Origin of the sequence: Corynebacterium sp. HMSC036E10, assembly GCF_001836265.1 — a bacterium.
Classification (GTDB): domain Bacteria; phylum Actinomycetota; class Actinomycetes; order Mycobacteriales; family Mycobacteriaceae; genus Corynebacterium; species Corynebacterium coyleae.
On sequence record NZ_KV827997.1, the window covers coordinates 1 to 57,419 of the forward strand.

General features: G+C 63.2%; 49 protein-coding genes and 2 tRNA genes (1 of these 51 running past the window's edge). 24 read left to right on the plus strand and 27 right to left on the minus strand.

Translation table 11 applies throughout. From position 1 onward, the window contains the following. Positions 1–109: 109 nt before the first annotated feature. Together HMPREF2736_RS11010 and HMPREF2736_RS11015 are read right to left on the minus strand one after the other, a co-directional pair. Positions 110–182, minus strand: a tRNA-Thr gene (locus tag HMPREF2736_RS11010). A gap of 65 nt (positions 183–247) precedes the next feature. Then, positions 248–1,462, minus strand: a complete 1,215-nt coding sequence (locus HMPREF2736_RS11015) for a DNA polymerase III subunit delta' (RefSeq protein WP_246819543.1) — start codon at positions 1,460–1,462, stop codon at positions 248–250. 37 nt (positions 1,463–1,499) lie between these two features. Here HMPREF2736_RS11015 and HMPREF2736_RS11020 point away from each other — a divergent pair, with 37 nt between their 5' ends. Beyond that, a complete protein-coding gene (locus HMPREF2736_RS11020; RefSeq protein ID WP_070816050.1) occupies positions 1,500–3,023 on the plus strand; it encodes an adenylate/guanylate cyclase domain-containing protein in 1,524 nt (507 codons plus the stop codon). 104 nt (positions 3,024–3,127) lie between these two features. Here the strand turns inward: HMPREF2736_RS11020 and HMPREF2736_RS11025 are convergent, their stop codons facing one another. After that, positions 3,128–4,231, minus strand: a complete 1,104-nt coding sequence (locus HMPREF2736_RS11025) for an HNH endonuclease signature motif containing protein (RefSeq protein ID WP_070829791.1) — start codon at positions 4,229–4,231, stop codon at positions 3,128–3,130. A gap of 64 nt (positions 4,232–4,295) precedes the next feature. Next, a complete protein-coding gene (topA, locus tag HMPREF2736_RS11030) occupies positions 4,296–7,175 on the minus strand; it encodes a type I DNA topoisomerase (RefSeq protein WP_070829792.1) in 2,880 nt (959 codons plus the stop codon). 165 nt (positions 7,176–7,340) lie between these two features. On the opposite strand from topA, the gene HMPREF2736_RS11035 reads away from it, so the two are divergent. Continuing rightward, positions 7,341–7,967 carry a DedA family protein gene (locus HMPREF2736_RS11035; protein WP_070421536.1) on the plus strand — a complete coding sequence of 209 codons (627 nt, stop codon included), beginning with the start codon at positions 7,341–7,343 and terminating at the stop codon, positions 7,965–7,967. A gap of 51 nt (positions 7,968–8,018) precedes the next feature. Here HMPREF2736_RS11035 and HMPREF2736_RS11040 read toward each other — a convergent pair whose 3' ends face one another. After that, positions 8,019–8,222 carry a cold-shock protein gene (locus tag HMPREF2736_RS11040; RefSeq protein WP_070421537.1) on the minus strand — a complete coding sequence of 68 codons (204 nt, stop codon included), beginning with the start codon at positions 8,220–8,222 and terminating at the stop codon, positions 8,019–8,021. Positions 8,223–8,406: 184 nt separating this feature from the next. Here HMPREF2736_RS11040 and HMPREF2736_RS11045 point away from each other — a divergent pair, with 184 nt between their 5' ends. Further along, complete coding sequence (locus HMPREF2736_RS11045) at positions 8,407–10,740, plus strand: DEAD/DEAH box helicase (RefSeq protein WP_070829794.1); 2,334 nt, start codon at positions 8,407–8,409, stop codon at positions 10,738–10,740. Between the two features lie 11 nt (positions 10,741–10,751). Here the strand turns inward: HMPREF2736_RS11045 and HMPREF2736_RS11050 are convergent, their stop codons facing one another. The 7 genes from HMPREF2736_RS11050 to ssd are packed head-to-tail and all read right to left on the minus strand — an operon-like array spanning position 10,752 to position 15,006. Continuing rightward, on the minus strand, positions 10,752–11,072 hold the full coding sequence (locus HMPREF2736_RS11050) for an Rv3654c family TadE-like protein (RefSeq protein ID WP_070829796.1): 321 nt from the start codon (positions 11,070–11,072) through the stop codon (positions 10,752–10,754). Further along, positions 11,072–11,341 (minus strand): hypothetical protein, encoded by a 270-nt coding sequence (locus HMPREF2736_RS11055; RefSeq protein WP_070421540.1) that lies wholly within the window; start codon positions 11,339–11,341, stop codon positions 11,072–11,074. Before HMPREF2736_RS11055 ends, HMPREF2736_RS11050 begins: the two co-directional genes overlap by 1 nt. Continuing rightward, entirely contained in the window at positions 11,341–11,532 is a 192-nt protein-coding gene (locus HMPREF2736_RS11060; protein WP_070829798.1) for a DUF4244 domain-containing protein, read from the minus strand. Before HMPREF2736_RS11060 ends, HMPREF2736_RS11055 begins: the two co-directional genes overlap by 1 nt. Positions 11,533–11,543: 11 nt before the next feature. Next, complete coding sequence (locus HMPREF2736_RS11065) at positions 11,544–12,101, minus strand: type II secretion system F family protein (protein ID WP_070829800.1); 558 nt, start codon at positions 12,099–12,101, stop codon at positions 11,544–11,546. Beyond that, positions 12,098–12,844, minus strand: coding sequence for a type II secretion system F family protein (locus HMPREF2736_RS11070; RefSeq protein WP_083323069.1), 747 nt, complete (start codon positions 12,842–12,844; stop codon positions 12,098–12,100). Before HMPREF2736_RS11070 ends, HMPREF2736_RS11065 begins: the two co-directional genes overlap by 4 nt. Continuing rightward, the gene (locus tag HMPREF2736_RS11075; RefSeq protein WP_070829802.1) at positions 12,841–13,968 is read right to left on the minus strand and encodes a TadA family conjugal transfer-associated ATPase; all 1,128 of its coding nucleotides are present in this window, start codon (positions 13,966–13,968) and stop codon (positions 12,841–12,843) included. Before HMPREF2736_RS11075 ends, HMPREF2736_RS11070 begins: the two co-directional genes overlap by 4 nt. Continuing rightward, on the minus strand, positions 13,969–15,006 hold the full coding sequence (gene ssd, locus HMPREF2736_RS11080) for a septum site-determining protein Ssd (protein ID WP_246822152.1): 1,038 nt from the start codon (positions 15,004–15,006) through the stop codon (positions 13,969–13,971). It abuts the gene before it with no gap. Positions 15,007–15,156: 150 nt separating this feature from the next. Here ssd and HMPREF2736_RS11085 point away from each other — a divergent pair, with 150 nt between their 5' ends. Then, positions 15,157–15,975: an HAD family hydrolase gene (locus tag HMPREF2736_RS11085; RefSeq protein ID WP_070483004.1), complete on the plus strand. Its 819-nt coding sequence runs from the start codon at positions 15,157–15,159 to the stop codon at positions 15,973–15,975. Between the two features lie 120 nt (positions 15,976–16,095). Continuing rightward, positions 16,096–16,605 (plus strand): phage holin family protein, encoded by a 510-nt coding sequence (locus HMPREF2736_RS11090; protein ID WP_070570792.1) that lies wholly within the window; start codon positions 16,096–16,098, stop codon positions 16,603–16,605. Here the strand turns inward: HMPREF2736_RS11090 and HMPREF2736_RS11095 are convergent. Genes HMPREF2736_RS11095 through nth form a run of 4 tightly spaced genes read right to left on the minus strand, consistent with a single transcriptional unit; the run spans position 16,602 to position 19,843 of the window. Next, entirely contained in the window at positions 16,602–17,789 is a 1,188-nt protein-coding gene (locus HMPREF2736_RS11095) for a MarP family serine protease (RefSeq protein ID WP_070829804.1), read from the minus strand. The genes HMPREF2736_RS11090 and HMPREF2736_RS11095 overlap by 4 nt on opposite strands. Positions 17,790–17,799: 10 nt before the next feature. Beyond that, positions 17,800–18,498, minus strand: a complete 699-nt coding sequence (locus HMPREF2736_RS11100) for an NUDIX hydrolase (RefSeq protein ID WP_070829806.1) — start codon at positions 18,496–18,498, stop codon at positions 17,800–17,802. Continuing rightward, positions 18,498–19,055 carry a TlpA disulfide reductase family protein gene (locus HMPREF2736_RS11105; protein WP_070829808.1) on the minus strand — a complete coding sequence of 186 codons (558 nt, stop codon included), beginning with the start codon at positions 19,053–19,055 and terminating at the stop codon, positions 18,498–18,500. Before HMPREF2736_RS11105 ends, HMPREF2736_RS11100 begins: the two co-directional genes overlap by 1 nt. Then, a complete protein-coding gene (nth, locus tag HMPREF2736_RS11110; RefSeq protein ID WP_070453000.1) occupies positions 19,052–19,843 on the minus strand; it encodes an endonuclease III in 792 nt (263 codons plus the stop codon). The genes HMPREF2736_RS11105 and nth overlap by 4 nt, the downstream gene beginning before the upstream one ends. Positions 19,844–20,093: 250 nt before the next feature. Between nth and glxR the strand changes: the two genes are divergently transcribed. Further along, a complete protein-coding gene (gene glxR, locus HMPREF2736_RS11115; RefSeq protein WP_070421549.1) occupies positions 20,094–20,777 on the plus strand; it encodes a CRP-like cAMP-activated global transcriptional regulator GlxR in 684 nt (227 codons plus the stop codon). 30 nt (positions 20,778–20,807) lie between these two features. Here glxR and HMPREF2736_RS11120 read toward each other — a convergent pair whose 3' ends face one another. The 4 genes from HMPREF2736_RS11120 to HMPREF2736_RS11130 are packed head-to-tail and all read right to left on the minus strand — an operon-like array spanning position 20,808 to position 22,650. After that, positions 20,808–21,617, minus strand: coding sequence for an MBL fold metallo-hydrolase (locus tag HMPREF2736_RS11120; protein WP_070421550.1), 810 nt, complete (start codon positions 21,615–21,617; stop codon positions 20,808–20,810). A 41-nt stretch (positions 21,618–21,658) separates the two neighbouring features. After that, entirely contained in the window at positions 21,659–22,120 is a 462-nt protein-coding gene (locus HMPREF2736_RS11125) for a RidA family protein (protein WP_070829810.1), read from the minus strand. Beyond that, a complete protein-coding gene (locus tag HMPREF2736_RS12280) occupies positions 22,121–22,276 on the minus strand; it encodes a Sp36 family protein (protein ID WP_092101229.1) in 156 nt (51 codons plus the stop codon). Between the two features lie 14 nt (positions 22,277–22,290). Further along, complete coding sequence (locus HMPREF2736_RS11130; RefSeq protein ID WP_070453009.1) at positions 22,291–22,650, minus strand: WhiB family transcriptional regulator; 360 nt, start codon at positions 22,648–22,650, stop codon at positions 22,291–22,293. A gap of 182 nt (positions 22,651–22,832) precedes the next feature. Here HMPREF2736_RS11130 and HMPREF2736_RS11135 point away from each other — a divergent pair, with 182 nt between their 5' ends. Next, a complete protein-coding gene (locus HMPREF2736_RS11135; RefSeq protein WP_070829812.1) occupies positions 22,833–25,235 on the plus strand; it encodes a transglycosylase domain-containing protein in 2,403 nt (800 codons plus the stop codon). A gap of 9 nt (positions 25,236–25,244) precedes the next feature. Here the strand turns inward: HMPREF2736_RS11135 and HMPREF2736_RS11140 are convergent, their stop codons facing one another. Then, positions 25,245–25,694, minus strand: a complete 450-nt coding sequence (locus HMPREF2736_RS11140; RefSeq protein ID WP_070614334.1) for a GatB/YqeY domain-containing protein — start codon at positions 25,692–25,694, stop codon at positions 25,245–25,247. Positions 25,695–25,727: 33 nt separating this feature from the next. Between HMPREF2736_RS11140 and HMPREF2736_RS11145 the strand changes: the two genes are divergently transcribed. The 7 genes from HMPREF2736_RS11145 to HMPREF2736_RS11175 all read left to right on the plus strand — a co-directional run bounded on the left by HMPREF2736_RS11145 (position 25,728) and on the right by HMPREF2736_RS11175 (position 33,923). Further along, entirely contained in the window at positions 25,728–26,612 is an 885-nt protein-coding gene (locus HMPREF2736_RS11145) for a metallophosphoesterase (RefSeq protein ID WP_371326420.1), read from the plus strand. Between the two features lie 421 nt (positions 26,613–27,033). Further along, positions 27,034–27,110, plus strand: a tRNA-Pro gene (locus HMPREF2736_RS11150). A gap of 820 nt (positions 27,111–27,930) precedes the next feature. Beyond that, positions 27,931–28,662, plus strand: a complete 732-nt coding sequence (locus tag HMPREF2736_RS11155) for a hypothetical protein (protein ID WP_070829818.1) — start codon at positions 27,931–27,933, stop codon at positions 28,660–28,662. Positions 28,663–28,821: 159 nt separating this feature from the next. Next, positions 28,822–30,255 (plus strand): APC family permease, encoded by a 1,434-nt coding sequence (locus HMPREF2736_RS11160; protein ID WP_083279331.1) that lies wholly within the window; start codon positions 28,822–28,824, stop codon positions 30,253–30,255. Further along, positions 30,252–31,556, plus strand: coding sequence for a type I glutamate--ammonia ligase (locus HMPREF2736_RS11165; RefSeq protein ID WP_070570775.1), 1,305 nt, complete (start codon positions 30,252–30,254; stop codon positions 31,554–31,556). Before HMPREF2736_RS11160 ends, HMPREF2736_RS11165 begins: the two co-directional genes overlap by 4 nt. Beyond that, on the plus strand, positions 31,546–32,730 hold the full coding sequence (locus HMPREF2736_RS11170; protein WP_070421559.1) for an amidohydrolase family protein: 1,185 nt from the start codon (positions 31,546–31,548) through the stop codon (positions 32,728–32,730). Before HMPREF2736_RS11165 ends, HMPREF2736_RS11170 begins: the two co-directional genes overlap by 11 nt. A gap of 2 nt (positions 32,731–32,732) precedes the next feature. Beyond that, positions 32,733–33,923, plus strand: coding sequence for a M20 metallopeptidase family protein (locus HMPREF2736_RS11175; RefSeq protein WP_070421560.1), 1,191 nt, complete (start codon positions 32,733–32,735; stop codon positions 33,921–33,923). A gap of 87 nt (positions 33,924–34,010) precedes the next feature. Here HMPREF2736_RS11175 and HMPREF2736_RS11180 read toward each other — a convergent pair whose 3' ends face one another. From HMPREF2736_RS11180 to HMPREF2736_RS11190, 4 genes are all read right to left on the minus strand, one after another. Continuing rightward, positions 34,011–37,229: an alkaline phosphatase gene (locus tag HMPREF2736_RS11180; RefSeq protein ID WP_070829820.1), complete on the minus strand. Its 3,219-nt coding sequence runs from the start codon at positions 37,227–37,229 to the stop codon at positions 34,011–34,013. A 170-nt stretch (positions 37,230–37,399) separates the two neighbouring features. Beyond that, positions 37,400–42,220, minus strand: a complete 4,821-nt coding sequence (locus tag HMPREF2736_RS11185; protein ID WP_246822154.1) for a G5 domain-containing protein — start codon at positions 42,218–42,220, stop codon at positions 37,400–37,402. Positions 42,221–42,229: 9 nt separating this feature from the next. Beyond that, positions 42,230–43,663 (minus strand): adhesin domain containing protein, encoded by a 1,434-nt coding sequence (locus HMPREF2736_RS12745; protein ID WP_246822156.1) that lies wholly within the window; start codon positions 43,661–43,663, stop codon positions 42,230–42,232. A 137-nt stretch (positions 43,664–43,800) separates the two neighbouring features. After that, positions 43,801–45,207 carry a hypothetical protein gene (locus HMPREF2736_RS11190; RefSeq protein ID WP_070829822.1) on the minus strand — a complete coding sequence of 469 codons (1,407 nt, stop codon included), beginning with the start codon at positions 45,205–45,207 and terminating at the stop codon, positions 43,801–43,803. A gap of 121 nt (positions 45,208–45,328) precedes the next feature. Between HMPREF2736_RS11190 and HMPREF2736_RS11195 the strand changes: the two genes are divergently transcribed. The 8 genes from HMPREF2736_RS11195 to HMPREF2736_RS11230 are packed head-to-tail and all read left to right on the plus strand — an operon-like array spanning position 45,329 to position 53,215. Next, a complete protein-coding gene (locus HMPREF2736_RS11195) occupies positions 45,329–48,238 on the plus strand; it encodes a DUF4040 family protein (RefSeq protein WP_070829824.1) in 2,910 nt (969 codons plus the stop codon). Between the two features lie 3 nt (positions 48,239–48,241). Then, positions 48,242–48,703, plus strand: coding sequence for a cation:proton antiporter subunit C (locus tag HMPREF2736_RS11200; RefSeq protein WP_070570765.1), 462 nt, complete (start codon positions 48,242–48,244; stop codon positions 48,701–48,703). Then, entirely contained in the window at positions 48,703–50,208 is a 1,506-nt protein-coding gene (locus HMPREF2736_RS11205) for a monovalent cation/H+ antiporter subunit D family protein (protein ID WP_070829826.1), read from the plus strand. The genes HMPREF2736_RS11200 and HMPREF2736_RS11205 overlap by 1 nt, the downstream gene beginning before the upstream one ends. Then, positions 50,208–50,645, plus strand: a complete 438-nt coding sequence (locus tag HMPREF2736_RS11210) for a monovalent cation/H+ antiporter subunit E (protein WP_070829828.1) — start codon at positions 50,208–50,210, stop codon at positions 50,643–50,645. Before HMPREF2736_RS11205 ends, HMPREF2736_RS11210 begins: the two co-directional genes overlap by 1 nt. Further along, complete coding sequence (locus tag HMPREF2736_RS11215) at positions 50,646–50,912, plus strand: cation:proton antiporter (protein WP_070421568.1); 267 nt, start codon at positions 50,646–50,648, stop codon at positions 50,910–50,912. Further along, the gene (locus HMPREF2736_RS11220) at positions 50,912–51,223 is read left to right on the plus strand and encodes a Na+/H+ antiporter subunit G (RefSeq protein WP_070829830.1); all 312 of its coding nucleotides are present in this window, start codon (positions 50,912–50,914) and stop codon (positions 51,221–51,223) included. The genes HMPREF2736_RS11215 and HMPREF2736_RS11220 overlap by 1 nt, the downstream gene beginning before the upstream one ends. Before the next feature lie 12 nt (positions 51,224–51,235). Then, a complete protein-coding gene (locus tag HMPREF2736_RS11225; RefSeq protein WP_070829832.1) occupies positions 51,236–51,775 on the plus strand; it encodes an RNA polymerase sigma factor in 540 nt (179 codons plus the stop codon). 9 nt (positions 51,776–51,784) lie between these two features. Continuing rightward, on the plus strand, positions 51,785–53,215 hold the full coding sequence (locus tag HMPREF2736_RS11230) for a YkvI family membrane protein (RefSeq protein ID WP_070829834.1): 1,431 nt from the start codon (positions 51,785–51,787) through the stop codon (positions 53,213–53,215). A 3-nt stretch (positions 53,216–53,218) separates the two neighbouring features. On the opposite strand, the gene HMPREF2736_RS11235 is transcribed toward HMPREF2736_RS11230, so the two are convergent. Together HMPREF2736_RS11235 and HMPREF2736_RS11240 are read right to left on the minus strand one after the other, a co-directional pair. After that, positions 53,219–54,247: an aspartate-semialdehyde dehydrogenase gene (locus HMPREF2736_RS11235; RefSeq protein WP_070829836.1), complete on the minus strand. Its 1,029-nt coding sequence runs from the start codon at positions 54,245–54,247 to the stop codon at positions 53,219–53,221. A gap of 12 nt (positions 54,248–54,259) precedes the next feature. Continuing rightward, positions 54,260–55,525 (minus strand): aspartate kinase, encoded by a 1,266-nt coding sequence (locus HMPREF2736_RS11240; RefSeq protein ID WP_070829838.1) that lies wholly within the window; start codon positions 55,523–55,525, stop codon positions 54,260–54,262. 91 nt (positions 55,526–55,616) lie between these two features. Between HMPREF2736_RS11240 and HMPREF2736_RS11245 the strand changes: the two genes are divergently transcribed. Then, positions 55,617–56,447, plus strand: coding sequence for a DMT family transporter (locus HMPREF2736_RS11245; protein WP_070829840.1), 831 nt, complete (start codon positions 55,617–55,619; stop codon positions 56,445–56,447). A gap of 148 nt (positions 56,448–56,595) precedes the next feature. Then, positions 56,596–57,419, plus strand: partial view of a 2-isopropylmalate synthase gene (leuA, locus tag HMPREF2736_RS11250; RefSeq protein ID WP_070829842.1) — the start only. It continues 988 nt past the right edge of the window; the window shows 824 of its 1,812 coding nt (coding positions 1–824); its start codon is at positions 56,596–56,598; its stop codon lies beyond the right edge, outside the window.

The following is a 57,419-nucleotide window of genomic DNA, read 5'->3' on the forward strand; positions in this document are numbered from 1 at the left end:
GCCGATAGCAGACACACATTTTGTCGCTTAACCCTTAAGCGACAACCCGGCGCGCGGGAAACGAAAAGAAAACCCAGGTAAAACACCGTTTTACCTGGGCTTTTGGGTGAGCCACCTGCGAGAATCGAACTCGCGACCTTCTCATTACGAGTGAGACGCTCTGCCGACTGAGCTAAGGTGGCCGGGCAGCAATGCTGCACCGGGAAGACAGCTTAACCTAGCGGGCGCGACCTGCGAAACCCGCAGGTTAAGACACGTTGCACGCGAGCCTTATGCGGCCAATCATGCCGTTGAACGCCACCGCCGGAGTCACGTTCTGGTCCAGGCGCTCGCGGCACTGCCCGATCGCCTCGAGGCACTCCACGAGCCCCTCCGCCGACACCTGGCCGGCAATCTCACGCGCGAGCCCCTCAAAGTCCGGGTGCGTCAGACCAACATCGGCGCCCGACTGCACCACCATCGCATCCCGGTACACCCCCGCCAGGTCCACCAACACGAGGTCCAGCATGTCGCGCTTGCGGCGCGTGCCACGACGCTTCTGCTCCTCTTCCAACTGACGCACCGACGACGCCACCGACCGCAGCGCCTTCGCCGCCCCCTTCCCCTTCGCACCCATGCCGAGGGCGTTTTCGAGCTTGGCGCGCTCGGCTTCGTCGTCAGCTTTATGCGCCTCGATGGCCTCCTTCTCCGCCGCCTTCAGCAACGACCCCACCGCCTGAAACGCCTGCGGGCCGTGAAACACCAACTCGGCCAAGTTGATCGCCATCGCGCGACGCTGCTGAATCGCCTCTGAACGCACCAACAACCGCGCCCGGCCAATATGGCGTAGCGACGACACCGCCGCCAGGCGCGCATCATGCTCCGACGCCCCCTCCTCCTCGACGAGAATGCGCACCAACTCATCCTCCGACGGCGACGGCACATACACATGCCGGCAGCGCGAACGCAGCGTCTGCGAAAAGTCCTGCGGATCCGTCGACGGGGCACACATAATGATCACAGTGCGCTCCGGCGGCTCCTCCACCGTCTTCAACAGCGCGTCAGCCGGCGCGGTGGTGATCGACGTGGCAAGGCGGTCCGCGTTTTCGATGATGACAACGCGCCAGGGGGCGACCGTCGGTAAGCGAGCTGCCTTTGCGACGATCTCATCACGCACAAAATCAACCTTGATCGTCGACGTATGCGGCACCACATGCACCAAATCCGTATGCGACCCCGCCAACGCATCACGGCACCCCTTACACCGCCCACACCCAATCTCGTCCGGGTTCTCACACATCAACGCCGCCGCAAACGCCAACGCCGCATTCGACCGCCCCGAACCCGGAGGGCCCGTAAACAGCCACGCATGCGTCATCGCATACGCATCCCCCTGCCCCCTCGCCGTGGCAGCCGCCGACAAGATGATGTCGCGCACCGCCGGGGTGCCAGCCAAACGCTCACTAACGCTGCGGGTAGTCACAGGTGACCAGAGTACCCGCGCGCTAAGGTGATAGACCATGGAACGTATCTGGCGCGAGCTGCAGTGGCTTTGGGGCACGTCGTGGCCTCTCTATGCCGCGACGGTGCTGGGCACCAACCTGCTCGGCGCCGTGGGCTGCATGTTGTTCGTGCGCTTCCTCATCCCGATGGATGCCGTCAACGAGTTAGGTCTCAACGGCCAGCTTGGGTTTATCGGGGTGTTGTATGCGGCGATTGCTGTTGCGCTCGGTGTGATCGTCACGTTTTTCCTGTTCCGGCCTGTGTTGGAGTGGCAGCGGCGCCCGGATGATCATGACCCGAACATGGTGCGGCATTTGGTGATGCGTTTGCCGGTGTTGCAGACGATCATCGTTGTTGCGGTGTGGGGGTTGGGCATTGCGATTGTCACGGTGCGCACGTTGCTTGTCGACGTCCCCCTGGGCATCGTCGTCCTCGCCACCACCATCCTGACGTGTTTTGTGGTGTCGGTGCTCACGTATCTGCAGGCGGAGCGTCTCGTGCGTCCGATTGCGGCGTCGGCGCTGGCGCGGCGGTTCGAGGATTCGACGCTCCAGCCGCCGATCGCGTCTCGGTTGATGCTGACGTGGTTCACCACCTCCGCCGTGCCGATGGTCGGGGTGCTGCTGCTGGCTGTTGCGCAGCGCGTCGGCTACTTCCGGGACACCCCGGGTGAGATGACGGCGGCGATCGTGGCGCTGATCGCAGCAGGTATTTTCACGGGGTTTGTGGGGACGTCGTTTGCGACGGTGATCGTCGTCGATCCGATTAAGGAGCTGCAGGTCGCCATCAACCGTGTGCGCCGCGGTGAGGGCGATACGCAGGTGGACATTTACGACGGCTCCGAGATCGGCGTCCTCCAAGCTGGCTTTAACGAGATGATGCGGGGTCTGCAGGACCGCCAGCGTGTTCGCGACGTGTTTGCCAAGTACGTCGGTGCTGAGGTCGCACAGAAGGCGCTTGAGGAGCGCCCGCAGCTCGGCGGCGAGGAACGCCGGGTCGCGGTGCTGTTTATCGACGTCGTCGGCTCCACCACCTACACCGTCCAGCACACCCCGGAGGAGGTCGTGGAGGCGCTCAACGAGTTCTTCGAGGTTGTCGTTGAGGTGGTGCACCGCAACAAGGGCGTGATTAATAAGTTCCAGGGCGATGCGGCGCTTGCGGTGTTCGGAGCGCCAGTTTCGCTTCACGACGCCGCCTCGCACGCCCTCCAAGCCGCCCGCGAAATCCAGCGCGGCCTGGACGGCTTCGAACTGAAGGCCGGCATCGGTGTCGCCTCGGGCCACGTGGTCGCTGGCCACATCGGCGGCAAGGATCGTTTCGAGTACACCGTGATCGGCGACGCCGTCAACGGCGCCGCCCGCCTCACCGACCTTGCCAAGGACACCCCGGGCATGGTGCTGACCAACGCCGCGACCCTGCGCGCGGCGAACGAGGTTGAGCAGCAGCGCTGGACGCTGATGAAGTCGGTGGAGTTGCGCGGGCGTAACAAGATGACGCAGTTGGCGCGCCCGGTGCGCTCCACCATGGCGGACCGCTCATAGGACCCAGCACGGCAGCAGCCCCGGCCCAGCGCGGCGCGGCAGCAGCCCCGGCCCAGCGCAGCGCGGCAGAACTCAGGCCTGCGGGCGCGCTCAATCGCGCCCGGTCAGTTGTTTCCGAACAGGAGCTGCATGGCTCCGGGGGTGTCGTTCGGCACTTCGTACCCGTTGGGTGACACCCACACTGGGATGCCGTCGCGGATGCATATTCGGCCTCGTCTCACGATCCACGGGTCGTCGTCGTTCGTGCCGTTGTGGTAACTGCACAGGGGCACGAGGTTGGCCAGGTTGGTTTCCCCGCCGTGTCGCCAGGCGGTGATGTGGTGGATTTCGCAGTGATCGGCTCCGTGACGGCAGCCTGGCACCGGGCAGGTCGGCGACATCATCGACGCCAACGTGCGCTGCTTGTCGTTAGCAAAGCGCTTCGCCCGGTAGAGGTTCACCGCCCCCTCTGCAGGGTGGAACGCGGCAACCTCCAGGTCGGCGCCGAACTCGCGGGCGAGGAATTCGGCGCCGGTCATGGTGGTGCCATCGGTAAGGATGAGCTCCACTTCGTCGCCGTGGCCGGACTGGATGCGGGTCCACTCCGGCAGCGGCACCAGGATGATGGGGCGCGGGGCGGCGTAGGGCATACCGACACCAGCGCCGGCGCCAACCCCGCCGACACCGTCAGCACCAGAAGCGCCGCCGCGCAGCAGGCTCACCAACGCGTCGGCCATTTGCTCGGCGGCGGGCAGCGACGGGTCGATGAGCGAGCGCAGGAGGTGCTCCAGGTCGGCGATGTCGCGCTCGGAGTAGGTCAGCGACATGTTGCGCATCCCAGCGCGCGATTTGGAGAAGCGGCACTGCTTCTTGGGGGTGGGTTTCGGGGTGGTGATGGTGTCGTCGATACGCCGCGACAGCGCTTTGTAGGAGCCCCGGAAGCGCAACAGTTCGAGGCGGAGACGCCAGCGCTCGGCAAGGTCGGCGACGGCGGCAAGTTTGCGCTCAAGCAGGCAGATCTGGTCGAGCGGCATCCCGGCGGCCAAGCGGCGCGCGTCGGCTTGTTTGCGGGTGAACTTCGTCGCGCCGAAGTAGGTGGCGTGCGCCTGCGCCCACTTGCGTTTCAGGGCGGGATCGAGGGCGGCGAAGGCGGGCGCGGACTCGTCGAAACCCTGGAGCACGCTGATGTCGGCGTGCGCCAGGGCCTCGAGAATCTCGCGAAATGTCATGCCATGCACGCTAAGCGCACAGCACAACCCTTGTAAAGGAATTGTCCACTATATTGTGCAATCCCTAGCGCTTGCGAGCTTTGACCACGCGTTTTGTGGTCTGCTTCGGCTTGGTCACGCGCTTGGTTGCCTTCTTCTTTGTCGTCTTTTTCTTGGTGGCTTTCTTGCCGCCATTTTCGGCTTCGCGGGCGCGGCGCGCGGAGAGTAACTCGTTGGCGCGCTGGTCCGTCATCGTCTCTGGCGTGTCGCCGCGTTGCAGCGACGCGTTGGTTTCGCCGTCGGTGACGTATGGGCCGAAGCGGCCGTCTTTGACGGTCATGGGTTTGCCGGAGACGTCGTTGTCGCCAAGCATCTTCAGCGGTGGCTTGGCGGCGGCGCGGCCGCGGCGTTTCGGTTCGGCGTAGATGCGGCGGGCTTCTTCCAGGGTGATGGAGAAGATCTGGTCTTCGGACGCGAGCGAGCGCGAGTCGGTGCCCTTCTTCAGGTATGGGCCGTAGCGGCCGTTTTGGGCGGTGATGACTTCGCCGTCGGCGGGGTCGACGCCGACTTCGCGCGGCAGCGACAGCAGTTTCAGTGCTTCCTCGAGCGTGACCGTCGCCGGTTCCATCGACGCGAAGAGGGAGGCGGTGGCGGGCTTTAACTGCTCGTCGACAAGCTGCGCCATGCGCTTTTCCTTCTGCGCTGCGGCGGTTTTGGTTTCCCAGTTCTTGGCGCGTTTGCCTTCTTCGGCGCGCTGTTTGTCCTCTTCGGCGCGCTCAGCGGCGATGATTTCTTCGGCGCGGGCTTCGGCGGTGGTGCGTTCGTCGTCACGCACGAGCTCGGTGACATATGGGCCGAAGCGTCCTTCCTTTGCGACGACCACACGCCCATTGGCGGGGTTCTCCCCCAGTTCGCGGCCGGACTGCGGGGTGGCGAAGAGCTTCTCGGCCATCTCGAGTGTGATTTCGTCCGGGGTTGCGGATTCGGGCAGGTTGGCGCGCTGGTATTCGGGCTCGCCTTCGGCGGTCTTACCGACGACGCGTTCGATGTAGGGGCCGTAGCGGCCGACGCGGACGACGACGGGTCGGCCTTCGGCGTCGTCGAAAAGTTTCAGCGAGTTCGCGGCGCGCGCGTCGATGGATTCGAGGTTGTTCTCGATCATGTGCTTCAGGCCGCCGCGGCGTGCGAGGGCTTGGGCCATGGATTCGCGGGCGTCGGCGTCGCCGAAGTAGAAGCCGGTGAGCCACTTGGTGCGGTCTTGGTTGCCGTGGGCGATTTCGTCGAGTTCGTCTTCCATGGAGGAGGTGAAGTCGTAGTCGACGAGTGCGTCGAAGTTGTTTTCCAAAAGCCCGACCACGGAGAACGCCACCCAGGACGGCACGAGCGCGTTGCCGCGGACGAAGACGTAGCCGCGGTCCTGGATGGTCTTGATGATCGACGCGTAGGTGGACGGGCGACCGATGCCGAGTTCTTCCATCTTTTTCACCAGCGACGCTTCGTTGTAGCGCGCGGGCGGGTTGGTGGTGTGGCCGTCCGCGGTGACGGACTTGGTGGCCAGTTCGTCGCCCTTGGCCAGTTGCGGCAGGCGGGTTTCGTTGGACTGGCGGTCGGAGTAGGCGCGCAGCCAGCCGGGGAAGGTGACGGTGCGGCCGGTTGCGGTGAACTCGCAAGCCTCACCGGCAGCGTCGGCGGCGATGGTGATTTTGGTGGAGTTGCCGCGTGCGTCTTCCATTTGGGAGGCGACGGTGCGCTGCCAGATCAGTTCGTAGAGTTTGAACTCTTCGGCGTCCAGCGCGCCTGCCAACTGTCCGGGGGTGGCGAAGCGTTCGCCGGCGGGGCGGATCGCCTCGTGGGCTTCCTGGGAGTTTTTCACCTTGCGGTCGTAGACGCGCGGCTTGGCGGAGACGTAGTCGGCGCCGTAGAGCTCGCGTGCTGCGGCGCGTGCGGCGTCCAGGCCCTGCTTGGACAGGGAGGTGGAGTCTGTACGCATGTAGGTGATGTGGCCGTTTTCGTACAGTCGTTGCGCGATGCGCATGGTGCGCGCGGAGGTGAAGTGGAGTTTGCGGCCGGCTTCTTGCTGCAGCGTCGAGGTCATGAACGGCGCGTACGGCTTGCGGGTGTAGGGCTTTTCTTCCACTGCGGTGACGTGCATCGGTGCGGTGCCGAGGTCGTCGACAAGCGAATGCGCTTTTTGCTTATCGACGACCACCGCATCCGACACCAACTCTCCCCGATCATTGAAGTCGCGGCCCTGGGCGATGCGTTTGCCGTCGAGGGAGACGAGTTTGGCGTCGAAGTCCTCGTCGCCTCCTGCTGAGCGAGGAACGAGAGACGCAACCAAGTCCCAGTATTTGGCGGCGATGAACGCCATGCGCTCGCGTTCACGCTCGACGATGACGCGGGTAGCCACGGATTGGACGCGGCCGGCGGACAGTCGCGGCATGACTTTCTTCCACAGCACGGGGGAAACTTCGTAGCCGTAGAGGCGGTCGAGGATGCGGCGGGTCTCTTGGGCGTCGACAAGATCCATGTCGAGCTCGCGCGTGTTTTCGGCGGCTTCGCGGATGGCGGATTCGGTGATCTCGTTGAACACCATGCGCTCTACCGGCACCTTCGGCTTGAGCGTTTCAAGCAGGTGCCAGGCGATCGCTTCGCCTTCGCGGTCCGGGTCTGTTGCCAGCAGGAGTTTATCGGCCTGCTTGAGCTTGGCGCGCAGGTCGGTGACCTTCTTTTTCTTGTCGGCGGACACGACGTAGATCGGGTCGAAGCCCTTCTCCGGGTTGACGCCGAGTTTTGCCCACGGCTCGTTTTTGTACTTCGCGGGGATGTCGGCGGCACGGCCCGGCAGGTCACGGATGTGGCCCACCGATGCTTCCACGATGTAATCGTCGCCGAGATACTTCTGTATCTTCTTCGCCTTTGTCGCGGACTCCACGATCACGAGAGTCTTGCCGTTTGCAGTCACGCTGACCTTTCCTCGATTCCCACTAAGCGTATGAGCGGTAAAACTTCCTCATTCTTATCAGACAACTAGCACATGGTTATACGGACGGGGGATTTTCTCGCCCCTGGCATTACACTGCGTTGGTGCCCTGGCGCGGAGTTGTTGGGGTGGAAAGGAGGACGCAGCGTGGTCGATTCACTCATTGAGTTTTTGCATACGTTGATGGGGTTGCCGATCTTTTACCCACTCGTCGTGTTGCTGATCGTTTCGGATGCGTTGGCGCCGGTGGTGCCGTCTGAAACCGTGTTGAATCTGGCTGGTGCGTTTTCCGCGTCGCGTGGTGTGCCAAACGTGTGGGGTGTGATCATCGCGGCGATTATCGGCGCGATTATCGGCGACAATATTTGTTTCGCTCTCGGCGCGAAGTTGATTCACCGGGTGGATCGGTTGGATCCGGATTCGAAGGCTGGCCAGGCGATTACGTGGGTGCGGGCCAACATGAACCGGGGTGCGGGCGCGATGATTATTGTTGCGCGTTTCCTCCCGTGGGCGCGTTGGGTGGCCACGATTGTGCTGGGGTCGGTGCGTTACAACTGGTTTAAGTTCTTCTTTTTCGACACCATCGGCGTGATCCTGTGGGCCTGCCTGAGTGTCGGCATGGGGTATTTGGGTGGCACGCTCCTGCAGCAGTATCCGCTTCTGGGCATGGTGCTGGGTGTGGTGTTGGGTTCGCTTGTGGGGTTTGTGATTCAGAAGCTGCAGAACCAGATCTTTGAGCGTTCTGATATTCGCCGCGGAATTAGTGCGGTGTAGGCATAAAAATTTCCCCCGGGCGGGTGTACCGTCCGGGGGATTCGCGCTGTTTTAGAGGGCGCGAACCTGCTGGGCCTGTGGGCCCTTGGCGCCTTCGCCGACCTCGAACTCGACCTGCTGGTTTTCTTCGAGGGTGCGGAAGCCGGAGCCCTGAATTTCGGAGTAGTGGACAAAGACGTCGGCGGAGCCGTCGTCGGGTGCGATGAAGCCGAAGCCCTTTTCGGCGTTGAACCATTTAACAGTTCCGGTTGCCATGGTGAAACCTTTCAAAATGTTGCATGTTTTTGTCGTCCACCAGGGCCTGTTTGGTCCTGGTGCCCGCGTGCACAATCCTCGCGAGCACCTGATGAGGCGCACACAAAATCTGTGACCGTTGCCCAGTCTGCCACGATTTGTTGTCGGGGGCACTGCTTTGGCCCGGCTAAAGTGGCTCACCATCATGGTTTCTGGTTTTGGCGATGAGCTCGTTTCGGTGCTTGCGCAGCGTTTCCCTGCTGCGACGGTGACGCATGTGGAGCATGAGCCGGCTCGTCTCGCGGTGTTTGGACAGTGGCCCGAGTGGGTGGAGCCGGGGTTGAAGCAGATGCTTATCGACGACGCCGTCACCCTCCCCTACGCCCACCAAACCCAGTGCGCGGAGTTGGCGTGGGCGGGCCGGGATGTGGTGGTGGCGACGGGGACGTCGTCGGGAAAGTCGTTGGGCTATCAGTTGCCGGTGCTGTCCGCGTTGGCGGCGGATCCGAAGGCGTGCGCGATGTATCTGACGCCGACGAAGGCGTTGGGTTCGGACCAGTTGCAGGCAACGCTTGCCATGACGCGGGGGAATGCGGCGCTTGCGTCGGTACACCCGGCGCCGTATGACGGGGATACGCCGCAGGAGTCGCGGGCGGGCATCCGGGAGCACACCCGCTACGTGTTTACGAATCCGGACATGCTGCACGCGGGTCTTTTGGGTGCGCACGAGCGTTGGGCGCGGCTGCTGCGCCATTTGAAGTTTGTGGTGGTGGACGAGTGCCACACCTACCGGGGTGTGTTCGGGGCGAACGTGTCGTTGGTGTTGCGCAGGTTGCTGCGTATTGCGAAGGCGTACGGGTCTGAGCCGACGCTGATTTTCGCCTCGGCGACCGCGGCGGATCCTGCGGGCCAGGCGTCGCGGTTGTGCGGGCGCGACGTGGTGGCGGTGACGGAGGATGCAGCACCCACTGGCGAGCGCACCATCGCGTTGTGGGAGCCGGGGTTCATCGAGGGCGCCGAGGGCGAAAACGGCGCGCCGGTGCGTTATCCGGCGACGACGGAGGCGGCGTCGATAATGTCCACGCTTTTGCTGCAGGGGGCGCGCACGTTGACGTTTGTGCGCTCGCGCCGCGCGGCGGAGACGGTGGCCATGCGCGCCCAGGAGGACCTGGTGGTGGCGGGCCGTGCGGATTTCGCCAGCCGTGTCGCCTCGTATCGTGCGGGGTATCTTGCGGAGGATCGCCGTGCGCTTGAGCAGCGTTTGGACAACGGGGATCTGCTTGGCGTGTCCACGACGAACGCGCTTGAGCTCGGTATCGACGTCGGAGGGCTGGACGCGGTGGTCATGGCGGGGTTTCCGGGCACGGTGGCGTCGTTTCGCCAGCAGGCCGGGCGCGCGGGCCGGCGCGGCCAGGGCTCCGTGGTGGTGATGGTGGCGCGCGACGAGCCGATGGATACGTACCTGGTCCACCACCCCGAGGCGCTGCTTGGCCGGCCGGTGGAAAATAGCGTGTTCAACCCGGCCAACCCCTACATCCTGCGCGGGCACATGTATTGCGCGGCGGTAGAGCGTCCGCTTAGCGACGACGACGTCGCCGCCTTCAACGCCACCGACGTGGTCAACGACCTGACCGCCGAGGGGTTGCTGCGCCGCCGTCCGCAGGGCTGGTTTGCGGTACCCCAGTTGGAGGGGGAGGTGACGCCGGAGACGGCGCATGCGTCGGTAAGCATTCGCGGAGGCGTGGGTGAGGAAGTCATGATCGTCGACGTGACCGACGGGCGGCTGTTGGGCACCGTGGACGCGGGGCGTGCGATGAGCCAGGTGCACGACGGCGCGGTGTACATCCACCAGGGCGAATACTTTGTGGTGCAGTCGCTAGACCTGGACGATTACGTGGCGCTGGTCGCGCCGGAGCGGCCGGATTACTCCACGCAGGCGCGCTCCACGACCGACATCACGATCCTTGGCGAGCCGACAGATCTGGAAAACCCTTCGCCGGGACTGTGGGTGGCCAGTGTGGACGTGGAGGTCATCGACCGTGTCACCGGCTATGTCGTCCGGCTTGCCGACGGCACCGTCTCCGAACACATCCCCCTCGACCTGCCCGAGCAACGCCTAGTCACCCGCGCGGTGGCGTACACGATCGACCCGCTGGTGCTGGACAAACTGGGTATTGCGGCTGGCGAGATCCCCGGAGCGCTGCACGCTGCGGAGCACGCCGCGATCGGCCTGCTGCCCCTTTTGGCCACGTGCGATCGGTGGGACATCGGCGGCGTGTCCACGGCGTTGCACCAGGACACCATGCTGCCCACGGTGTTTGTCTACGACGGCCACCCGGGCGGCGCGGGCTTTGCCGACGAGGGCTTCGCCCGCTTCCACGAGTGGATCGCCGCAACCTACGAGACCGTGCGGTCCTGCGGCTGCAAGGACGGCTGCCCGTCGTGTGTGCAATCGCCGAAGTGTGGCAACGGCAACCAGCCCCTGGACAAGCACGCCGCGCTGAAACTGCTCGGCGCGTTGGTCACCATGACTGGCTGACAGGCAAGGCGTTACGGCCCGGCGCGGGCGGTCGCTTCGGCGTGGCGCAGCCGCACGGCCACAATCACGTCGCCGTCGACGAATTCGCACGAGGTGACCTCGGCGCCGTTGCCGCTGGCGGTTTCGTTGCCCCACTCGCAGGCATCAGCACCCCGGTAGAGCGCGGTGGCGGCGGCGACGGCGGACAGGTCTGCGGCCACGCGGGCCCGGTGCGCGTCGGCGGTGCGGGCCCCGGTGACCACCACCGCAAGGGCGAGTGAGACCACTGCGGTGATGATGCCTGTGGTGGTGACGGTGGCGGAGCCGGTGTCGTCGATAAGCAATCGGCGCATTAGAACTCCACCGGAAAAACCGCGGTGGCGCGCATGGTGCCAATCGGGGCGGGCACGGCAGCGGTAACGGTGGCCAGGCCTGCAGATTCGTGCATGCTCACCTCGCCGCGCGGGGCGGTGTAATCCACCCCCATCGCATGCGCCCGGGCGGCGGCACCGGCGATGTCCACGGCGGCGATGTAGGCGGACATCGTGGCAATGCCGCCCACGATCGCAGCCGTGACCACCACGAGCGTGGCCATCGAAAGCGCCGTTTCAATCGTGGTCATTAGCCCGGGGTGTTGGTCAGGGCGTTGGTGATCACGTTCTCAATCGCGGAAACGACCCCGTCGCCGTTGACCACGAGATACAGCACCCCGGCAAGGGCAGCTGCCGCCAACGAACCGAAAGCATATTCGATGGTTGACATTCCGGCGTCGTTACGCAAACGCTGGATGAAGAAGGTGGAAATGCGAGTCATGATTGTTCCTTTCAGAAGTTGATGAGGTTGCTCCCGAGGCTGATCACCACAGGCGCGAGCCCGAGGACGAAAAACGCCGGGAGGAAAAATGCAGTGAGCGGGATGGCGATGAGTACGCCGGCGCGTTCCGCTTTGGCTTTGGCGTCATCGGCGGCGTCGGCACGCAGGTTTGAGGCGATACGTTCGCACCCTTGCGCCAGCGCCGCGCCGGACGCGTGCGTCATAGCGACGAGGCTGGCCAGGTCCTCCCCGCCGGGAATGGCGTGGAGTTCCGACCAGGCGCGCTCCGGTTCAACCCCGAGTGCGAGCAGCGCTGCGACGGTGTGCCACGGGCTGCGGTCACCGTCGTGAGTTTCGGCAACCGCGGCTGCTGCGGCACTGACCGGCAGGCCGGCCTCGAAGCAGGCCGCGAACAGGGTGATGTCGGCGGCGCAGCGGTCCGGCTGCGCGTAGTCGGGGCCGTCGCGCGGGGTTTTCGGTGTGGGTGCGGCGTGGTGTGTGACGCGCCGGGCGGGCTGCGCGGGACTGACGGCGAGCGCGGAGGCAATGAGCAAGGTGACGGCGATCATGTGGTGGCTCCTTGGATGATGAGTTGGGAAACGATCACACCGGCGCACACCAGCGCGGTGCCGACGGTGAGCAGTACTCCGCCGAGGCCTCCCCCGGTGAGCAGCGCGAGCGGGTTCGCCCCCATCGCCGCGCCCATGAGCAGGCCGGCGAACGGCAGCAGTGCGAGCACGACAGCGGTGGTTTTCGGGCCGGCGAGCGCGGCGTTGGTGGTGGCGCGGTGGCGTCGGGCGTGGTCGATGTCGTCGCGTGCGGCGGCAACCAGGCGCGACAGCGGTACTCCTCTACTGGCCGACAGTGCGAACAGCGGGGCGATGCGGGCGAACTCGTCTGTCTCGGCGGCAAGCGGTGTGCCAGTGCCGACGTGGTGGATGAGGTGTGCGACGTCGCGGGCGATCTCGCGCGGTGCGTGTTCGGCGGCGCGCTCTAACGCGGCGTGCAGTGGCGCGCCGGCTTCGACGTTGGTGCCAAGGTGGCCGAGGAAGGTGGCGACCGCTTCCGTGCGCTTGGAGGCGGCCCGGGCGCGCCGTTGGGTATCTGCGACCCACACCACCGTCGCCGCACCCATCGCTAGCGCGATGACCAGGCTGGCCCGGTCAAACGCTAAGGCGGCGAGCACCACGGCACCGATGCCCAGCGGGATGGCAACGCGAGGTGGAACAGCCAACGAGCGTGGCGCGATGCGAGCGCCAGGAGCAGGTGGCGGGCAGGCGGCGGCGCCGGCGAGAAGCAACAGCGTGGTCATGACAGGAGCTCCTCGTAACCGTCGGCGGGGCCGGCGTCGGCGTCCCACACCACCTTGGCGCGCACGGGTTGGCCTTCGAGCACGCCGATCTGGTGGAGGCGGCGTGTGCCGTCCGGGTGGCGTTTGACCACGATGACCACGTCGATAGCTGCGGCGAGTTGGGCGTGCAGCCCGGCGCGATCCAGCCCGCCCAGCGCGGCGAGCGCTTCGAAGCGGGCGGGGACCTCGGCGATCGAGTTGGCGTGCAGGGTGCCGGCGCCGCCGTCGTGGCCGGTGTTCAGGGCCGCGAGGAGGTCGACGACTTCGGCGCCACGGATCTCGCCAACCACGACGCGGTCGGGTCGCATGCGCAGCGACTGACGCACCAGGTCCGCAATGGTGATCTCGCCGGCGCCCTCGGAGTTCGCGCCGCGGGTGGTCAGGTTGACCACGTGCGGATGGTCGGGGGTGAGTTCCAGGGTGTCTTCGATGGCGACGATGCGCTCGGCCGGGTCGACCTCCGCGAGCAGGGCGGACAGCAGGGTGGTTTTGCCGGAGCCGGTGCCGCCGGCAACCACAAACGCTTTTCGCTTTGCGACGACCCCACGCAGCACCTCCGCTACCTCCCCGCTCAGGGCGCCTCGCGCCACCAGGTCGTCGAGGGTGGCCGAGGCGATGTGCAGCACGCGCAGGGAGATGCAGGTGCCGGCCTGGGCGGTTGGGGCGAGCACGGCGTGGAAGCGCAGGAGGGTGCCGTCGTCGCGGGTGATGTGGCCGTCGCAAAACGGTTGCGCGTCGTCGAGGCGGCGCCCGCAACTGGCGGCCAGGCGGGAGGCGAGCCGGCGCACGGCGGCTTCGGATTCGAAGCGCACCGCGGAGCGTTCCAGGCCCGCACCCGAGTCGACGTAGACGCAGTTGGGGCCGTTGACGCAGATGTCGGTGACGGTGTCGTCGGCAAGCAGTGCTTCGAGGGGGCCGGTGCCAGTGGTGTCATCGCGAAGTGTGCGCATCACATCCAGCACGCCGATGTCGCTGATCACCACGGCTTCTTCGCGGATGAGGGCTGCGATGCGGGCAGGCTCCGGGGTGGTGGGTTCGTCGGCGAGGCGGCGTTTGACGCGGGCGATGAGGTCGCGGTCGGTCATTTAGGCCACCTCCTCGAGCACCGCGTTGGCGCAGGCGGCTAGCGAACGGGGCACACGCGCGGGCAGGCCGGACTTTTCCACCGTGCGAGTCAGCCCGCGCACGTGTGGCAGGTGGGTGAGCACGGTGGCGCCGGTGGTATGCGCGATCTCCTCGTCGGTAAGCGCGGCCCAGGCGCTATCGCGCACAACCAACACGCACGGCAGGCCGGCGGCGGCGCACTCAGCGACGATACGGGTCGCGGCGGCAACTGAGCGCACCTCGGGCACGACCACCACGACGACCAGGTCGCTGCGGCCGGGAATCAGCGCGGCGGGCGCATCCACCACCGTCAGCCCTGCCCCGCCGACGGCGCCGGCGACGTGCTCCAACGCGGCCGCCTCCAGCCGGAACGGGTCCGCCACGCGCTGGCGCGGAAAGGTCAGCACCGCGATGTCGTCGGCGGTGGCGGGCAGCGCGCGGCGCACGTCGGTGCGCGCCACGGTGCCCTCACCGAAGTCGATCTCGCCCCAGCGCGCGCCGGGGACGTGCTCGATGCCAAGCAGCAGGTCGAGCCCGCCGGAGAGCCAGTGCCCGTCGAGCAGCGTTGCCGAATCACCCCGTGACGTAACCCGGCACAGCGCCGCCGCCAGGGTGGACGCCCCTGACCCACCGGATGCGCCGACGATGGTGATCACCTTCCCGCGCGCCGCCATCGCCGCGGGTTGCACGGCAAGGGCGCCAATGGCGCGCAGGAGGTCCGCGGCCTCGGCGGGCAGGACGAAGACCCGCTCGGCTGAATCGACCAGCTCCCCACCGACGCGGAAGACGTTCGCTGCGTGGGGTGGGGAAAGGTCGGGGGCGCGGGTTTCGTCGATAAGCACGGCGAATGCTTTGGGCGCGTGGCGGGCGAGCTCGGCGGCATCGGCGGTGTCGATGACTTGGCGGCCGGTTGCGGCGGCGAGGTGAACGGCCTCGGAGTGGGTGGCGGGGTCGGCGACCGCGACCACGATCGGGCCGGTGTGTGGGTGTGTGCGTGTCATGCCAATAGTGTTTTTCACCAGCGCAAATGCGGCAACCACCCTGTGGACAACCCGCAATCTAAGTGACACTTCAACAAAAAGCCTGTGGACAATTCGCCCCAAATGTTCACTTCTTTCACAGCGGGCCTACACTGCCCCACCAGCAAAGTGGGGCTAGACTGCTAAAGCATGTCTCCCACACGGCCGGTGGCGGCGTTTTTCGACCTAGACAAGACGATCATTGCGACGTCTTCCGCCTTCGCCTTCGGCAAAGAATTCCGCAACAACGGAATGATCACGCGACAAGAGGCGTGGGACCTCTACCTGACCAAAGCCCAGTACATGCTCGTCGGCCACTCCAGCGAAAAAATGGACGCCACGCGCGATTCGCTCGCCCAACTCATCGAAGGCTGGTCGATCGAGGACGTCCAGCGCATCACCCAAGAAACGATGCGCACCGTGGTCACGCCCGCGATTTACGCCGAAGCGCGCGAACTTATCGACGACCACCGCGCCCAAGGCCACGACGTCATCATCATCTCCGCCTCTGCATCAATTCTGGTTGAGCCGATCGCGCGCGAACTCGGCGTAGACACGGTCGTGGCTACCGAACTCGCGGAGAAGGACGGCAAGCTCACCGGCGAGATCACCCGTTACCTCAAGGGCGGGGCGAAGGCGGAGGCTGTGCGCCAGTTTGTCGCCGACCACGACTACGACCTGGAGCGCAGCTACGCCTACTCCGATTCCGCCACGGACATTCCAATGCTGGAACTGGTGGGCAACCCGGTGGCGGTGAACCCGGACCGGGCGCTTCGCAAGCACGCACTGTCACACGATTGGCAGGTGCGGACCTTTAAAGACCCGGAGCCGCTGATCCAGATGCCGAACGCCCGCGAGGTCGGCATCGGCGCGAGCGTGATCGCCGGCGTGACGGCGTTGGCGGTGGCTGGGGTGCTCATCGCGCGTGCGGTCTCCGGCAAGTCCGGCGACAAGCGTCACAGCGCGTGACGCTATCTTTCACCCCGATTCAGGCAAACACTGTGATGTATCGCTAACATCGTTGAGAGAATTCCAGGCACCGTCCCAGGGTGCCTCATGTAATAAGCCACCCAGGAAGGTGAGTAAACAGTGAGCAACGAAGGTCTGTACACCAGCGGCTCGAGCGCCGTAACCGCCAAGGTGGATTCGATTCCGCTGCGCGATACTGATGTGACGGTGCCGGGCCAGCAGTCCATCGGCACGCTGATCTCTAACGCGTCGGAGCAGGTGTCCACCCTGGTCCGCGGCGAGATCGAGCTGGCCAAGGCTGAGGTCATGGGCGAGGTGAAGAAGGGCGCCGTTGGCGGTGGCCTGTTCGGCGTCGCCGGCGTGATTGCGCTGTACTCCTCGTTCTTCCTCTTCTTCGCGTTTGCGGAGATGCTCGCATCCTGGATGCACCGTGGCTGGGCATTCCTGATCGTCTTCCTCATCATGATCGCCCTGGCTGGTCTGCTCGCGCTGGTTGGCCTGAAGAAGGTCAAGAAGATCAAGGCTCCGGAGCGCACCATCAGCTCGGTCAACGAGTTGAAGAACCTGAAGCCGGGCGAGGCTCAGAAGAACCTGACCAAGAATGAGGCTGGCCTGTACACGGGCCGTTAACCGCTGACGCAGGCTTGCGTATCGACGACAGCGTTCAGCCTGGTCACATCCCCTACGCGCTGCTGCACCTGGTGTGCAGTCAGCGCGTAACCCGTTTCTGAGGCATCCAGGGACGCGCCGAAGATCATGCCTGCCACCTCCCCTGCCGGGGTGAGCAGCGGGCCACCGGAGTTGCCCTGGCGGATGTCGCCGCGGATGGTGTAGGCCTCGCGCTCCACACGGCCGGTGGTGTAAATGTCCGGGCCTGCGATGGTCAGTTGGCTGCGGATTCGCGCCGGTGCGGCCTCGAAGGGACCGGATTTGGGGTAGCCCATGACCACGGCGTCGTCGCCACGCTGCAGCTCGCGTGCAGCCCAACGCAGCGGCGGCAGGCCCAAGCCCTGGGCGTGGAGGACCGCAATGTCGGTATCCGGGTCGTAGAGCACCACATCCGCCGGCTTTACGCCGACGACGGTGTCCAGGGAGACACGCTCGGTGCCGGCGACGACGTGCGCGTTGGTGAGCACGTAGCCGTCCGCAAACACGAAGCCGGAGCCCATGAGCCGGCGGCGGCAACTTTCTGCATCGCCCATGACGTGGACCACGCTCGGGCGGGCGGCCTCCACAACTTCGGGGCGAAGCGCCGCGTTATCGGGTGCGTCCACCTGGGCGCCGTGCGGGGATTGGAAGGGGGAAACGAGCGGGGGCAGGCCGGACTCGTCGAGAAGCGCTGCGAATTTCGCGGGCAGTTTCCCGGCGCTCTCCGGAGCGGTGTCGTGGATTTTGGCCAGGATGTGCGAGTTGCGGATCCCGTCGCCCAACTCGCCAGGCACCGCCGACGCCAGCGGGATCGAGATAAACCACACCACGAGCGCCAGTGCGACCGATTGGAACGTCGCCCCCAGTACGGAATCCACAAAACGCGTCAGGCGGCTGCGCACTCGCGCCCTCAGGTTCGCCCCCAGAGTGACGCCGAGCAGGTTGCCCAAGCCGACGAACAGCACCACCACCGACAGCAACAGCATGATGCGGATGGGCTGGGACTCGGTGACGTCGAGAAGCAACGGCGCGACCGCCAACCCCACGACCAGGCCGGCGATGATGCCGATTGCGGAGATCACAGCCGAAAACGCCCCTTGGCGCCAACCACTGACAAACGCAGCGACGACGGCAAGGCCAAGCAGAACGTCAACGACCAGGTGCATTCCGCAAATGTTACAGCTCGCGGTTGCGGGATCGGGCGAGCGCCTCATAAAGGTCCCCCGGGCGCTCATCCCACGGCCGTGCCCACCCGGCGAGTTCCAGCACTGCGGCCAGCACGATTCCGGTGAACCCCCAGATGAGATAGTCGCGGGCCCAAAACGTCGGCCCGGCCCACCGCTTCCAGCCCAGCATCGCACGGTTGGCCGGATCCACGAGGTCGCGCACGGGTACGAAGAACACGTCGTCGGTTTCCAGCTCACTTGCTGGGTAGACCTCACCCGGGTCGGGCGTGTACGCCAGCACGGGGCGCACCAGCCTGCGGCTGCCACCGGTTTTCACCTGCCCCATCACCGCCAGCGGCACAACCCGCTCAGGGGCCAGCCCCGTCTCCTCGTACGCCTCGCGCAACGCCGCCGCCACCGGGCCTGTATCTGTGGCGTCGATATGCCCGCCCGGAAACGCCATCTGGCCGGAGTGGCTGCGCATAGACGGGGTGCGGTGCGTGATCAGCACCCGAGCGTCCTCCGGCAGTTCCTCCGCGTCCGGGTCGCCAGCGAACACGATGAGCACCGCCGCCTGGTCCTCCCCCGGCGTTTGCGGCACGCGCGGGCCCAGCATCGCTTTGACCCGCGCATCGCCCTCGCCAGCGCGTAGCTTATCCACGAGCCCCCGCAGCCACACCGGTGCCCGTTCCGGCTGCACGGCAACCATCACAGCACCCCGCGCACGGCCTCGGCCAGCTCCTCGGCTGAGGTGAATTCCTTGGCAAACACGCCGATTTTTTCCTCGCCTCGGAACACGACGGTCAGCGGCACCACCGGCGGCAGGCCGAGCGTGCCGGCGAACACGTTGGAGTCGTCCTCAAAGCTCGGCAAGTCCACGCCGAGGTCTTCCAACAACGCCGCGCCGCGCGCCCCATCGCGGTCCGCGTGCACGCCCACCACGGTGTACTCGGGGTGTGCGCGGGCGAACTCCTCCACCACGGGCAACTCCGCCCGGCACGGTTCGCACCACCACGCCCACACGTTGGCCACGGTGATCTCCTGCTGCGCGCCGGTGGCCTCGCCGCCTAGGCACGCCAGGTCCACGCCGCCGACTGCGCCTTCCGGGCAGTCCGGACGTCCAGTCACCGGGGCAGATTGCTTCTCGACGACACCGTCGCCAGCCGGGGGCGTGGCGTCGTCGACAAGCAACGCCCTGGCACCCGCAATGACCAGAAGAGTCACCGCAACGATCGCGGCGACGCTGACCCAGATTGTGCGCTTCACAGGCCCACCATCCTCAAAATGTGGTCGCGCTCGGGCCCGGTGACCAGTTCGGCGGCTTCCTCCGGGTCGGTTGGGCCGACGCCGAAGGAGGGGCAGTCGAACGCGATCGGGCAAGCGCCGCAGGCCGGTTTGCGGGCGTTGCAGACGCGGCGGCCGTGGAAGATGATGCGGTGGGAGAACATGGTCCACTCGCGGCGCTCGATCAGTTCGGCGATCGCGTGTTCGATCTTCACCGGATCCGTCTCCTCGGTGAGCATCATGCGCTTGACCAGGCGCTGGAAGTGCGTGTCCACCGTCAGCCCCGGGTAGCCGAACGCGTTGCCGCGCACCACATGCGCCGTCTTGCGGCCCACCCCGGGCAGGGTGACTAAGTCCTCAAGCTTCTCGGGCACCTCGCCACCAAAATCGGTGACCAGCTTCTGGCCCATCGCGATCAGGTTCGCCGCCTTGGAACGGTAAAACCCGGTCGAGCGGATAATCTCCTCCACCTCTGCCTGGTTGGCCTCCGCGTAGTCAGCGGCCGTGGGGTACTTGGCAAACAGCGCCGGGGTGACCATGTTCACCCGCACGTCCGTGGTCTGCGCGGACAATGCCGTAGCAACGAGCAACTCCAGCGGGTTAGTAAAGTCCAACTCCGCGTGCGCATCCGGGTACGCTGCCGCCAACGTGCGGTTAATACGGCGTGCCCTGCGCTTACGCCCGATCGGAGTCTCTTTCCCCTTCGCGGCGGGATGAGCGCCTGGGCGGCGATGTTTCAATGGAGAGGTCGAAGCGGCCATGCCCAACATGCTAGCCGTACACTATGGGTATGACCTTTTTGCTTGTGGCGCTGAATCCGCTTGTGCTCGGGGTGTTTCCGCTTTTCATGGAGCATGTGGAAGCAGCGGTCATCGGCTAGCACAGTTCCCAGTCGCGGAAAGACTATCCCACTGATTAGTTGAGCTGGTAGAGTTCCAGTTTGTGTGACGGTCACCGCTAATGGCACCGTTCGTGACCAATCCCACGCAGAATGCGTGAGCGACAGTCTGAGGAGGACTCATGGAAGGCGTTCAAGACACTCTTGCCCGCGCCGGCATCTTTCAGGGCGTCGACCCTGACGCGGTCGCCGCGCTGATCAACGATATGGACACCGTGGATTTCCCGAAGGGCACCACGATTTTCGACGAAGGCGAGCCCGGCGATCGCCTCTACATCATCGTCGAAGGCAAAATTAAACTTGCCCGCCATGCGCCGGACGGTCGCGAAAACTTGCTGTCCGTGATGGGCCCGTCCGACATGTTCGGCGAGCTCTCCATCTTCGACCCCGGCCCGCGTACCTCCTCCGCAGTCTGCGTCACGGACGTCACCTGCGCCACCATGGACTCCACCATGCTGCGCGAGTGGATCGACAACCACCCGGAGATCTCCCAGCAGCTGCTGCGCGTGCTGGCCCGCCGCCTACGCCGCACGAACGCGTCGCTGGCAGACCTGATCTTCACCGACGTGCCTGGCCGCGTAGCCAAGACCTTGCTGCAGCTGGCAAACCGCTTCGGTGTACATGAGGGTGGCGCGCTCCGCGTCAACCATGATCTGACCCAGGAAGAGATCGCCCAGCTTGTGGGCGCGTCGCGTGAGACGGTGAACAAGGCATTGGCCACGTTCGCTCACCGCGGCTGGATCCGCCTGGAGGGTAAAAGCGTGCTCATTGTTAACACTGAGCACCTCGCTCGCCGCGCGCGCTAACGGAGGCGCCCGCGGCGGGTCGAGAATCCGCTACTTGGCGTTGAGGTAACGCAGCGCCACACGAGTCGACTGCTCTGCGGCACCGCGCAGGACCGGGTCGACATCGTCGTAAATCGCATCGACCAGCGTATTGATGTCCGCGTTATCGCCATGCTCCTTCAGTGCCTGACGGATCTGATCCAGGCGCTGGTTACGGCGATCGATGTACTTGCGGGCGTACGCAGACAGGTCCTCACCTTCCGGGCCGTGGCCCGGAAGCAGCATGACACCCTTGCCCTTTTCCTCGAGCATTTCCAGGGTGTCCAGGTACGCACCCAGATCACCGTCGGTCTCAGAGATCATGGTGGTGTGGCGACCCGCAATGGTGTCGCCGGTGATGATGCCTTCCGGCTTACCGTCGGTGTCTTCGCCCGGGTAGACGAAGAAGCACACAGAGTCACTGGTGTGGCCCGGCGTAGCGACGACCTTCACGCGCGGGGTAACCCCCTCAACGGAGATCACTTCGCCGTCGGTGAGCGGCTCAGCGCCGGAGGTATGAGACGGATCAAGGGCGCGGACCGGTGCGCCAGTGAGCTGGCGGAACCGTTCCGCGCCGTCTGCGTGATCGTGGTGACGGTGAGTCAACAGAATCAAGGCGACCTTGTCGGCCTTTGCCTGCAGCACGTTGAGGTGACCCTCATCGGCCGGACCCGGGTCGACGACGATGCTCGCCTCGTCGCCCTCACCTCGGATCACCCAAGAGTTCGTGCCCTCGAGCGCCGCGTAGCTGGGGTTCGGCACCAGGACCACCGCGGCGTTGGGGGTCACAGGGCGCAGCTGGCTGTATGCGGGATGTTTCATGGCTCCCACCCTACCCCGTCACGGCTGCGCCGATGGGCAAACTAGCCTTCGAGCTCCACGACAATCTCGACCTCAACCGGGGTGTCCATCGGAAGGACAGCAACACCGACTGCGGAACGTGCGTGTGCACCGGCTTCGCCGAAGATTTCCTGCACCAGTTCGGATGCACCGTTGATCACGGCGGGCTGGCCGGCGAATGCCGGATCGGAGGCCACGAAGCCCACGATCTTGACCACGCGGGCGACGTTGTCGATGCCCACGTGTGCGTCCACTGCAGCCAGCGCGTTCAGCGCAGCCTGGCGGGCGTAGCCGTATGCGTCCTCCTGGGAGACCTCGGCGCCAACCTTGCCGGTGGCGGGCAGCTTGCCGTCGACGAACGGCAGCTGGCCGGACGTCCACACCTGGTTGCCGGCGGTCACAGCCGGGACGTATGCGGCCACGGGTGCGGCCACGGTCGGAAGTTCAATGCCCAGTTCTTTCAGGCGCTCAGACCACTGTGCCATTTACTCAACCTCTCGTTTCATGTAGGCGACAACATTGTCCGGGTTCGGACCCGGGGTGACTGCGACGAGTTCCCAGCCGTCCTCACCCCAAGAATCCAGAATCTGCTTGGTGGCGTGCGACAACAGCGGAACGGTTGCGTATTCCCATTTCTTCATGGGATTCACCCTACCTAGAGGCCAATAATTTCGCCGCCGCTGGACAGGTGGGTTGCCCAGTCCTTCACGTGCGGGTTCTTACGCAGTACTGCGCGGCGCTGACGCTCGGTCAGGCCTCCCCATACGCCGAATTCCACCCTGTTATCCAGTGCGTCTGCGCGGCACTCAGTCATCACCGGGCAGGCGCGGCAGATGGCTGCTGCCTTGCGCTGCTCGGCACCGCGGACGAAGAGTGCGTCCGGGTCGCCGCCGCGGCACTGGGCCTGGGTGACCCACTCGCCACGGTCGAAGACCAGTGTTCCCGTGGAGTCGCACTTCTTGGAGGTGGTCGGTCGCAGGTTAGTTGCCGGTGCCTTTTTCAAACTCGTGGTCATCGTGCGTCTCCTTAGACGTCCTATCCCTATCCGGAAGCGGAGCGGACTCCTTTTATACAATCGACCGCATATTAGCGATCCCATGTAAATGGAATCACACAGGAAATTCCATGTCGAATGCATCACATTTTTGGGGGGAGCATGGTATTCCCCCACGCCACAGATTGAATTAAGGTGTTGGCGTGTCTGCCCTGAAAAGCTTAGGAAACCTGCTGGTCGCCGTCGTCGCATCAGCGCTCGTCATGGCGTTATGCCTGGCGCCGATCGCAGGTCTTGGGGGTGCCGCAATTGCGCGTACCGACGAGACCATGCAGTCCAACCTCTCCGACCTCACCCACGGCGACGTGCCGGGCGTGACCACGATTACGGACGTCAACGGCAAACCCATGGCGTGGATCTTCAAACAGCGCCGCTACGAGGTACCCAGCGAGCAGATCTCGCAGTACGCCAAGGACGCGCTGGTTTCTACGGAGGACCGCCGCTTCTACGTCCACGAGGGCGTGGATATGCAGGGCTTTGCCCGCGCGCTGGTGACCAACATGCTGGCCGGCGGTGTGGAGCAGGGCGCGTCCACGGTGAACCAGCAGTATGTGAAGAACTACCTGTGGCTCATCGATGCTGAGAACGAAGAAGAAGCCCTCGCCGCAACGGAACAGTCCATTCCCCGCAAGCTGCGCGAGATGCGCATGGCGTCCGATCTAGACAAGACGCTGGAGAAGGACGAAATCCTTACCCGGTACCTGAACCTGGTGTCGTTTGGTCAGCACTCCTTTGGCATCGAGGCCGCCGCCCGGACCTACTTTGACACCAGCGCCGCCAAGCTCAACCCGGCACAGGCTGCGATGCTGGTGGGTCTGCTGCAGTCGGTGGAGGCGCTGAACCCGTATACGAACCCGGAAGGGGCGGTGCGTCGTCGCAACGTAGTGCTCAACAACATGGCCGCTCAGGGCTACATCGAGCAGTCCGAGGCCGACCGCTGGGCGGGCGCACCGTTAGGCATTCTGGACAAGCCGAAGACACTGCCGGAAGGCTGCATCACCGCCGGCGACAACGGCTTCATGTGCGATTACGCCCTGCGCTACCTGGCGGAAAAGGGCCTGGACCTGGACACCATTAAAAACGGGTCCTACACCATCAAGACCACGCTCGACCCAAACATTCAGCAGGTCGCGCTTAACGCGGTGCGCAACAACGTCAGTCCGCACACCGCAGGCGTGGCGCAGGTGTTGGACATTGTGGAGCCCGGCGCGGACTCGCGCAACATCAAGGCGATGGTGTCTTCCCGCTTCTATGGCCTGGACCTGGACCAAAGCCAGACGATCCTGCCGCAGCCTGTGTCGCTGGTGGGCAACGGTGCAGGCTCCGTATTCAAGATCTTCACCGCGGCCGCCGCGCTTGAGCAGGGCTACGGGCTGAACTCCATGCTGAACACACCGGCGCGTTCCGTGGTGTACGGCATGGGCGCAGGCGGCGCCGCGAACTGTCCGCCGGGTGCATATTGTGTAGAAAATGCCGGCGTCTATGCACCGAAGATGAGCTTGCAGGACGCGCTTGCACAATCGCCGAACACCACGTTCATTGAGCTGATTCAGACCGTCGGTGTTGCCCCGGTCGTGGATCTGGCGGTTCGCTTGGGCCTGCGCTCCTACAAGGACGACAACTCGTTTGGGGACGGCCGCTCCATCGCCCAGGCCGCCAAGGAAGAAAACATGGGCTCGTTCACCCTCGGCCCCTTGGCCGTCAACGCGCTGGAACTGTCCAACGTGGGCGCCACCTTGGCCTCCAACGGGCGCTGGTGTGAGCCGAACCCGATCGCGAGCGTGACCGATAAGAACGGCCGTGAGGTCTTCATCGACCGGCCCGCCTGCGAGCAAGCCATCGACCCGGAGATCGCCGCCGCTTTGGCTGCCGGCATGTCGCACGACATTGTCGACGGCACCGGCGCCGACGCCGCAAAACGCAACCATTGGAGCGCACCCACCGCCGCGAAGACCGGCACGACCGAGTCGCACCAGTCCTCCGCGTTCCTCGGCTTCACGCTGGGCATGTCTGCGGCGCCGTACATCTTCAACGACGGCACCCAAACCACCCCGCTGTGCACCGCCCCGGTCCGCCAGTGCGGCGTGGGCAACCTCTTCGGCGGCAACGAGGCAGCCAACACCTGGTTCCAGGCCGCCGCGGGTGTGCCCGGCGCGGCCTCAGGCCTTCCGGCAGCGAGCGCGAAGTACCAGACCGGTGCGCGCCGCGCGGCTGTGGACTCCGTGGTTGGCCAGTACTCCTCCGCCGCAAAATCCCAGCTGGAGGCCCAGGGTTACAAGGTCGTGTTGAAGACGGTGCCGGGCGGCGGTGCCCCGGCCGGCCAGGTTGTGTCCATCACCCCGGCGGACGAGTCGCTCGCGCGCGGCTCCACCATCACCCTGAACGTCTCGGACGGCTCGGCCCCCTCCAGCACCGCGCCGAGCCCATCCCCGTCCCCGTCTGCTCCCCCGAGCCCCGCTGCCCCACCGGCGCCGGACTTCAGCGGCATCGAGCAATCGCTTAACGACGCCCGCGACGCCATCGCCAACGCCTTCGGCAACAACTAACGCGGCTGGCTAGCTCAGGCGGGCCTTGACAGCCTCGGAGATGCGCTTGCCATCGGCTCGGCCGGCTGCCTTGGCGGTGGCGGCCTTCATGACCTGCCCCATCTGCGCCATGGAGGTGGCGCCGGTTTCGGCCACGGTGTCGTCGATAAGCACTGCGAGCTCATCGTCCGTCAACTGCTTTGGCTGGTACGCCTCGAGGATGTTCGCCTCGGCAAGCTCGGTTTCGGCGAGATCGTCGCGGCCGTTGGTCTGGTAAATCTCAGCGGACTCGCGGCGCTTCTTAATCTCACGCGCGATGATCTTCTGAATCTCCTGATCATCCACCTCGTGCTTCGTGCCCTCGGTCTCAGCGGTCTGGATCGCCGCAAGCAGCATACGGATCGTGCCGGTGCGCTCCTTCTCCTTCGCCTTCATGGCTTCCTTGAGGTCTGCGCGGATCTGGTCTTTCAATGCACTCATGCCTGCGAGATTACAGTGGTGCGGGTGAAGACGTTGAAGAAAGCCGCCGCAGCCACCCTCGCCGCCGGAACCTCCGCACTCGCCTGGGGGTTCACCGAACGCAACAACTTCCAACTGCGCGAATACACCCTGCCGCTGCTGGAGCCGGGCGTGTTGCGCGAGCGTAACGAGTTCCGCATCCTCCACGTATCCGACCTCCACATGATCCCCGGACAGAAGGAAAAGGTGGAGTTCGTCTCCGGCCTGGACGCGCTCGACCCGGACCTGGTGATCAACACCGGCGACAACCTGTCGGACCTTGGCGGTGTTCCCTGGGTGCTCGACGCCCTCGGCCCGCTGCTCAACCGCCCCGGCGCGTTTGTCTTCGGCACCAACGACTACTGGGCCCCGCGCCCCGTCAACCCCCTGAAGTACCTCACCGGCGCCAAGCGCGAGCCCTCGTACGTGGACCTGCCGTGGGAGGGCATGCGCGCGGCGTTCATGGAGCGCGGCTGGCACGACGCCACCCATAACCGCCTGGAGTTCAAAGCCTCCGGCGTGCGCCTTGCTTTGGCGGGTGTCGACGACCCGCACCACGACCTCGACGACTACCCATCCATCGCCGGCTCGCCGAACCCCGACGCCGACCTGGCCATCGGCCTGCTCCACGCCCCCTACCGGCGCGTACTCGACGCCTTCGAAGCCGACGGCTACCAACTCGCCCTGGCCGGCCACACCCACGGCGGCCAGATCTGCCTACCCGGTGGCCGCGCCCTGGTCACCAACGCCGACATCGACCGCGAACGCGCCTCCGGCCTGCACCGCTACGGCCGCATGTGGATGGAGGTATCCAACGGGCTCGGCCAGTCCAAGTACGCACCCGTGCGCCTGTTCTGCCCACCGTCCGCATCGCTGATCCGGGTCGTCGAGCGCGGGTAAACCGGTTGCGGGGCGGTCGGTTGCGGGCTGGTCGGTTGCGGGCTGGTCGGCCCGTCCGTTCGTCTGCCGCTCCGCTGCTTTGCCTGCTCCGTCTGCTCCGTCTGCTCCGTCTGCTCTGCCTGCTCCGCCGCAGGTCGCGCGAACTGCCTAAAAGACGATATCGGGATTTGGCGATTTTCCCGGAACGCGACCTGGGCTTTTGCAAAAACGAGGACGCAAATCCCGATATCGTCTTTTGTGGCGCTGGATCCAAGCCGCACCGCGCCGCACCGCGCCACCGCCACGCCGCCGCCACACCGCCACCGCGCCACCGCCACGCCCCCACACCGGCAACAAAACGCACACAACCTGCCGTTTTGGCCAAACCGAACCCCAGGGGTATTGTGTTTCGAGTACCGCGGACAACAGTCCGAGATACCACCGGGATATGGCGCAGCTTGGTAGCGCGCTTCGTTCGGGACGAAGAGGTCGCAGGTTCAAATCCTGTTATCCCGACCAACACAACCCGCCTTCCGAGGCGGGTTTTCGCATTCGATAGTCCGTGTCGGCAGCGCCACGAAGATTTTTTCGCTCCCTGATCGAGTGCCCGTATCCTCCATCTTCGCCAGTCTCACGGTTTCTATATTGTGACGATTGGGTCAGAAAATGCTTGATTTAACTGATGCCAGTTCTATACTGGGGTTCTCAAGGGATTTGGGCTAAAACCCACCACCTCTCGAGCCGGCTGGGATTAAGTTCGCAGTCCCGGAAAGCGCAAGTGGTTGCGCGCTTCAAACTTGAGTGGCCTTTCATCCCTTCAGTGGGATGCGGGGGCCACTCTTTATTTTGCCCAGGCCACGCTCCCACGCTTAACCCAAAGCTGGGCCTTGCCTCACACATCTACGATTTTTTGTCGCTCTTTTTGCTAGACCGCACATGCCGCAGATACACCAACGGTCCTACCACGGGTATGAACACCAGAAAGAGCACGATCCAGACATCCGACCATCCTCTGTTAGATCGTCTGTTAGGTTGCCTGAAAAATACAATCACGCTGGCAACTAATAGCACCACAGCCACCAACGTGAGCAACATAAAAACGTAATCGACCGGTGATGGTTCCAATGGAGAAACTCCATTGCCTAGCAAAGCGGCTAACTGCATTTGTGAAATTTCCATTCACCCCTGGTTCATCACATTGCTTCTGACACGGTGTTTTCGCCCAGGATCCTACCCGGCAACGCCCCCACCATCGCGCGTTAACGCTGTCGCAACACGTCTCCCTCGATACTGAGGTGGTACAGCCCGTACACACACTCACACTCCGAGGAGGAAAACCATGACCAGCACCACCACCCGTATCGCCGCGTACGCAACCGCAGCAACGCTCGCGCTCGGCACAGCCGGCGTTGTCGGCGCGGCCACCCCGGCGAACGCCGCTACCGTCGCCGCAAAGGACAAGGACGGTGTGTGCGCCGTGAAGCTCGCGCCGGCCGAGAAGCGTTTCATCGAGTCGTGGTTCGACGAGTCCAAGGCGATCGGTGACTACGAGCAGGCACGCGACCTCATCGCGGCGATCGAGCAGGTCTACCCCGGCGTTGTCGCGGAGAACGAGAAGGCGCTCAAGGGTGAGAAGGCGGAGTTTGGCAAGGTGTTGCCGGAGGGTCTCGTCGCAAAGTATGCGGATGCGCAGAAGACGATGAAGGAGTCGGAGCCGACGGTGAATCGCACGCTGGAGGCGATTGACACGGATTCGTGGCGCGTTGGCCCGGAGGACACCAAGCGCACGGAGACGCCGCTGACCGCGAAGGATGGCGACGTGTACAAGGCGTGGACGGAGACCCCGTCCGGGAAGGTCGCCGCGAAGCGCATGCTTATCGACGACGCCGACGCCACCGCCGCCGAAACCTGCACCAAGGGCATGCGAGCGGACGTGAAATACCCCACCGCCAAGGCGGACGTGAATGTGCCGGCCATTGTCGGTGGGGTGATTGCGGCGCTGCTGGTGATCGCAGGCCTGTTCTTCGCGCTGCCCCACTTCGGCATCAAACTGCCGATGCTGGGCATGTAGTTCTCCCCGAAACCTACCCTGTCTCCTCATCCACGTTGGAGGCAGGGCTTTTTACCACCTCGCACTGAGTGTGTTGTGAATCATATTCCATGTTTTACTGCGACCTGCATCATAGTTTCTGTAGCATTCGTTCATCCCGCTTTCTGGAAGGAATGATCGATGACGACAACTGCAGATATTTCTCCTCCCCATGAGCGGAAAATGCTCTCTACATGGGAGGTGACTGCCATCTCGGTGGGGTTCATGGCCCCGGTGATGGCAATGTCACTGAACGGCATCGGTGTGGCGGGGCTTGTCGGCAAAGCCGTTCCGTTCGCATTCGCAGTGGCATTCGCTGGCGCAGTGTTCGTTGCTTACGCCTTTGTACGGCTATTGCAACGAGTTACGCACGCCGGCTCGGTGTACGCCCTCGCTGGCGTGACAGTCGGACCAAAAGCCGGGTTCTTTAGTGGTTTCGCATTGCTCGGCACATACATTTTCATGACTACATGCATCCTCGGTGCATGCTCGGTGTTTTTCGAAGCGATGCTGACGGAGCTCTCTGCCGGATCTTCACAGTTCGTCGGCATTTTGGTTCCGTTGTTCATCGGAGCGCTAGGACTGTACCTCAACCTGCGAAACTCCACTTCGGCCGCGAGAGTCACACTGGTAATCGGCCTGATCGGCATCATCGCCATGTTGATTCTCTCCGTCGTGATCCTGTCAAAGGTAAGTGCCGGCACAGCGCCGTACGAAACATCGATTGATCTTGGAGCACTCACTCCTGCAGGAAACTCATGGTCCGCGATCATGACCGCATCGGTTTTCGCCTTCTTGTCCTGGGCCGGATTTGAGTCTGGTTCCTCACTCGGGGAGGAAACAACGGAGCCGAAAAAGACGGTCCCTAAGGCTCTCTTGCTCGCGGTGGTTACCGGCGGTGTCATTTATGTATTCGTCATGTTTGCTCAGACAATCGGTTTCGGCACTGACGAAGCCGGCGTTGAACGCTTCGCAGGTGCATCGTCGACACTGACCGAGCTCGGCTCCGCGTACATCGGCCAATGGTTCGCGGTGCTGATCTCTGTCATCGCGTTCTCGGTGGCATTTGGCGCGTTCCTCAGCTCGAGTACTGCGACGTCACGCCTCATTTACACTCTCGCCCGCGATGGTTTCGGCCCGACCGTTTTTGCAAACCGCGATCCCCACACTCGTGTTCCGAAACAAGCAGTATGGGCGACCAACATTATCGCGTTGGTGTTTGCGCTTGGAATGGCATTCGCTGGCCGAACCAATGTTGAGGTCTATTACTGGTACGCAACTATTGCGACGCTGTGCATGGTCATCGCCTATGGCATGGCTTCTGTTGGCGCGATCCGGTTCATCCTGAAAAAGGAATCCTCCATTCCCGTCTGGGAAATCGTTTTCCCAATCTTGGCGCTGGGCTACCTCGTTTACGTTTACCTCATCCAAGTCGTGGGACAGGTTGCACCGTACACATATTTCCCCTGGCTCTCTGGCGCGTGGTGCTTGTTGGGCCTCGCAATCATCATCCTCAATCCCAAGCTTGCCCAGAACATTGGGCAGAAACTTACGAAAGAAGACATTGACGCATGAGCATCCACAACAACGGCACGTTCACGTTCCTGGCAACCACAGATATCTCCGCACGCACTAAAGGACGGGCGATAAGCACCAAAGATTTTGAAAAAGGTGCGAGCGTTGGCTGGGTTCCAGCGAATCTAGGCATCGGGCCACTCGGTCACATTGTCGATGGAATTCCCTACGATGCCACTGGTGATATTCGTCTTGTGGCAGATGCTGATGCAACCTATGAAATCGCCGGTATCCCGGAAATCCCAACGTTTTCTTTGAGCTTCGCAAACCTGATCAACACCGATGGCACTCCGTGGGAATCTTGCGCTCGTAACTTCCTCAAGGAAGCGGTCGACGAGCTTCGCGACCGACATGGGTTAGTCATGACCGCAGCGTTTGAGCATGAGTTCACCGAACGCCACGCGAAAGAAGCGACACACCCATTTTCGTTCGCTAGCTTCGTCGACGGAGAGCCAGTGGGGAGTGCACTCTTCAATGTTCTGGAAAACGCAGGTGTAAACCCAGAATGCTGGCTGCCGGAGTATGCGCCGTATCAATACGAGCTGACTGTCAAGCCGACAGACCCTGTTACTGCTGCGGATCGTGCAATTTTGGTTCGCGATATTGTCCGCACTGTTTTTAAGGCCTACGACCGTGAGGTCACTTTCTCCCCTGTTCCGGTTGCCTCCGAGGGCGGTTCTGGAGTTCATGTCCATTACGGGTTGTACGGCACCGACGGCGAAGTTGTCGCATTTGATCCGGACGGACCCGGGCGGATGTCGCGCATTGCGAGTCAGTTTAACGCGGGACTGGTTAAGTACGCTGCGCCGATGACCTGCTTATTTGCCCCATTGACAGTTAGCTACGAGCGCCTCAAGCCACACAATTGGTCGGTTGCCCAAGCATTCTGTGGCGAACAGAACCGTGAGGCTTTGGTACGCATTTGTCCGACGAACGAAGCCGACGGACGCACACCGGATAAACAGTTCCACTTCGAATTCCGCGGCGGCGATATCGGCGCTAACCCTTGGATCCTGATGGGCATGATTATCCGAGCGGGGATGGCCGGAATAGAGGAAAACCTCGACCCAGTGCCGGTAGTGACTGGCGACGATTACTCTGAGCTCGAATCGCAGGACAACGAAAACCTACCTGCGAGCCTTAAAGAAGCCCTAGACCGTTTTGAAACAAACGAGGTCGTACGCTCTTGGTTCTCAGATGCCTGGGTAGAAACATTCTTGAAGGTCAAGCGCGACGAGATCCAGCATCTGAAGGACAAGAGCATCGTTGAGCAGTGTGAGGTTTACGCGAATGTCTACTAACAACGAGTTGCAAGATGCTATCGATCGGATCCCCCTCTTTGATCACCATTGCCATGGCGTGGTCACAGACACTCTAACCCGCGAGGAATTCGAGGCGCTCATCTCTGAGTCTTCAAGCGCGGCCACTCCAGGTACGACACGGTTCGACTCGCAGATCGGTTTCCAGGTCCGCAACCTGTGTGCACCGGTTCTGGGACTTGATCCGTTCGCAAGTCCTGACGACTACATCGCCGCCCGTGCTGAACTCGAATCAGAAGAAGTCAACAAACGCTTCATCCGCAGGACCGGTATCGCGGAGTTCGGCGTGGAGACCGGACATGCCGCTGACACGATCACTGACCCGGATGCTTTTCGACGAACATCTGGAGGCACTGTTTACGAGATTGTCCGACTCGAGCGTGTCGCAGAGCAAGTGGCAGAAGCTGTTCGTGATGGTGAAGCCGTTGGTGACAAAGCCACTGAATTCCTCACCCAGCTCGGAGTAACGCTTGACGAGCATCTTGTTACAGCAGCTGGTGTGAAGTCCATCGCTGCATACCGAACTGGTCTCGATTTCGATGCAGATCGCCCCTCTGAACAGGAGGTACTTGCAGCGGCGGAAAGGTTTGTAAGAACCTCCGGGAAGCTTCGACTAGAGGACAGCACTCTCATTCGCCATTTGCTGTGGTTCGCCATCGATCGTGCGCAGGTGATCCAACTCCACATCGGCTACGGTGACGACGATGTGGACTTGCATCGCTGCAATCCGCTACTACTCACGAATCTGTTCCGCGCCTCTCTAGAATCCGGTGCCCGCTTCACCCTGCTGCACTGCTATCCGTTCCATCGAGAGGCGGGCTACCTTGCAGATGTTTTCCCACACGTGTACTTCGATGTTGGACTGGCTATCAACTACACCGGTGCCCGGTCACGCGCAGTAATTGCGGAGTCACTGGAACTGGCACCTTTCGGCAAGATTCTGTTCAGTACAGATGCGTTCGGCCTACCCGAGCTTTATTACATCGGTACTTTGCTGTTCCGTGAAGGACTTTTGTCAGTGCTTGAAGAGTTTCACAAACACAACGGATGGCCAATCGATGAATGCATCCGCGTCGCGCAAATGATCGGATTCGAAAACGCACAGCGCTTGTACGGTGTATCTACAACTAGCAGCAACGAAAAGGAGCCAAGCTAAGGATGCGCGAAAACCTTCAACAGCTGGCGGAACAGTGGGTTTCTGAATTCAACAAGTACCTCAGCGATGTCGTGGAGCTACGGAAACAAATTCACAGTTCTCCCTTCGTGAGTGGCGAAGAACAGCCCACTACTGACTTGATGATCGAAACGATGAGCGTACGACTCGAGCCGGTTGCTCAAACTGGCGCGGTCGGCCGAATCGGGCCGACAGAGGGTGCGTCCATCGGCATCCGAGGAGAGTTAGACGCACTGCCGGTAACAGAGGAGACGGGGGTGGAATGGTCATCAACAAACGATGCGATGCATGCCTGTGGTCACGACGTACACCTTGCAGCCTTGGCCGGTGTGATCAGAGCAGCGAAGAACCTCGATCTGCCATATGGCCTTGTACCAATCCTGCAGCCGCGTGAGGAAACGTACCCATCCGGTGCGCTCGACATCGCAGAGTCCGGAAAACTTCAACAACTCGGCGTCCGCCATGTCATCGGCGCACACGTTCACCCCTCAATTCCCACGGGTGCAGTTGCCGCAGGCTCTGGATTTGTCAATGCTGCTGCTGGCGAGATTGCAATCTCGGTAACCGGTAAGGGAGGCCACGGTGCGTACCCACACAACGGGTGTGACGCCGCTGTTCCCACGGCGCAAATCGCTGTAGGTATCTCGGAGGTTGTACGCAGGATCGCCGACCCAATGTCGCCTGCTTTGGTAAGCATCGGCACTATCGCGGTAGGACAGGGGGCAGCGAATGTTTTGCCACGGTCGGGACGGATCTTCGCTACTGTCCGCAGCACTACGTCTGCGATTAATGAGCGCATCGTTGAGGCAATCCGCACAATGGCAACCGGTATCGCAACTGGATATGGTTGCACCGTCAATGTGGAATACAAACCAGGCGAACCGGAGCTCGTAAACGCCGAAGTTTTGTCAGAGAAATTCGATGCCTACGCCGCTTCCCTCGGCATCGCGAATGCAGAGACGATGCGTTCGATGGGCGCCGACGACTTCTCATTTTATGGAGAGATCTGCCCATCCCTCATGTGCTTTGTCGGTGTCGCAGACAGCGAGAAAGAAACGGCGTCTCTGCACGATCCATCATTTCTCCCGTCCGACGAGGCGCTGTCAAACGTAGGTAAGACAATGATCGCTGGCTACATTGCTGCAGCCGAAGCCATCTCGGAAGGTGAAGGCTAGCCAATCCCCACGCCGATTGGCAGTTAGCAAAATTGCCACCGAGAACACATCTTGTTCTCGGTGGCTATTTTTAGTTTCTAGTTCTGGCTAGAACTTCGCGATCGGGCCGAGGGCGCCGTCGACAGCAAACGGTGCCAGCAGGGCAATCAAGGAGATGAGGCCCGCGATGCCTGCGATGGCCAGGGTGGCGATGAGCGCCGGGGAGTCGACGGAGGAGCCGGCGGCGGAGTCGCCCTCGGTGGTCTCCTCCACCGGCTGCATCTTGTTCTCAAAGGTCAGATTGTGGTTGACCGGGTCGATGCCGAGCGCATTCAGGCTGGCGAAGAAGAGGTCGGTCTGGTCGATCTGGCCGGTGAGGTTCGCGGCACCCGGGCCGGAGGCTGCGACACGCAGCTGCGCACCGGTGTGCTGCTGGCCGCCGAGCGCATCCTCGTCCTCGTTGGTCTTGGAGGTGGCGAAGTTGACGGCCATGGTGGAGCCTTCAACCGTGGTCAGCTGAGTGACGCGACCAGCGGTGTTCTGGTTCTCGTAGGTGATCTGCGCGGTGTGAGCGTGGTCGGCGGTGGCGACGATCAGGGTCTCCTCACCGGTCTTCTCCACCCAATCCTGAACAGCCTGGACGGCCTCGTCGAGCTGGCCGACCTCGCCGATCAGGCCACAGGCGTCAGCCTGGTGGTCGGCCTTGTCCGGCGAGGCGGACTCGACCTGGAGCACGAAGCCCTTGTCGTTCTGCAGCAGCTCGAGCGCCTTGGAGGTCATGGCTGCCAGACGCGGAGTCTCAGCAGTGAACTCCGGGTTAGCAACGCAAGTGGCCGGCTCGAGGTCACCGCCGTCGGTGGTCGGAATGGACTGGTTCAGCGCACGCGGCATGTTGCCCTCGGAGAACAGACCGAGGACCGGCTTGTCGGCGTTTGCCTCTGCGATCGCGTCGAGCTCGGAGGCGTTAGTGACAACCTGGTAGCCATTGTCCTTCGCGTTTTCCAGGACAGTCTTACCTGCGGTCCAGGTGTTACCGTTCTCGCCCCACTGGCCGCCCTGGACGACCTCAGTGTTGAAGTAGCTGCGGCCGCCACCGAGGGTGACGTCTGCACGCAGGTCAACGATCTGCTCGGAGATGGAGCCAAGACCGCCGTTTTCACGCAGCTGCTCGCCCTCTGCGACCTTCTTGTCGCCAGACGGTGCGTAGTAGGAACGCTTGATTGCGTGTGCAGCGAAGGCTGCCGGAGTAGCGTCCTGGATTTCGGCGGTGGTGACGTTGCCGATCTTCAGGCCCTTGGCCTTTGCGATCTCGCCGAGGGTGGCAACCGGCTTGCCGGCGTTGTCCACGCCGACCGCGCCGTTGTAGGTCTTCACGCCGGAGTTCCATGCAGTGCCGGTTGCAGCGGAATCACCGACGTAGTTCGGCAGGCCGGTTTCCTTGTCCAGGGAGAAGGTGGTCAGGTAGCCGGTGTAGTCGAGGTCGTCGAGCCCCTCGAAGCGGCCTGCGGAGCCCTTAAGGTAGTTACGCGCTGCGGTGATCTCGGAGTCGCCGGTGCCGTCGCCGATGAGCAGGACGACGTTCTTCGCCTTGGCGTTGTCGATGCCCTGGCCCTCGGTGCCGAACTGGGCACAATCGCCGACCTTCGGTGCCTCGCCTGCGGAGACGAGGTAGCAGAGCTGGTCGCCCGGCTTCGCCTTGGAGCGGTTGGCCAGCGAGATGACCTTGTTGCCCTTGTTGATCTTCCACGGCTCCTGGCCACCCTCGGTGCCACCGTTGAGGCCGAGCGCATTCGCCATGACGTAGAAGGCGTCGGTTTGGTCGAGCTGGCCGTTGACGTTTTCGGAGCCCGGGCCGAAGCCTGCGATGCGCACTTGGGTGCCGGTGTGCATCATGGAGAAGTTCGGGGTGTCGAACGGGTCGCCGTTGGCCTTCTTGTCAAAGACCGGGTTGCCGTTCTCATCCAGCCACGGCTGGGTGCCGAAGCCGATGGACATGGTGGTGCCGTCCTTCGGCGTCTTCAGGCGAGTTACGGCGGACACTGACGGGCGGCCGTCCGGGATGATTTCCGCGGTGTGCGCGTGGTCGGCGGTGACAACGATCATGGTCTCACCGTCCGCCTTGGCAAAGTCGAGGGCTTCCTTAATAACCTCGTCGATTTGCTGGGTCTCGCCGATCATGCCGCAGGCGTCGGCTGCGTGGTCTGCCTTGTCGATGGATGCGGACTCGACCTGGAGGAAGAAGCCCTTGTCGGCGCTCTTGTCGTCGAGAAGCTCGATGGCCTTCTTGGTCATCTCGGCTGCGGACGGCTCGTCCCCGCGATCAGCTTCCTTGCAGACCTCCGGCTCGGTGGTGCCATCGGACTTCACCGGCACGGTCTGCTCGAACTTGCGGGTCATGTTCTTGTCGTGGAACAGGCCGAGCACCGGCTGGTCCTGGTTCGCGACGGTGATGCCCTCGAGGCCCTGCTTGTCGTCGACAACCTGGTAGCCCTTGGCAATCGCGTTTTCGCGGACGGACTTGCCGGCCTCCCAGTCGACGCCGCCGTCGTTCTTGTCGGTCAGGAACGGGTTGCGGTTCTCGCCACCCTGCTGAACCTCGGCGTCGAAGTACTTGCGGCCACCGCCCAGGGTGACGTCGGCGCGGGTGTCGATGATCTGCTCGGAGATGGAGCCGAGACCGCCGTTTTCGCGAGCTTCAGCACCCTTGACCGGCTTCGCGTCGCCGGACGGCGCGTAGTAGCCGCGCTTGGAGATGTGCGAGTGCATCGCGCCCGGGGTCGCATCCTGGATCTCGGCGGTGGAAACGTTACCGGTGCGCATACCGGCGTTCTTCGCCATCTCCAGCAGGTTCTCGTGCGGCTTGCCGGTGATGTCAACGGACAACGCGCCGTTGTAGGTCTTCGTACCGGTGGACCAGCCCGTTGCGGACGCGGCGGAGTCGGTGACGTACTGACGCTTGCCGTCCTCACCGATAGCGAAGGTCGTGTAAGCACCTGCCGCGGTCAGCTCGTCGAGGCCCTCGAAGCGGCCGTTAGCGCCCTTGAGGTAATTACGAGCAGCAGTGATCTCCTGGTGGCCCATGCCGTCGCCCAGGATGAAGATGACGTTGCGTGCCTGGGCGTCGGTGTTGCCCTGGCCGCCCTTGCCGAACTGTGTGCAGTCACCCGGCTGCGGGGCGACGATGTTGCCGTTGGAATCGATGGAAATGCAGGTGTCCTTGCCGTTGAAGGACTGCTCCGCCGACTGTGCGAGGGAGGTAGGCAGGTTCGCAATAGCCAACGCAGAAGCGCTGACTACCGCGGTAACTGCTTTGAGCGAGAAACGCATGTTGGGTTCCTTATAACGAGAAGCCGAAGAATATGAAACGGTTTTTGAACCGCTGCACACCCTAAACACAGCAAATTTCTAATAAGGAACGCTCAGGTGAATTTTAGGTAACTGCAGATGCGAAAAGGGCGGCCCCCAACCGGGTACCGCCCTTCGCTTACGCGTTCAGACTACTTACTGGAGGAGCCTGCGTTCTCCGACGAACCTGCGTTCTCCGATGAGCCCTTGCTTGACGACGAGCCCGTCTCGCCCGAGGACGTCACACGCTCCGAGGAACCCAGCACCGTCATGCCGTTGTCGAAGCCCTCTTCGCGGCAGGCCTGTGCAATCAGCACACCGGTGAGGCTGGCTGCGGCGATGACACCGAGCGCAATGCCCAGCGGCTGGAGCTGCTCGCCGTAGCCTGCGAACTGGCGGTTGATGGCGTCTGCCTTCATCTGCAGTTCGCGAGCCCACTCAGGCTGCTCCCACTGGCGGCCGCGGTTACCGTGGCCCCAATCGTGCTTCGGCATGGACTCCTGGAAGCGAGCGTTGAGCTCCGCGGATGCCTTCTGGATCTGCGGACCGAACACCTCGTTCACGCCGTAGCCAATGCCGGCGAGGACGCCGATCGGCAGCAGCCACAGGATCGGGCTGTTCTTCGCAAACGCGTTGGCCACGCAGCGCTTCGCCTTATCGGAAGAGCCTTGCGGGTCCTTCGGATCGGCAGGCGTCGACGGGTCGGTCGGCTTGCTCGGGTCGGTCGGCTCGCTCGGATCAGCCGGCTTCTTCGTGCCAACCTTGATGATCAGCTTCTGCGCAGGAACCTCGACAAAGCTGCCGTCTTCACGGTGGATGCGCTCGCCAGGCTTACCCGGCTGCACAACCTCGTGCTTGCCAGCTTCAAGTTCGGAGTCCTCGATGACCTCGTAGTCGTAGGCGATCTCCTCAGTCCAGCTGGTGCCCGCCGGCGGCTTGGTGCCAACGCGGACAACGCGCTCGACTGGCTTCTCCACCATCTCGGCGACAGGCTTGCCGTCGACAACCTTGATGGTGTAGCGGCCGTCCTTACCAGCAACGTCTTCGACTTCCTCGCCTGGCTTCAGGTTCGGGTCGTAAACGATCCGGGTGGTGTAGCGGACGTTGATATCGAGCTCACCTTCAGGCGTCGGCTGATCCGGGTTTTCCGGGTCAGTCGGGTCGGCCGGCTTGGTGCCGATGAGGATGACGTGATCCTGCTTCTCAACGAGCGTCTCTTCGGTGCCGTCAGAGTTGTGCTGAACCAGGCCGGGCTTACCTTCCTGTTCAACCTTGTGCTCACCCGCCGGGATGGTGGGGTCAAGCTTGACCTTCACCTCGAACGGGATCCGTTCCTTCCATTCCTGACCAGCCGGCGGTTTGGTGCCAACACGGATGATCTTCTCGACTGGCTCCTTCACGACCTTCACCGAAGGCTGACCATTCTCGACGGTCACCTCGACCTTGCCGTTCGCACCTTCCTGGTCCACGATTTCCTGACCAGGCTCGAGCGTCTCGTCGTAAATGATCTTCGTGGTGTACGGAAGCTCGACTTCCTTCGGCTCGACCGGTGGGGTCGGTTCGTCGGTCGGCGGGGTCGTTGCCTTCTTGGTACCAACGCGGATGATCTGCTTGACCGGCTCCTTGGTGCGCTCAGTGGTCACCTTTGGATCACCGGAAGGCTTGCCATCGACGATCTTCTGGGTGGAGGTCTCAACATCTTCACCAAGCTCGCCCTGCTGGTCAACCTTCTGCGTGCCATATTCCAGGGTGTCGTCGTAGACGATCTCGGTCTCGAACGGAACCGGCTTCTTCACCTGGGTGACAATTTCACCGTCTTCGATTGCCGGACCGTACTCGATGATCTCGTTGACCGGGTCCTTGGTCTGCTTCTCCTCAGGGGTCACAGTCGCCTGGTCACCCTTAGCAGTGAAGTCAGCCGTGTAGGTCTTCTCACCCGGTACGCCCTTCTGGACGACCTTGATCTCACCCGGCTTCAGCTCCGGGTTCGGACGAGTCTCAACGCCGAACGGAACCGGTGCTGTCCAGGTGACCTTTTCGGATGCCTCGGCTGGCTTGGTGCCAACCTTGATCACCTGATCGACAGGCTGCTCGGTGACCTTCTCCTCAACGGTGGCTTCGCCATCCGGCTGAGAGTTGGTGACCTTCTGGGTCACCGTGGTGGTCTTCTTACCCGGCTTGCCCTCAGTGACAACCTCAGAGGTACCAGCAGGCAGGTTCGGGTCGAACTCGATCTTCACACCGAACGGAACCTCAGACTCAACGGTCTTTTTGGTCTCACCGGTGGTCTTGGTGCCAACACGGATCTTCGCGTTCTTCGGAGCCTTCGTCTGCTCAGAGGTCACCTTCGGATCGCCGGACGGCTTACCGTCGACAATCTTCTGGGTAGAGGTGACAACCTCAGTGCCAAGTTCACCCTGCTGATCGACGACCTGCTCACCCTCCTTAAGGGTGTTGTCGAAGACAATCTCAGTCTCAAACGGAACAGGCTTTTCAACCTTGGTCACCACAGAGGTGTCCTCGGCCGCCGGGCCGTACTCGATGATCTGGTTAACCGGATCCTTGGTCTGCTTCTCTTCCGGGGTCACAGTTGCCTGGTCACCCTTGGCGGAGAAGTCAGCGGTGTAGGTCTTCTCGCCCGGAACACCTTCCTGGACGACCTTGATCTCACCCGGCTTCAACTCCGGGTTCGGACGGGTTTCAACGTCGAACGGAACCTGGGCAGTCCAGGTGACCTTTTCGGAGGCCTCGGACGGCTTGGTGCCGACAGTGATGACCTCGTCGACAGGCTTCTTGGTGATCTCCTCAGTGATCTGCGGATCGCCAGGCTTGGAGTTGGTGATGTCACGCTTGATCGTCACCGTCTTCTCGCCCGGCTCACCCTTGGTGGTCACCTTGGACTCACCGGCAGGCATGTTCGGATCGTACTTGACGACGACCTTGTACGGCGCCTCAGCCTTGTAGGTCTCGGTGTTCTCACCAGTGGTCTTGGTGCCGATGCGGATCTTGGCCTTCTTCGGGGCCTTGGTCTGCTCGATGTTGATGCTCGGCTCGCCGTCCGGCTTGCCGTCCTTGATCTTCTGGGTGGAGGTGATGGTCTGCTCACCCGGGACGCCCTCTTCGTCGACAACTTGCTTGCCGGACTCGAGGGTGTCGTCGTAGACGTACTCGATCTCGAACGGGACTTCCTGGGTCTTCTTGCTGGTCAGTTGCTGATCAGGGATGCCTGGGCCGACCTCGATGATGCGCGGCTTGGCTTCCTTGATGGTCTCTTCCTCAGCAACCTGTGCCTCAGCGCCCTTGGAGGTGAACTTAGCGGTGTAGGTCTTTTCGCCGTTCTCGCCTTCCTGGACAACATTCATCTCACCAGGCTTGAGCTCCGGGTTCTCGCGAACCTCGGTCGGGTACGGAATCGGGAACTTCCAGGTGATGTCCTTGGCACTCTCGGCAGGCTTGGTGCCGATGACAACGACCTCGTTCGTCGGCTCCGTGGTTCGCTCCCAGGTACCGTCCTTCTTCTGCTTCTCCTTGCCGGGCTTGCCTTCAGTTTCTACCTTGTACTCGCCGGCAGGGATTTGATCAGAGAACTTGTACTCGACCTCGAACGGAAGCTCACGCTCCGGGACGTCGACGACGTTGACCGTCGCGGTGGTGTTGTCCTTTGAGCCGTCCTCGTAGGTCACGATGACCGGGACGTCGATCTTGTCGCCCGGTTCAGCGGTATCCGGGGAAGTGGAGATGACGTTGCCCTTGTCATCCAGGCCGACGATCCAGTCACCGTTGTCGGTCTTCACCGTGTAGGTCGGGTTGCCGAACTCGTTGTTCTCGCCGGTGGCCTCGAGGCCCTCCGGGTCGATAGCGAACGGCTTGTCCGCAGCAAGGTTGATCTCTTTTGGCTTCTCGACGTCGATCGGCGAGGTTGCCGTACCACCCGGGTAGACCGTCTGCGACGGAACAACCGGCTCAGACTCCCAGTTGTTGGTCAGCTTCACCACGGTGGTGACAGGGACCTCTGGACGGGAGCCGTCTGGTGTCTGGACGGTAACGGTGATGGTCTTCTTGTCGCCCGGCTTAGCATCTGCCGGCGGGGTGGAGGTGACAACACCGGTGCTCGGGTCAATCTTGTACTTCCAGCCGTCGACTTCCTGCTCCGTGACCGGATTGCCGTCCTCGTCGTTACCGAAGGAGTAGGTCGAGTCTTGCGGCGCACCCGTCACCTGGTGGTCAACAGCCTGGTTCGGGCCAGTGACCTGCACGTTGTACTGCGGGGCGACGTCGCCCTTGATCACAACAAAGGTGCCCTTGACCTTCTGCGGGTCAGCGCCATCGTAGTAGGCGAGAACCGGTACATCCAGGATGTCGCCTTGCGGCGCATCCTTCGGAATGGTCGTGGTGATCTTGCCGGTGTTTTCGTCGATCTTAACGGTCCACGTCTTGCCCTCTTTACTTGTGAGGGTAATCGTGGTTTGACCGTTCTCGAAGGTGTAGCGCTTCGGAGCCTCGTCAGAGGTGTTACCGCTGAGGCCGCGTTCAGGAACCTTCGGGGTCAGGCTGACCTTGGCGTTCGGCTTATTGGTGACCGTGTCGTAGTCGGGGATCTTGATATCCACGATCGCCTGGAACTGGGTCTCGATCTCATCCGTGGTCTGGTCAGGGTAAGTGGCCTTGACCTTCGGAGTGATGATGGTGCCCGGTGCCACGGTGTCGTCCGCCTTCGCGGTGACCTTGCCGGTCTCATCGACGGTGACGGTCCAACCTTCAGGCACAGTGGACTCGTCGATCTCGAACTTAGCCGGGTGAACCGGCTTGTGGCCCTTCATGATGGACTTGGTGCCCACCTGGGCGGTGAGATCTTCACCGATGGTGCCCTTGGTCAGGCTCGGACGCACCAGGTCGGTCACCTGGGTGTTGTTCGGGTCAATGACCACCTGCAGAGGGATAACGTCGGTAGAGCCGTTCGAGTACTCCACCACAACCTGGACCTAAGCAAAGGTGCCCGGCCTCGGGTTCTCTGGGGCGGTGACGGTGACGTTGTAGTCCTCGTCCATCTCCACGGTCCAGCCTTCGTAGACGTACTTCTCGTCAAGAGTGGCCTTAGCTTCGAACCCCTTCTGATCCTTCTTCTTCGCCAGTTCCTTGATCAGGTCAGGGGTCTGGGTGAAGGTGACCTTCTGCGGCTCGGTAGCAATCGGACCGGTAGCACTATCGACGCCGGAGATGATCGACGCGTCCGTCTTGTCGTACTTCGGGGCGTGGTACTCGGTGTCATCCAGCGAGAACGCCTTGGAGTCGATGACGTTCGCCTTGCTGTAGCGATTCAGCGAGTTGGAGCTGTCGAAGGCCTTATTTTTGCCCCATTCGTTGTTGTGGTCAGCAGCAGCCTTGAGCTGGTCCACGCTGCGCGGCTTCGCCAGAACGGAGAAGTTGACGTTCTTGTCGGTCGCCAGGTCAGTACCGCGGTACTCCGGCCAGGTGAAGTAGATGTCACCGGTCTTTTCGTCGATACGCAGGTTCTGCGTACCACCGGAGGCTTCCGGGTCGGTGGTGCCGATGAACTTGCCGTTGCCGTCATAGGCCTCCACGACCATGCGGGACATGGAGTCGTCCTCGCCGTCGTTCTGCACAGCAGGAATGTTGACGGTACCGACCTTGGTTTCGTCACCGGGCACGATGACGTGCTTCTCCCAGTTCTCCCACGACACCGTAATCGGGTTACATTCAATGTTCTCGCTCGGCCACGGGTTTACAGTAGCGCTGAATACAGAGCTGTCACCTTCCGTGGCTTTCAGGCCCGAAGGATTGTCCTTCTTGTAGTTGCTCTGCCAGGCGTAGCGCACGGGATTCTCGGCAGTGGCCGAAGCGAACTGCTTGACCTTCTCAGCAGTGAGATCTGCGTAGAGATTTAGGTTTCGTTGGTCGCGAGAACCAGTAATTTCGATGCTTTCGTCAGCCTTGTGCGTGACGCTCTTGTCAAGGAAGGTCTGGCCGGCCTCCATGGAAGGCACATTGCCGGTACCCAAGACCTTGCCAAGGTTCGCGCCATTGGTGAAGGACCAATCGGCGAATGTGCGGTCCTTCGAGTTATCAAAGGAGACGCTTAAGCCCCACAGGGTCTTGTCGGGGCTATCTGTACCTGGCTCTAGGGTGTTCCAGCTGAAACCAGCCTGGCTGTGGTTAGCGGTGTCGGTCTCTGAAACAACACATGATCCGGCCGGCAGGTCGGAGGCCTTCTGGGCGCCCTTCTCTACCGCGCCGGACTTGTCGCGGATGCCGCCGCTCAGGGTGGCAGCCGCAGCGTACGGTGCCAGCGGGCCCGGGCCGACCACGCTCAGGCCACCAAGCGCGAGCGCAATCGCAGATGTTGCCGCGATGCTAGTAGACGTTGACTTACGAAAACGCCGAGATGATTCGGCCATGTGATACTCCTCTGTTAAGCCACTCGACGGGGCCGTGAAAGCGGCTTCTCGATCAGGCAGCTGTTTTGTAACCTTCGCTTAGCCAGACAGCTAAGCAATAGATGACATCACATTTTAGAGGCGTACCGGACGCATGTCTAGGTGGCGGTTTGCTCGGCGGACCGGCGCCACACCCCCGCCAGCCCCGCTGCGGCAAGCAACGCGGACAGCAGCAGTGCGGCGACCACGCCTCGGTAGTCCCCGCCATTGCCGGCGGCAGACACAGCGACAGTTGTCCAGTGCATGGGTACTGCCTGCGAAAGTGCTGCCCACGCCGCATCTACCTGTGCGGTAGTGGCGGTGCGCCACACCCAACCGACGAGGCCGGTCTGCGCCAGCGCCACCACTGCCGCGACCCCCAGCCCGACAGCCAGGCCACACAAACGCATTAACACTGCGGCTAGCCCCGTTGAGGCGAGTGCGCCAGCCAACAGTCCAGCGGCGACCACTGCATATTCCTGTACGCCGAGCCCCTCACCGAGGACACCAGCCAGGATGGTGCCGGCCGCCGCGATAATGATGGCGCCGGGGATGATGATCCACCGGCGGGTGCGCGTCGATAAGCAAAATGCTGCTGCGAGTGCCGTACCACCCAGCACTGCCATCGCCGCGAGCAACATCGCAGCAATCGGCGCAAGCGTCGAACGGGTCTGCTCCGCACCCGGGCTACCCGGCGCGGCCGCGGGCACCGGAAGCGCTGCACGCACCGCAGAGACCTTGTCGGCGTTCATGCCTGCCATCTGGTCGATCTTTTGCACGCCGGCGACCAACTCGTCGATGCCACCGGTGGCTTGAGACGTCTGCCCTTGCAACTCGCGCAGGCCCGCAGCCAACTCAGCCGCACCGTTGGTGGCTGTATATATACCGTCGTGGTACCCGTAGCCCGGGACGGCGAGTTGGTTGGCAAGGTCGCGGGAACCGTCGCGCAGTTGGTTCATCTTCGCCACCACATCCGGCGGCAACTGCGCGGTCTGAGCTTGCTCGCGTAGCCCCTTGAGCGATTCGCGGGCCTGGACCGCATCCGGATCCTTCGCATCCTTCAGCTCGGCGAGCGAGCGGTCGATCGCGCCGACCACCTGGCCGCGCACCGCCTCAAAACCCGTGACCTGGTTGACCACCTCGCCGATAGAATCTGCTAACTGGGTCGCGCCCGCGCCCAACTGGCCGGTACCGGCTTGGAGTTGCACCATGCCGTCGGACAACTGCTGGGAGCCGGCCTGGGCGGCAGCGAGGGCGTCGAGAAGCTGCTGGGTCTGGCCCTGCGCCTCACCAACACCTTCGGCTAACTTGCCGGCACCTTCCTTGAGCACCTTCGCCTGCTGGCCAGCCTCACCGGCTGCACGGCGTGCATCCCCAAGGTTGTCCGCACCAACCTGCGGGGCGCCGGACACCTCCGCATCGCGCGCGGCGTTCGCCCACGTGGACGCCGGAGATAATGGCATAAACACGCCAACAACCAGCGCCAACAGAGCACACACCAACCGCAACGCGTTGTCCGATTTCATGCAACTGTTCTTATCACCAGTCACATGCGTTCTGCGGGAGGCGCACCGCTCGCTCGTGCAGCTTGATACTGTCTTTAACGTTCATTGCCAATCCCTTACAAACCTTTGAAAAGGGTTCACCATGACTCTCCCCCTCGTCATCGGGCTCGTTGCAGCAACGGTGGTGCTTTCACCGCTGCTGGTGCGAGTCATGGACAGGAAAGCCGGGTACCCGCTCGCAGCACTGCTGTTCGCTGCCGCAGGTGTGCTGGGCACCAACTTCACCTCCGTTTCCCAGGGCAACGACCTGACATGGTCGTTTGTGTGGGCGCGCGATGTGATGGGTACCGGCTCCGCGATCGAGTTCGCGCTACGCGCCGACGGCTTAGGCATCTTCTTCGCACTACTTGCGCTGGTCATCGGCGGTGTAGTGTTCGTCTACTCCGCCGCCTACCTGCCCGAAAGGCAGGGCAACACGAGTTTCTACACCATCATGACGGCCTTCACGCTGTCCGTGCTGTTGCTTGTGCTTGCCGACGACGCCGTGCTGCTCTTCATCGCCTGGGAGTTAGTCTCCATCGCGTCGTTCATGCTGATCGCCCGATCCGGCTCGTCGGGTGAGGCCGGCTCGTACCGCACCCTGATCCTCACCTTCTTCGGCGGCCTGACGCTTTTGGCGGGCCTTGCGGTCGCCTCCATCCAGGCAGGCACGACGCGACTGACGGACATTTTGGCCGCGGACGTGTGGGGCGATAACCGCGTCACCGTTGTCGTCGCGCTGCTGATCGCGTTCTCCGCGTTTACCAAGGCTGCGCAGTTCCCGTTCCACTTCTGGCTGCCCGAAGCCATGGCTGCCGCCACCCCGGTGTCCGCGTTCCTGCACGCCGCCGCCGTGGTCAAGGCCGGCGTGTACTTGCTGCTGCGCTTCTCCACTGTGTTCTCGGACGTCGCCGCCTGGAACTACCTGCTGGTCATCATCGGCCTGTTCACGGCGATCATGTCGGCGTGCTTCGCCATCACCAAGACTGACCTGAAGCACCTGACCGCCTACTCCACCGTGTCGCACCTCGGCTGGATCGTCGCCGCCATCGGCGTCGGCTCCCCGATCGGCCTCGCCGCCGCGCTCACCCACACGCTGGCGCACGCACTGTTTAAGTCCTCGCTATTCATGCTCATCGGTGTGGTCGACCACGAGGCCGGCACCCGCGACATGCGCCGCCTGGGCAAGCTTTACGACAAGATGCCATTCACGTTCGCCTCTACCGTGGTCGCGGCCGCCTCCATGGCTGCGGTTCCCCCGCTGTTCGGCTTCGTGTCCAAGGAATCCATCCTGGATGCCTTCCACGAGGCGCCCTACGGCACGGCCCTTTTGATCATCGCCGGGTTTGCCGCGTTCCTGACGTTCCTGTACTCGCTGAAGATTGTCTTCGGCGCGTTCGTGGACGGCCCGAAGGACATGTCGCACGTCCACGAAGCCCCCGTCGCCCTCTGGCTGCCGGCCGCACTGCCGGGCTGGATGTCCGTCGTCCTGCCGTTCATGCTGTTCTGGGTGGACAACCCCGTCTCCGCAGGTGTGCGCGCAATTACTGGCGACGACACCTTCACCACCCACCTCGCCATCTGGCACGGCCTGACCGCACCGTTCATCGTCTCCCTGATCGTTCTGATCGCCGGCGTGATCTTCGCAGTTGCCTTCCGCAAACCCGTCTTCGCGGCACTGCGCAACAAGCAACTCCTGCCTGCCGACGGCCCCGACATGCTCTTCCGGCTCACCCGCGGCCTGTCCGACTTCGGCGAGCAACTGGGCAAGCTGGCCGACGGCTTCAACCCGTCACGCCACCTCTTCCCACTGCTGGCATCCGTCACCGCCATGGGCCTGTGCGTCATCGCACTCACCGACGGCATCGACGGGGTGACCCCAGCCGACCGCGCCGAGGGCCTCGACGTGTGGTGGGACCTCATCCCATTCGCCATCATCGCCATGTCGGTCCTGGGCATGGTGTTCACCCGCTCCCGCCTGGCCTCCGCCGTACTGCTGGGCACCGTGGGCGTGGGCATGACCCTGCAGATGTTCATGCTCGGCGCCCCCGACGTGGCGCTGACCCAGTTCCTCGTCGAGGCACTCACCGTCGTGGTCATCCTGGTTGTGCTGCGCTACCAGCCGCGTGTGTTCCCGGAGACGAAGCCTCGTCGTAAAGCACTTGCTGCTGTATTCGCACTGCTCGCTGGCGTGGTTGCCTTCTTCGGCGTCTACGGGCTGACCGGCCGCCGCGGCCGCTCCGAACTCGCCGAGTGGTACCTCACCGAAGGCGGCGAGGTCACCGGCGCCGACAACATCGTCGCCGTGATCATCGTGGAATTCCGTGGCTTCGATACCCTCGGCGAACTCTCCGTGCTCGGCATGGCCGCCGTCGTCATCGCCGCCGTGGTTGCCTCCATGCCACGCCACCTCTTCGAAGCCGGCACACGCCCGCGCCCGTTCGGCCAATCGCAGCTCAACTCCATCCCGCTACGCAAGGCCGCCGCGCTTGTCGCCCCGGTGCTCGTCGTGCTGTCGGTGCTGATCTTCTTCCGCGGCCACACCGCACCAGGCGGCGGCTTCGTCGCAGCTCTGGTCATGGCAACCGCATTCGCCATCAACTACCTCTCCCGCGGCTCGGATGCCGACGTGGTGAAGAACTTCACCCCAATCCGCCTGACCGGCTGGGGCATCATCATCGCGATCTCCTCCGGCTTCCTCGGCTTCATCGAAGGCGGGTTCATGTACGCCATCCACGGCGAGATCGCCGGCGAACACATGACCACCTCCCTGATCTTCGACTTCGGCATCTACCTCGCCGTGCTGGGCATGGTCACCGCCGCCATCAACGCACTCGGCGGCTACCTGCGCCCCGGTGCTGACCTGTCCGACCTGGACTACTCGCGCGACGAAGCCGAAAACCCACTGCCGTCCATCCCCGAGCCGCTACCGCCGGAAAACCCGGTGGACGCACACCCCGACCCGATCAACCCGGCGCACGACCCGCAGCCGGTTATCACGAAGGAGCCTTAACCCATGGTCATGGCACTTACCATCGCGGTTCTCGTCGCGGGATCCGTCTACCTCGTACTCCAACGCGGCATGGTGCGCATCGTCTTCGGCATGTCGCTCTTCGGCCACGCCTCCAACCTCACCCTGCTCGCCGCAGGCGTGGGCTCCTGGCGCGGCGAAGCATTCCCCTCCCGCGTCCCCTTCGAGGACATGGGCGACCCGTTGCCGCAGGCATTCGTGCTGACCGCCATCGTCATCGCAATGGCAACCACCACGATCCTGCTTATGCTCGCATCGCTCGGGCGTAACGACGACACCGCAGAGCAACCAACCGGCACCGACGCCGGCTACTCCAAGATGTGGCTCAGCCCCTCCGCACTGTCCACCGCCGGCCGCAACGCGCGCCTCAACCCCAAGAAGCTGGAAGAGATCCGCGCACGCGAGATCAGCCACGTCACCAACGATGATCTGAAGGTGAAAGACTAATGGCCGTCGACGCAATCCTGCCTATCTTCGTTGCACTACCGCTGATCGTCTCCGCGGTTACGGCGCTGAGCCCCTGGAGGAAACTCAACAACACGCTCGCCATCGCCATCCCGGCGATCAACCTGACACTGGGTGTGTGGCTCTACCTCTACACCGCGGAACACGGCACGATCGCCCACGTCATCGGCCTCTACCAAGGAGGCGTTGGCATCTCGTTCGCCGCGGACACGTTCTCCGCGGTGATGATCGTGACCACCATGATCGTGGCGCTGACCTCCAACTGGTTCGCCATCGCCGTCGGCGAAACCCAAGCGCGCTTCTACACACCCCTGTCGCTCGTGTTGATCACCGGCGTGTGTGGCGCGCTGCTCACCGCGGACCTGTTCAACTTCTTCGTCATGATCGAGGTCTGCCTCCTGCCCTCCTACGGCCTGATCGCCATGTCGGGCACCCGCCACCGCCTGCTGTCGGCGCGTATGTTCGTGCTGGTCAACCTGGCGGCGTCGACAATGCTGGTGCTCGGCGTGGGCTACCTCTACGCCGTGACCGGCGTGGTCAACCTCGCCTCCCTGCAAGGTGTGGCTGCGGGCAACGGCCCGGCAACGGTGGCGGCCGGCATCGTCGTCATCGCAATTGCTGCGAAGGCTGGCGTGTTCCCCGTCTACACCTGGCTGCCACGCACCTACCCGTCCACCTCGGCCGCCGTGATGGGTCTGTTCTCCGGCCTGCACACCAAGGTCGCCGTCTACATGCTCTTCCGCATCTGGGTGATCATGTTCGACATGGACCCACGCTGGAACACCCTGCTGATCGTGGTCATGGTCATCTCCATGATCATCGGCGGCTACGCAGGACTGGCGGAATCCACCATGCGCCGCGTGCTGGCCTACCAGATGGTCAACGGCATGCCGTTCATCCTCATCATGCTGGCATTTACTAACGACGACGCCCGCTACGCCCTGGCCGCCGGCCTGCTCTACACCCTGCACCACATGGTCACGATTGCCGCGCTGGTACTGAACTCCGGCGCGATCGAAGAAACCTACGGCACCGGCACCATGGCAAAACTCTCCGGCATCGCCCGGCGCGACCCATGGACCTCTGCGGTCTTCGTCGCCGGCGCGTTCTCCATCGTCGGCTTCCCGCCATTTTCCGGCATCTTCGGCAAAGTCACCATCGTGCTCGCCGCCGCAACACCCGGCGACTGGCGCTCCTGGGTGGCCATCACCGCCATCATCGTCGCCTCCTTCGGCGCCCTGCTGTCCATGATGCGCCTCTGGCAGCGCGTGTTCTGGGGCCGGCCCATGCAGCACTACCCCGAAGCGCTTAACGTGCGCGTGAGCTTCATGCTGCCGTCCGCGGTGCTCATGATCCTCTCGCTCGGCATGTTCATCTTCGCCGGCCAAATGTGGGACATCACCACCACCGCAGTCGACGACCTACTCAACGTCGACGCCTACACCAGCGCCGTACTTGGCGACGACTCCATCGGAGGCGATAACTAATGCGAGGCATCATCCACGCCGCGGGCTACACCTGCTGGATCATCAAAGAAATCTTCGCCGCAGGCTTCGACGCCGTGTTCAAGGCATTCAACCCGGCGGCCAAGATCGAACCGATCGTCATCTACTACCCCATGCGCCTGCGCACCGACTGGGAAGTGTTCTGGTTCACCACCTCCATCACCGCCACCCCAGGCACCCTCTCCATGGGCCTGCGCCACCCCATCGAACCCGGCGGCCCCATCACCCTGCTGGTGCAAGCCGCGTTCGGCTCCGACCCGGAAGACATCATCGCGGGGTTGGCGGATATGGAGGAGCACGTGCGGCCGTCGCTACGCAATAGCCCCATCGACCCGAAAACCGTCATATGGGAGCCCTACGTCGACCAAGGCCCCACGCCTGACGACGACACCGTCCCGCCCGCAGAAAGGATGAACTAAATGTTTGTCACCATCATGCAGGCCTGCCTCATCATCATGGCCATCTGCCTGCTCATCTCCCTTGCAGCGGTCATCCTGACCAAAGACGAACTGTCGCGCGCCGTCATGGCCGACATGGTCTTCTACGGCATGATCGCCATCTTCCTCGTCTGGACCCTGTGGAACACCTCTTCCATCGCCTACGAGATCCCGATCCTCGCCGGCATCGTCTGCGGCGTAGTCCCAACGATCTCCATGGCCCGCATCATCTCGAGAGGACGCCGCTAATGACCATCCCCGAAATCGTCGTCGCTGCCCTGGTCATCCTGGCCACCATCTGCGTCATCGCAGCCACCATCCTGCAACTGCGCGCCCCCGACGCGCTGACGCGTGTCAACCTGCTCGGCCCCCTGGTAGTCATTGCGTTTCCGATCCTGGTCATCGCGAAACTCATCTACTCCTGGTCCACCACCGGCTTCGACCTCAACGACTTCATCCGCGCCATCATCGCCATCCTCGGCGTCTGGATCGTCGGCTCCGTCGCCTCCTTCATCATGGGCCGCTCCCTCTACGGCGTGACGGTGTCCGACAAACTGTAATCTCTACAGGTTGTGAGCAGGAACGACGAAGGCTACATCACCGAACTGGCGCTACGCGCCGGCCGCGGTGACAAAGCCGCGCTCACCGAATTCATCCGCCTCACCCAAGACGACGTATGGCGCCTGCTCACCCACCTTGCAGGCCCCCAACACGCCGACGACCTCACCCAAGAGACCTACCTGCGCGTCCTCGGCTCCCTGCCGCGCTTCCAGGCACGCTCATCCGCCCGCACGTGGCTGCTCTCGCTCGCGCGGCGCGCCTGGGTCGACTCCGTCCGCCACGACATGGCCCGCCCCCGCAAGTCCGCCGCCGAATACGAAACGGTCGCCGCCTCCGACCCCAGCCCCGACAACCCCAACACGTGGGGTGACGTCATCGACGCGCGCTCGCTTCTCGACGAACTCCCCGCCGAACGCCGCGAAGCACTCGTATTAACGCAGGTCCTGGGCTATACCTACGAGGAAGCCGCGAAGATCGCAGGCGTGCGTGTGGGCACCATCCGATCCCGGGTTGCGCGTGCCCGTCGCGACATCATCGCTGGCACCGAGTAAATTATCTACATGCTGAAAAAAGCCTTACTTATCTCTGCCGCGTTCATCGGCACCGTGGTCGGCGCAGGCTTCGCGTCCGGCCAGGAGGCCATGCTGTACTTTTCCGCCTTCGGCACCCAGGGCCTGTGGGGAGCGATCCTCTCCTCCGCCCTCATGCTGATCGCAGGCGTAACCATCCTCCAGCTCGGCTCGTTCTTCCAAGCCAAGGAGCATATGGAAGTGCTGGGCATGATTTCGTCGAAAGTCATGGGCTGGATCTTGGACATCGCCACCATTGTGACGCTGTTCTCCATCGGCTTTGTCATGTTCGCCGGTGCCGGCGCCAACCTCAACCAACAGTTCGGCCTGCCCGTCTGGATCGGCGCGGTGCTCATGCTGCTGATGACGCTTGGCTTCGGCATGCTGGACGTGGACAAGGTCACCGGCGCTATCGGTGCGCTGACCCCGTTCCTGCTCATCTTCGTCATCGTCGGCTGTGGCTGGACCCTGGTCAACGGCCACCCCGACTGGGACGCCCTCAACATCGCCGCATCCAACGTGGAGACGTCACTGCCGAATTGGTGGGTCGCCGCCCTGAACTACACGGGCCTGAACATCATCTGCGTGACGTCCATGGCCATCGTCATCGGCGGTAACCAACTGGACACCCGCGCTGCCGGCCTCGGCGGCCTGCTGGGCGGCGTGGGCTACCTGGTCATGCTCATCCTGCTGGCGCTGTCGCTGCTGGTCAAGATCGAGACCGTCTCCGGCGACGACATGCCGCTGCTCACCCTGATCACCGACCTCAACCCGACCATGGGCACCATCATGGCCCTGGTCATCTTCGGCATGATCTTCGCCACCTCGCTGAGCATGTTCTACGCCCTGGGCAAGCGCCTCGCCCGCGGCCGCGAAGAACGATTCCGCCTCATCTTCGTCGCCGCCTGCCTGATCGGCTTCGCGCTGTCGTTTGTGGGCTTCCAGTCGCTGGTGTCCACCGTCTACCCGATCCTGGGTTACCTGGGCATCCTGCTGATCACCGTGATGACCCTGGCGTGGCTTCGCGGCATCCCGAAACTGCGCAAGGAAGGCGACCGTCGCCGCCGCGCCCTGGAACTGACGCGCAAGAAGATGGACCCGAGCGAGCGCTTTACCAAGAACGAGGAACGCGAACTCGAGTACATCACGTCCAAGTCCAACGTGGATGAGGAGGAACTCGTCGAGGCACTCGAGGAGGAAGTTGCGCAAGAGCTTCTCGACGACGACGAGATCGACTACGACGAAGAAGACCGCGAAAGCCCCTCCGACCTGGTCTACATCTCCTACACGGAGCCCGTGTCGGCCGAGGAGTACAAGGCGAACCCGGACGAGCCGTGGAACGACAGCACCGTCGACGACATGATCGCCGCCGAGGAGGCAGCCGAAGCCGCTGAGCGCGAGGAAGAGGAGCGCCGCCTCTAGCGGCTAGACCAGCAGTTCCGCAATCTGGATCGTGTTCAGGGCGGCACCCTTGCGCAGGTTGTCGCCCGAAACCACGAACACAAGGCCGCGGTTGCCGTCGATGGTCTGATCCTGGCGGATGCGGCCGACAAGGGAGTCGTCGATACCCGTTGCCTCACGCGGGGTGGGCACCTCGACGACACGCACGCCCGGCGCGCCCTCGAGCACCTCGGCGGCGCGCTCCGGGGTGATCTCCTTCTCAAACTCCGCGTGCACCACCATCGTGTGCCCCGTGAACACCGGGATGCGCACGCACGTGCCTGCGACTTTGAGTTCCGGGATGTCCAGGATGCGGCGGGACTCGTTGCGCAGTTTTTGTTCTTCGTCGGTTTCGAAGGTGCCGTCGTCGACAATCGAGCCCGCCAACGGCAGGGCGTTAAACGCGATCGGGGCGACGTACGGGCCGAAATCGCTGTTCTTGTCGGTCACACCGTCACGCACCAGCACGTGCGGGTCGCCCAACTCGGCGACCTGGTTGGCCAACGTATCCACGCCGGCGAGCCCCGAGCCGGAGACGGCCTGGTAGGAGGAGACGCGCAGGGTGCGCAGGCCGGCGTCGTCGTGAAGCGGCTTGAGCACTGGCATCGCGGCCATGGTGGTGCAGTTCGGATTGGCGATGATGCCCTTGGCCAAGTTCTTCACCGTCTCCGGGTTGACCTCAGACACGACGAGCGGGACGTCGGTGTCCTTGCGCCACGCCGAGGAGTTATCCACCACGGTCGCACCAGCTGCGGCGAACACGGGCGCCCACTCGAGCGACGTGGAACCACCGGCGGAAAACAAGGCAATGTCGACGTCCGCGACGGACTCCTCGGTGACCTGTGTGAGATCCTCGACGACGATGTCCTCGCCACGGAACGCAATCGTCTTGCCGGCAGAGCGTGGCGACGCAAAGAAGCGCACCGTATCGGCCGGGAAGTTACGTTCGGTGAGGATGTCGCGCATCACGCGGCCAACCTGGCCAGTCGCGCCAACAACAGCAAGCGTGGTCATTTGCAAAACTCCTTAACGTCCAGTGCCTGCGTACACCACGGCCGGCTCGTCGCCGCCGAGGTCAAACTTCGAGTGGATCGCACGCGCCGCCTCGGCCACGTCGGCCTTGCGCACCACGGCGGTGATGCGGATCTCGGAGGTGGTGATCATCTCGATGTTGATGCCCGCGTCGCGCAGCGCGTCGCAGAAATCAGCGGTCACGCCCGGGTGGGACTTCATACCAGCGCCGACGAGCGATACCTTGCCGATCTCATCGTCGTACGTAATGTCGTCCCAACCTTCGTTGACCTGCATGGCGCGCAGCAGTTCCATGGTGGCGGCGCCGCTGGCCTTCGGCAGCGTGAAAGTGATGTCCGTCTTGTTGTCCTGGGCGTTGGAGATGTTCTGGATCACCATGTCGATGTTCACCTCGGCGTCCGCGAGTGCACGGAACACCTTGGCGGCCTCGCCCACCTCGTCGGTGATGCCCAGGATGGTGATCTTGCCTTCCGAGTCGTCGGTGGCCACACCGGTGAGAACTGCTTCTTCCATGGGGATATCCTCCAATGCTCCGGCGACCAGGGTGCCGGTGTCGTTGCTGTAAGACGAGCGCACCCGCATGGGCACGTTAAAGGCACGCGCGTACTCGACGCTGCGCAGTACAAGAATTTTGGAACCGCTGGCGGCCAGCTCGAGCATCTCCTCGAAGCAGAGCTTGTCCAGTTTGCGGGCGTCGGCCACGATGCGCGGGTCTGCGGTGTAGACGCCGTCGACGTCCGAGTAGATCTCGCACTCGTCGGCCTCTAGCGCGGCGGCGAGGGCGACGGCGGTGGTGTCCGAGCCGCCGCGGCCGAGGGTGGTGACGTCCTTCGTTTCACGGTTCACGCCCTGGAAGCCGGCGACGATGGCGATGTTGCCCTCGTCGATAGCTTCCTTCACACGCCCGGGCGTGACCTCGATGATGCGGGCGTTGCCGTGGCGCTCCGTGGTGATCACGCCGGCCTGGGAGCCGGTAAAGGACTGCACCTTCTCCCCCAGCGCGTCGACCGCCATGGCAACCAGCGAGTTGGAGATGCGCTCGCCTGCGGTGAGCAGCATGTCCATTTCGCGTGCCGGCGGGTTCGGGTTGACCTGTTCTGCCAGGTCGAGCAGTTCGTCGGTGGTGTCACCCATTGCCGAGCAGACCACCACCACATCGTTGCCTGCCCGGCGCGTCTCCACAATGCGCCGGGCGACCGCGTTGATGCGCTCGGCGCTTTCTAACGAAGATCCTCCGTATTTCTGGACAATCAGTGCCATGTCAGCCTCCCACGGATCCTTCGTGCATTCCAACGGTCAAGAATAGCGTCCCAAAAGCGTTGGTTGGCGTCTCTCGCTAATATCATTCACCGTGCATAGTACTTTTCTCGCCGTTGTCTTCGCGCTGCTTTCCGCGGCGACGATGGCGGCGGGCACTGTGTGGCGCCACCGGATCATGCGCGACGGAAGTTCCGTAGTGAAGTCCATGCGCCGGTCAGCCTGGTGGGCGTCGATGGGGCTGGCGTTTCTCGCCTACGGTTTCCAGGCCGCGGCGTTAGCGTTTGGCACCCTGCTGGTAGTGCAGCCGATCCTGGCGCTCTCCCTCATGCTCACGCTGGTGTTTTCGGCGCGCGCGGAGCATCGCCGGATGCACCAGGCGGAGGCGTTTTGGGCGATCATCCTCACCGCGAGTGTGGCGAGTGTGATCGTGTTCGGCCGCCCCATCCCCGGCGAGCGTGAGCCCGCGGCCTGGGAGTGGGCCACCGTGGTGGGGGTCGGTGCGGTGGTCTCGATACTTGCCCTCGCCATTGCTTCTCGACGACGCCCCAACACCCGCGCACTCATCGACGGCATCATCTGCGGCGCCATGTTCGGCTTCCAGGCCGTGTTCTCCAAGGTGGCGGTGGACGCGTTCGTCCACGGCGGCGTCTCTGGACTGCTCGCCTCCTGGCAACTGTGGGCGATGCTGGTCGCGGCGACCGCCGGCACCATCGTGCAGCAATACGCCTTCGCCGCCGGCAACCTGGCCACCTCACTGCCAGCCTCCAAGATCGTCGAACCCCTGCTGGCGTTCTCGCTCAGTCTGACGTTGCTGGGTGAAAGCTTCAGGCACCAGTCGGTGCTTGGATACGTGTTGGTGGGGTCGTCGATAAGCGTGATGCTCATCTCGGCGGCATTCCTCACACGCGTCTCCGTAAAGTGATGTAGGGTGTGACGCATGTCGCAACGGACGCTTCTCCTTCTACGCCGCGGCGGGAATCAGGCCCACTAACACGGCCGGCACCCCGTCGCGGAGTTTCTCATTGCCGGCCGTGGACACCCCCACCCCCCGACAATGAAGGAACCAAACAATGTCCGACTTCTTTGCACCCCGCGAAATCCAAACCCCCTCCGGCCCACGCAACGAAGGCCAACCCGCCTGGAACAAGCAGCGCGGCTCCCAAATGCCCGTCGAGCGCTACCTGACCTTCGCCCAAGAAGTAGAAGACATCACCCTGCCGGACCGCACCTGGCCCGACAAGAAAATCACCCACGCGCCACAGTGGTGCGCCGTTGACCTGCGCGACGGCAACCAAGCCCTGATCGACCCAATGAGCCCCGAACGCAAGCGCCGCATGTTCAACCTGCTGGTGGAAATGGGCTTCAAGGAGATCGAGGTCGGCTTCCCGTCCGCATCGCAGACGGACTTTGATTTCGTGCGCGAGATCATCGAAAAGGACATGATTCCCGACGACGTCACCATCCAGGTCCTCGTCCAAGCGCGCGAACACCTCATCCGCCGAACGTTCGAAGCCTGCGCAGGCGCGAAGAACGTCATCGTGCACTTCTACAACTCCACCTCCAAACTGCAGCGCCGCGTGGTCTTCCGCAAAGACCGCGACCAGATCAAAGCCCTGGCCACCGACGCCGCCGAACTGATCAAAACCATCTCCGCCGACTACCCCGACACCAACTGGCGCTGGGAATACTCCCCCGAATCCTTCACGGGCACCGAGCTGGAGTTTGCGAAGGAGGTCTGTGACGCGGTCGTCGCAAAGATGGGCGCAACGCCAGACAACCCGATGATCATCAACCTCCCCGCCACCGTGGAAATGATCACCCCCAACGTCTACGCCGACTCCATCGAATGGATGCACCGCAACCTGGAGCACCGCGACAGCATCATCCTGTCGCT

What these genes read in the sequence shown, in the direction of transcription:
- HMPREF2736_RS11215 (WP_070421568.1), top strand. Translation starts at nt 50,646, where the DNA reads ATGTTTGTCACCATCATGCAGGCCTGCCTCATCATCATGGCCATCTGC.
- HMPREF2736_RS11140 (WP_070614334.1), bottom strand. Translation starts at nt 25,694, where the DNA reads ATGAGTGCATTGAAAGACCAGATCCGCGCAGACCTCAAGGAAGCCATG.
- HMPREF2736_RS11130 (WP_070453009.1), bottom strand. Translation starts at nt 22,650, where the DNA reads ATGACCACGAGTTTGAAAAAGGCACCGGCAACTAACCTGCGACCGACC.
- HMPREF2736_RS11170 (WP_070421559.1), top strand. Translation starts at nt 31,546, where the DNA reads ATGTCTACTAACAACGAGTTGCAAGATGCTATCGATCGGATCCCCCTC.
- HMPREF2736_RS11230 (WP_070829834.1), top strand. Translation starts at nt 51,785, where the DNA reads ATGCTGAAAAAAGCCTTACTTATCTCTGCCGCGTTCATCGGCACCGTG.
- HMPREF2736_RS11100 (WP_070829806.1), bottom strand. Translation starts at nt 18,498, where the DNA reads ATGGTTGCCGTGCAGCCGGAACGGGCACCGGTGTGGCTGCGGGGGCTC.
- HMPREF2736_RS11070 (WP_083323069.1), bottom strand. Translation starts at nt 12,844, where the DNA reads ATGACCACGCTGTTGCTTCTCGCCGGCGCCGCCGCCTGCCCGCCACCT.
- HMPREF2736_RS11060 (WP_070829798.1), bottom strand. Translation starts at nt 11,532, where the DNA reads ATGACTCGCATTTCCACCTTCTTCATCCAGCGTTTGCGTAACGACGCC.
- HMPREF2736_RS11155 (WP_070829818.1), top strand. Translation starts at nt 27,931, where the DNA reads ATGACCAGCACCACCACCCGTATCGCCGCGTACGCAACCGCAGCAACG.
- HMPREF2736_RS11040 (WP_070421537.1), bottom strand. Translation starts at nt 8,222, where the DNA reads ATGGCAACCGGAACTGTTAAATGGTTCAACGCCGAAAAGGGCTTCGGC.
- HMPREF2736_RS11055 (WP_070421540.1), bottom strand. Translation starts at nt 11,341, where the DNA reads ATGACCACGATTGAAACGGCGCTTTCGATGGCCACGCTCGTGGTGGTC.
- HMPREF2736_RS11025 (WP_070829791.1), bottom strand. Translation starts at nt 4,231, where the DNA reads ATGACATTTCGCGAGATTCTCGAGGCCCTGGCGCACGCCGACATCAGC.
- HMPREF2736_RS11180 (WP_070829820.1), bottom strand. Translation starts at nt 37,229, where the DNA reads ATGCGTTTCTCGCTCAAAGCAGTTACCGCGGTAGTCAGCGCTTCTGCG.
- HMPREF2736_RS11240 (WP_070829838.1), bottom strand. Translation starts at nt 55,525, where the DNA reads ATGGCACTGATTGTCCAGAAATACGGAGGATCTTCGTTAGAAAGCGCC.
- HMPREF2736_RS11220 (WP_070829830.1), top strand. Translation starts at nt 50,912, where the DNA reads ATGACCATCCCCGAAATCGTCGTCGCTGCCCTGGTCATCCTGGCCACC.
- HMPREF2736_RS11165 (WP_070570775.1), top strand. Translation starts at nt 30,252, where the DNA reads ATGAGCATCCACAACAACGGCACGTTCACGTTCCTGGCAACCACAGAT.
- HMPREF2736_RS12280 (WP_092101229.1), bottom strand. Translation starts at nt 22,276, where the DNA reads ATGAAGAAATGGGAATACGCAACCGTTCCGCTGTTGTCGCACGCCACC.
- HMPREF2736_RS11190 (WP_070829822.1), bottom strand. Translation starts at nt 45,207, where the DNA reads ATGAAATCGGACAACGCGTTGCGGTTGGTGTGTGCTCTGTTGGCGCTG.
- HMPREF2736_RS12745 (WP_246822156.1), bottom strand. Translation starts at nt 43,663, where the DNA reads ATGGCCGAATCATCTCGGCGTTTTCGTAAGTCAACGTCTACTAGCATC.
- HMPREF2736_RS11200 (WP_070570765.1), top strand. Translation starts at nt 48,242, where the DNA reads ATGGTCATGGCACTTACCATCGCGGTTCTCGTCGCGGGATCCGTCTAC.
- glxR (WP_070421549.1), top strand. Translation starts at nt 20,094, where the DNA reads ATGGAAGGCGTTCAAGACACTCTTGCCCGCGCCGGCATCTTTCAGGGC.
- HMPREF2736_RS11045 (WP_070829794.1), top strand. Translation starts at nt 8,407, where the DNA reads ATGGTTTCTGGTTTTGGCGATGAGCTCGTTTCGGTGCTTGCGCAGCGT.
- HMPREF2736_RS11210 (WP_070829828.1), top strand. Translation starts at nt 50,208, where the DNA reads ATGCGAGGCATCATCCACGCCGCGGGCTACACCTGCTGGATCATCAAA.
- HMPREF2736_RS11195 (WP_070829824.1), top strand. Translation starts at nt 45,329, where the DNA reads ATGACTCTCCCCCTCGTCATCGGGCTCGTTGCAGCAACGGTGGTGCTT.
- HMPREF2736_RS11125 (WP_070829810.1), bottom strand. Translation starts at nt 22,120, where the DNA reads ATGGCACAGTGGTCTGAGCGCCTGAAAGAACTGGGCATTGAACTTCCG.
- HMPREF2736_RS11085 (WP_070483004.1), top strand. Translation starts at nt 15,157, where the DNA reads ATGTCTCCCACACGGCCGGTGGCGGCGTTTTTCGACCTAGACAAGACG.
- HMPREF2736_RS11050 (WP_070829796.1), bottom strand. Translation starts at nt 11,072, where the DNA reads ATGCGCCGATTGCTTATCGACGACACCGGCTCCGCCACCGTCACCACC.
- HMPREF2736_RS11160 (WP_083279331.1), top strand. Translation starts at nt 28,822, where the DNA reads ATGACGACAACTGCAGATATTTCTCCTCCCCATGAGCGGAAAATGCTC.
- HMPREF2736_RS11205 (WP_070829826.1), top strand. Translation starts at nt 48,703, where the DNA reads ATGGCCGTCGACGCAATCCTGCCTATCTTCGTTGCACTACCGCTGATC.
- HMPREF2736_RS11020 (WP_070816050.1), top strand. Translation starts at nt 1,500, where the DNA reads ATGGAACGTATCTGGCGCGAGCTGCAGTGGCTTTGGGGCACGTCGTGG.
- HMPREF2736_RS11095 (WP_070829804.1), bottom strand. Translation starts at nt 17,789, where the DNA reads ATGCACCTGGTCGTTGACGTTCTGCTTGGCCTTGCCGTCGTCGCTGCG.
- HMPREF2736_RS11120 (WP_070421550.1), bottom strand. Translation starts at nt 21,617, where the DNA reads ATGAAACATCCCGCATACAGCCAGCTGCGCCCTGTGACCCCCAACGCC.
- HMPREF2736_RS11235 (WP_070829836.1), bottom strand. Translation starts at nt 54,247, where the DNA reads ATGACCACGCTTGCTGTTGTTGGCGCGACTGGCCAGGTTGGCCGCGTG.
- HMPREF2736_RS11075 (WP_070829802.1), bottom strand. Translation starts at nt 13,968, where the DNA reads ATGACCGACCGCGACCTCATCGCCCGCGTCAAACGCCGCCTCGCCGAC.
- HMPREF2736_RS11175 (WP_070421560.1), top strand. Translation starts at nt 32,733, where the DNA reads ATGCGCGAAAACCTTCAACAGCTGGCGGAACAGTGGGTTTCTGAATTC.
- nth (WP_070453000.1), bottom strand. Translation starts at nt 19,843, where the DNA reads ATGTTGGGCATGGCCGCTTCGACCTCTCCATTGAAACATCGCCGCCCA.
- HMPREF2736_RS11065 (WP_070829800.1), bottom strand. Translation starts at nt 12,101, where the DNA reads ATGATCGCCGTCACCTTGCTCATTGCCTCCGCGCTCGCCGTCAGTCCC.